Origin of the sequence: Streptomyces sp. SID3212, assembly GCF_009865405.1 — a bacterium.
In the GTDB taxonomy this organism is placed as follows: Bacteria; Actinomycetota; Actinomycetes; order Streptomycetales; family Streptomycetaceae; genus Streptomyces.
Map to the genome: position 1 here is coordinate 1 of NZ_WWJY01001138.1, position 44278 is coordinate 44278.

Below are 44278 nucleotides of genomic sequence, written 5' to 3' on the forward strand. Positions count from 1 at the left end.
CCCAGGCCGCCGCCCTGCCCGGCCGGCTGGCCGGCGTCCCGCTCGCCGCCGTCGTCAGCAGCCCCCTCCAGCGCTGCCAGGAGACCCTGCGGCCGCTGCTCGACAGCAGGCCGGACGTGCCCGTGCACAGCGAGGACCGGATCGGTGAGTGCCACTACGGCGACTGGTCGGGCCGCAAACTCGCCGAGCTGAGCGACGATCCGCTGATGGAGGTCGTGCAGCAGCACCCCTCCGCCGCCGCCTTCCCCGGCGGCGAGTCGATGCGCGCCATGCAGGCGCGTGCCGTGGAGGCGGTACGGGACTGGAACGCGCGCGTCGAAAAGGAGCACGGCGACGACGCCGTCTACCTGATGTGCTCGCACGGCGACATCATCAAGGCGCTCGTGGCCGACGCCCTCGGCATGCACCTCGACCTCTTCCAGCGGATCCACGTGGACCCGTGCTCGGTCACCGTCGTCCGCTACACCCGGTTGCGCCCGTATGTCGTACGGCTCGGTGACACGGGCGATCTGAGCGGGCTGGCGCCGCGTGAGAACACAACCGGCGGTCCGGGTGTTGTAGGAGGCGGCGCGGGAGCACCGTGATCGCTCCGCGCAGTAGGGTGGACGCGCCTTCCTCACGCAGCGCGCCACCCGGTACGTCACGCACCACGCCTTCCGCACGCAGCACTTCCCCAGCCGATTCCCAAGGGAGATCAGGACGTGTCCCGTCAGGTGTTCCTCTACGACCCACCGGACCGCTTCGTGGCCGGTACGGTCGGGCTGCCTGGACGCCGTACGTTCTTCCTCCAGGCTTCCGCCGCGGGGCGCGTCACCAGCGTCGCCCTGGAGAAGACCCAGGTGGCCGCCCTCGCCGAGCGGATCGACGAACTGCTCGACGAAGTGGTCCGCCGCACGGGCGGCAACGCCCCGGTGCCCGCCGTCGCCCCCACCGAGATCGCCGACTCCGCCCCGCTGGACGCCCCCGTGGAGGAGGAGTTCCGGGTCGGCACGATGGCGCTCGCGTGGGACGGTGACGAACAGCGCATGATCGTCGAGGCGCAGGCCCTCGTCGAGGTCGACGCCGACACCGACGAGGACCTCGCCGAGGCCGAGGAGCGGCTCCTCCAGGACGAGGAGAACGGTCCGCCGATGCTCCGGGTCCGCCTCAGCGGGGCGCAGGCCCGCGCCTTCGCCAAACGCGCCCTCGACGTGGTCAACGCGGGCCGCCCGCCGTGCCCGCTGTGCAGCCTGCCGCTCGACCCGGAAGGACACGTATGCCCGCGCCAGAACGGATACCGCCGCGGAGCGTGAGCCCGGGCGACCTGCTCGCCAAGGGCGAGCTGACCGTGCGCGGCCGGATCCGTGAGGCGTCCAACGCGGTCCTGTACTGCTCCGTCTCGTACGAGGGCACCGAGGCGCACTGCGTCTACAAGCCCGTCGCCGGGGAACGCCCCCTGTGGGACTTCCCGGACGGGAACCTCGCCCGCCGTGAGGTGGCGGCGTACGAGATCTCCGAGGCGACCGGCTGGGGGCTCGTACCGCCCACCGTGCTGCGCGAGGGCCCGTACGGCGAAGGCATGTGCCAGCTCTGGATCGAGACGGACACCGACGAGGCGGCGGCCCTGCTCGCCCTCGTCGAGGACGAGGAACCGGGCGAGGGGTGGAAGGCCGTCGGCTTCGCCGAGGTCGGCGAGGGGCAGACCGCCCTGCTCGTGCACGCCGACGACGAGCGGCTGCGGCGGCTCGCGGTCCTGGACGCCGTCATCAACAACGGCGACCGCAAGGGCGGCCATCTCCTGCCGGCCGCCGGGGGACGGCTGTACGGCATCGACCACGGCGTCACCTTCAACGTGGACGACAAGCTGCGCACGCTGCTCTGGGGGTGGGCCGGCGAACCCCTCACCGAGGAGGCGCTGTCCGTGCTCGCCCGGCTGGAGGACGCGCTCGCCGACGGCCGGCCCCTCGCGGCCCGGCTGGCGGGGCTGATCACGGAGGCCGAGACCGAGGCGGTCCGCGCCCGGGTCCGTGAGCTGCGCCACACGGGACTCCACCCGCAGCCGTCGGGCCAGTGGCCCGCCATCCCCTGGCCGCCGGTCTGAGAACAGGCCCGGTCACCGGCGGGAACAGGCCCGGCCACCTGTGAGCACGGGCCCGGCCACCGGTCGGGGGCCCGCCGGGACGGGGTGGACACGGCCCGCCCGGGACCGCCCACCACGGCGCTGATCTTTCCGCAAGGGCGTCCAACCGGCCAGGACCGCGCATCCGGTTCGTTTCCGGAACTACCGGCCGGTTACGCTCATGACATGCATGCCTGGCCCGCTTCCGAGGTCCCCGCCCTGCCTGGCAAGGGCCGCGACCTCAGGATTCACGACACCTCGACCGACGGCCGCGTCACCCTCGCGCCCGGTCCCGTCGCCCGCATCTACGTCTGCGGCATCACCCCGTACGACGCGACCCACATGGGACACGCGGCGACCTACAACGCGTTCGACCTCGTGCAGCGCGTGTGGCTCGACACGAAGCGGCAGGTCCACTACGTCCAGAACGTGACCGACGTCGACGATCCCCTGCTGGAGCGCGCCGAGCGCGACGGCGAGGACTGGGTGGCGCTCGCGGAGCGTGAAACCGCCTTGTTCCGGGAGGACATGACGGCCCTGCGGATGCTTCCGCCCCAGCACTACATCGGCGCGGTCGAGGCCATACCGGGCATCGTGCCGCTCGTGGAGCGGCTGCGGGACGCCGGGGCCGCGTACGAACTCCAGGGCGACATCTACTTCTCGGTGGCGGCCGATCCGCACTTCGGCGAGGTGTCGCGCCTCGACGCCGAGGCGATGCGGCTGCTCTCCGCCGAGCGGGGCGGCGACCCCGACCGCCCCGGCAAGAAGAACCCCCTCGACCCGATCCTCTGGATGGCCGCCAGGCCGGGCGAGCCCAGCTGGGACGGCGGAAGCCTCGGCCAGGGGCGGCCCGGCTGGCACATCGAGTGCGTGGCCATCGCGCTCGACCACCTCGGCATGGGCTTCGACGTCCAGGGCGGCGGCAGCGACCTCGCCTTCCCGCACCACGAGATGGGCGCCTCGCACGCCCAGGCGCTGACCGGGGAACACCCCTTCGCCCAGGCGTACGTACACGCCGGCATGGTCGGCCTCGACGGCGAGAAGATGTCCAAGTCCCGGGGCAACCTGGTCTTCGTCTCGACGCTCCGCCGGGACGGCGTGGACCCGGCGGCGATCCGTCTCACCCTGCTGGCGCACCACTACCGCTCCGACTGGGAGTGGACCGACCAGGTGCTCCAGGACGCGCAGGAGCGCCTCGCCCGCTGGCGGGCCGCCGTCTCGCGCCCCGACGGCCCCCCGGCCGACGCGGTCGTCGAGGAGATCCGCGCGGCGCTGGCGGACGACCTGGACGCCCCGGCGGCGCTGGCCGCCGTGGACCGCTGGGCGGAGCTCCAGGCGTCCACGGGCGGTACGGACGAGGGAGCGCCCGGCGTGATCTCCCGCGCGGTCGACGCCCTGCTCGGAGTGGCCCTCTAGGGAGTGTCCCGGGGCCACCCACCGACCCAGCACGGCCGGTCACGGATACCGACATCCGTAACCGGCCGTGCTGTTGTGCATGATCCGGCCAAACTCCCCTTGTAAGCAGGGTGTGTGATGGGGTGTGAGGGACGGCACACCCCATTCCCGGGAGGACGCTCAGCATGCAACGTTCCTTCGCACGGCGTGACTTGCTCGCCGCCGCGGCCGCCCTCGGCGGCGCGGCGCTCCTCGCTCCGCTCGGCTCCACCGCCTCGGCCGCCCCGCGCCCCACCGCACGGACCTGGCCCGCCACCTTCCCCCTGCCGGACGGCTTCCGGCCCGAGGGCATCGCCATCGGCTCGGAGCCGTACGCCTACATAGGTTCGATCGCGCGCGGCGACGTCTACCGCGCGAGCCTCGCCACCGGCCGCGGCAAGGTCGTCGTCCAGGGGCTCGGCCCCGAACACCCCGTCATCGGGCTCAAGTCGGACGGCCGGGGCCGGCTGTTCCTGAGCGGCGGGGTCAGCGGCGAGATCCGGATCGCCGACCTGCGGACGGGGAAGGTCACGAAGACCTTCACCGTGGGCACGGACCTCACCATGGTCAACGACGTGATCCTGACACCGGGCGCCGCGTGGTTCACCGACTCCTTCGAACCACAGCTCTACAGGCTGCCGTTGGGCCGGCACGGCGAGCCGGGCGACCGCGTCGCGACCGTCCCGCTGAGCGGCGACTGGGTCCAGGGGCCGGCCCTCACCGCCAACGGCATCACCACCACCCCGGACGGCCGGGCGCTGCTCGTGGTGAACAGCTTCGCGAACGGCGGCGGCCTGATGCGGGTCGACCCCCGCACCGGTGTGGCACGCGCCGTGGACCTCGGGCCGACCCGGCTCTCCAACGGGGACGGCCTGCTGCTCCTCGGCCGTACGCTCTACGTGGTCCAGAACCGGCAGAACGCCATCGACGTCCTGCTGCTCGACCGCGCCGGCACGAAGGGCACGGCCCTCACCCGGATCACCGCCCCGGGGACCTTCCGGGTCCCCACGACGGCTGCGGCGTACGGCAACCGGATCTACCTGCCCAACGCCCGCTTCGACGTGACCGCCCCGACCCCGGAGACGGACTACGACGTGGTGTCGGTCGCGCGCGTACGCGGTTAGCCGAACGCACCGCCTCGGACGCACCGCCTGGAACGCACCGCGCCGGACGGACCGCACCACGGTCCGTCCGGCGTCGGCGTCGGCGCACTCCGGGGGAGGCGTCTCCCTACGGCGTGTCGTCGTTCTTGCCCTTGTCGTCGTCGGCTCCGTCCCCGGCGTCTCCGTCCCCGGCTCCGGGACCCGGTCCCGCCTCCGGGCCGGTGTCCGGGTCCGTCCCCGCCTCGGGCCCCGGCCGCGGCGGTCTCTGCGGACGGCCCCGCCCCGGTCCCGCCGAGGGATCACGGCGGTACGAGGGCCCCTCGCCGCTCTCCGTGGCGTGCCCGCCCGCCGCCGGTCCCGGCCCGCCGTCGCGGCGCCGGAGATACCGCTCGAACTCCCGCGCGATGGCCTCGCCGGACGCCTCGGGCAGCTCCGCCGTGTCCCGCGCCTCCTCCAGCGTCTGGACGTACTCCGCCACCTCGCTGTCCTCGGCGGCCAGTTGGTCGACGCCCAGCTGCCACGCCCGCGCGTCCTCCGCCAGTTCACCCAGCGGGATCCGCAGACCGATCAGGTCCTCCAGGCGGTTGAGGAGCGCCAGCGTCGCCTTGGGGTTGGGCGGCTGCGACACGTAGTGCGGCACCGCGGCCCACAGGCTCACCGCGGGCACGCCCGCGTGCGTGCACGCCTCCTGGAGGATCCCGACGATGCCGGTCGGCCCCTCGTAGCGGGTTTCCTCCAGATCCATCGTCCTGGCCAGATCGGCGTCCGAGGTGATCCCGCTGACCGGCACCGGCCTGGTGTGCGGGGTGTCGCCGAGCAGCGCGCCCAGGATGACCACCATCTCCACACCCAGCTCATGGGCGAAGCCCAGGATCTCGTTGCAGAAGGAACGCCAGCGCATGGACGGTTCGATGCCACGGACCAGTACCAGGTCACGGGGCGTCTCACCGCCGACCCGGACCACGGAGAGCCGGGTGGTCGGCCAGGTGATCTTCCGTACTCCGCCGTCCAGCCACACCGTCGGCCGGTTGACCTGGAAGTCGTAGTAGTCCTCGGCGTCGAGCGCCGCGAACACCTCGCCCTTCCACTCCCGGTCCAGATGCGCGACCGCGGTGGAGGCGGCGTCGCCGGCGTCGTTCCAGCCTTCGAACGCGGCCACCATGACCGGGTCGATCAGCTCAGGAACCGCCTCGAGCTCGATCACCCAGTGCCTCCTTCCGAAGTTCCCTTGTCCACGCCCCAACCTTACGGCTTTCCCGGTCTCCGCCCGCAGCCCCGCGCACGCCCGGGTGAACTTCGGCGCGGTGGGGCATAGGTCGGAGAAAACAGCCGACCGACAGCCAACCAGCAGCCGACCGGCCGACGATTCATCCGAGCTGTGACCGTTATTTTTCTCCGAGCCCTGGACGTTTAGGCGTCAGCGACGCTATACATCGGATGACCACAAGAGGTCCGATGTTCTTCCAAGGGGGCGTGCATGAGTCAGACCGTCACAGGGTTCGAGGTTCACGACATCCGTTTTCCCACCTCGGAACAGCTCGACGGCTCCGACGCCATGAACCCGGACCCCGACTACTCGGCGGCCTACGTGGTCCTGCGTACCACGGACGGCGCCGAGGGGCACGGCTTCTGCTTCACGATCGGGCGGGGCAACGAGGTCACCGCCGCAGCGATCGAGGCACTGCGTCCGTACGTCGTGGGGCGACCGGCCCCGCGCACCGCGGCCGATCTCGCCGCGCTGTACTTCGAGCTCACCCATGACTCGCAGCTGCGCTGGCTCGGCCCGGAGAAGGGCGTGATGCACATGGCGGCGGGCGCCGTCGTCAACGCCGCCTGGGACCTGGCCGCCGGATACGCGGGCAAGCCGGTCTGGGAGTTCCTCGCCGGGATGACCCCCGAGGAACTCGTCTCGCTCGTCGACTTCCGCTATCTGACGGACGTTCTCACCCCGGACGACGCGCTCGCCATCCTGCGGGCCGCCGAACCGGGCCGCGCCGAGCGGGCCGCGCGACTGCGCGAGCGGGGCTACCCCGCCTACACCACCTCACCGGGCTGGCTCGGTTACGCCGACGCCAAACTGGTCGGTCTCGCCCAGCAGGCCGTCGCCGACGGCTTCGAGCAGATCAAGCTCAAGGTGGGCGGCGATCTGGACGACGACGTACGGCGCATGAAGCTCGCCCGCGAGGCCGTCGGTCCCGACATCCGGATCGCCGTCGACGCCAACCAGCGCTGGGACGTCGCCGAGGCGGTGCGCTGGATGGCCGCGCTCGCCCCGTACGAACCGCACTGGATCGAGGAGCCCACCAGCCCCGACGACATCCTCGGCCACGCCGCCATCCGCGCCGGGCAGCCGGTGAAGGTGGCCACCGGCGAACACGTCGCCAACCGCGTCGTGTTCAAGCAGCTGCTCCAGGCCGGGGCCGTCGACTTCGTCCAGATCGACGCGGCCCGCGTGGCGGGCGTCAACGAGAACGTGGCGATCCTGCTCCTCGCGGCCAAGTTCGGCGTGCCTGTCTGCCCGCACGCGGGCGGGGTCGGGCTGTGCGAACTGGTCCAGCATCTCTCGATGTTCGACTTCGTCGCCGTCTCCGGCAGCTGGGACGACCGGGTCATCGAGTACGTGGACCACCTCCACGAGCACTTCGCCGACCCCGTGGTCATCGTCTCCGGGAGATACTCCGCCCCGACGGCGCCCGGCTTCTCCGCCCGGATGCTCCCCGCGTCGATCGCCGAGCACAGCTACCCCGACGGGCCCGTCTGGCAGGCCCGCCGCACCACCGAGGAGATCAGCTCATGACATCCGTACGGGACTTCGAGGGGCTGAACGCCCTGGTGACGGGCGGCGCCTCCGGCATCGGCGCGGCCATCGCCGCGCTGCTGCTCGAACGGGGCGCCCAGGTCGCCGTACTGGACCGGGACACCGCGGGAGCCCCCGGGGGGACGCTGGCGCTCAAGGCGGACGTCACCGACGACGGGGCGGTCAAGGCCGCCGTCGACGCGGCGGCGGCGGAGTTCGGCGCGCTGCACACGGTCGTCTCCAACGCCGGGGTCGGCGCCATCGGGGCCGTCACCGACAACTCCGACGACGAGTGGCACCGCGTCCTCGACATCAACGTCCTCGGCATGGTCCGTACCGCGCGCCACGCCGTACCCCATCTGCGGCGCGCGGCGGCCGACCGGCCCGGCGCCGTCTCGATCACCCAGACGTGCTCCATCGCCGCGACGGCGGGCCTGCCCCAGCGGGCTCTCTACAGCGCCAGCAAGGGCGCTATCCTCTCGCTCACCCTGGCGATGGCCGCGGATCACGTCCGGGAGGGGATCCGCGTCAACTGCGTCAACCCCGGAACCGCCGACACACCCTGGATCGGACGCCTGCTCGACCAGGCCCCGGACCCCGCGGCCGAGCGCGCCGCCCTCGCCGCCCGCCAGCCGTCAGGACGACTGGTCGGCGCGGACGAGGTCGCCGCGGCGGTCGCCTACCTCGCCAGCCCCGCCGCGGCGGCCGTCACGGGGACGGCACTCGCGGTGGACGGCGGGATGCAAGGCCTGCGCCTGCGTCCCGCCAACTGAGCCGACACTCACCTTCATAAGGACGGGACCTCCATGAAGCGTCACACCGCGGACCGCTCCCCACTCCGCAGACTTCGTACGACGGGCGCCTCCGCCTGTGCCGTGGTGCTTGCCGTGGCAGCCCTCGCCGGCTGCAACCGTGAGTCGGACTCCGACAGCGCCGCCGGCGGCGGGAAGGTCGGCATCGACCTGCCGCGCGCCGACAGCGACTTCTGGAACTCCTACCAGCAGTACATCGACAAGGGGGTCAAGGAGGACGGCATCGACGCCCTCCCGCCGACCAACTCGCAGAACGACATCGGCAAGCTCGTCGCCAACGTCCAGGCCTTCACCGACCAGGGCGCCAAGGCCGTCGTCATGGCCCCGCAGGACACCGGCGCGATAGCCGAGACGCTCCAGACGCTGAGCGACAAGAAGATCCCCGTCGTCAGCGTGGACACCCGCCCCGACAAGGGCGACGTCTACATGGTCGTCCGGGCCGACAACCGGGCGTACGGCCAGAAGGCCTGCGAGTACCTGGGCGAGCAGCTCAAGGGCAAGGGCAAGGTCGCGGAGTTCCAGGGCGACCTCTCCTCCATCAACGGCCGTGACCGCTCCGAGGCGTTCAAGAGCTGCATGACGGAGAAGTTCCCGAACATCCAGGTCTTCGAGCTGGCCACCGAGTGGAAGGGTGACGTGGCCTCGGCCAAGCTCCAGTCCACCCTCGCCGCCCACCCCGACCTCAACGGCATCTACATGCAGGCCGGCGGTGTCTTCCTCCAGCCGACGCTGGCGCTGCTGGAGCAGAAGAAGCTCCTCAAGGCCCCCGGCACCCCCGGGCACATCACGATCATCTCCAACGACGGCATCCCCGAGGAACTGGACGCCATCCGCGCGGGCAAGATCGACGCCACCATCTCGCAGCCCGCCGACCTCTACGCCAAGTACGCGCTGTACTGGGCGAAGGAGGCCCTGGCCGGTACGACCCCGAAGGCGGGAGCGACCGACCACGACTCCACGATCATCAAGATCCCCAACGGTTTCGAGGACCAGCTCCCCGCGCCCCTGGTGACCAAGGCGAACGTGGACGACCCGAAGCTCTGGGCCAACCAGCTGGAGAAGAAGAACTAGCCATGGACCAGGCACCTCCGGACGCGGCCGCACCCGCCGCGGTCCACGCGGAAGGCATCGTCAAGCGCTTCGGTCCCACCGTGGCGCTCGACGGTGTCCGGCTCACGGTCCGCCCCGGCGAGTCCCACGCGCTCGTCGGGCGCAACGGCGCGGGCAAGTCCACCCTGGTGAGCGTGCTCACCGGGCTGCACAGGCCCGACGCAGGACAGGTCAGCTTCGGCGGCGAGCCCGCGCCCGCCTTCGGGGACACCACGGCCTGGCAGTCCAAGGTCGCCTGCGTCTACCAGAAGTCGATGGTCGTGCCCGACCTGACCGTCGCCGAGAACCTCTTCCTCAACAACTACGGCCTGGACGCCTCGGGATCCGGGGGCCGCTTCATCAGCTGGCGCGGCCTGCGGGAGCGTGCCAGGGAGCTGCTCGCGGGGTACGGGGTCGACGTCGACCCGAACGTCCGGGCCAAGGACCTGCCGGTCGAGCAGCGGCAGTTCGTGGAGATCGCCCGGGCGCTGTCCTTCGGCGCCCGGCTGATCATCCTGGACGAGCCGACCGCCCAGCTCGACGCCCGGGGGATCCAGCGGCTCTTCGACAAGCTCCGCGAACTCCAGGGCCAGGGAGTGGCGTTCCTCTTCATCTCCCACCACCTGCAAGAGGTGTACGAGCTGTGCACCGCCGTCACCGTCTACCGGGACGCCCGGCATGTGCTCACCGCCCAGGTCGCCGACCTGTCGAAGGCGGACCTGGTCACGGCGATGACGGGGGAGTCCACGGGCAAGGCGGCCTGGCACGCGGCGGGCGCGAAGGAGCAGGACACCACGGCCGAGCCCGTCCTGCGGACCGAAGGACTCACCCTGGAAGGGGAGTTCGAGCCGCTGGACCTGGCCGTACGGCCGGGCGAGGTGCTCGGTGTGGCGGGCGCCGCGGCCAGCGGCGCCACCGCCCTCGGCGAGATCCTGGCCGGCATGCGCAAGCCGTCCGGCGGCAGCGTCTCGATGCACGGCACGAAGGTCAAGCCGGGCAGTGTCCCGCACGCCCTGGACGCCGGCATCGGCTACATCCCCGAGGACCGGCACCTCCAGGGGCTGGTCCTGGAACGCAGCGTCGCGGAGAACGCGACGCTCACGGTCACCGACCAGCTCGGCCCGTGGGGGACCGTCCTGCCCTCCCGTACGCGGGAGTTCGCCCGGACGATGATCGCGTCCCTGGACATCAAGACGCAGGGCCCCGAGCAGCCGGTCTCGGGCCTGTCGGGCGGCAACCAGCAGAAGGTCGTGGTGGCCCGCGCGCTGGCCCGCAAGCCCAGCGCGCTGGTCGCCCTGCGGCCGACCGCCGGGGTCGACATCAAATCGAAGGACTCGCTGCTCGGTGTCGTGCGCACGGTGGCGGACCAGGGCAGCGCGGCCGTGATCATCTCCGACGAACTGGATGATCTGCGGGTGTGCGACCGGGTCCTCGCGCTCTTCCACGGGCGCGTCGTGGCCACGTTCGGGAGCGGGTGGACGGACCAGGAACTGGTCGCCGCCATGGAAGGTGTGGGGGAGAGGGAATGACCGACACGATCAGTCCGCCGACGGTGGACACCGCGAAGGGCGCCGGGCCGGCGAGCCGGCTCAAGCTCATCCGGTGGAGCGACTTCTCGCTCGTACCGGTGATCCTGGTGCTGATGGTGATCGGCTTCATCGTCTCGCCGGTCTTCCTCACCTCCAACAACCTGATCAGCGTCGTCCAGCAGTCCTCCGAGCTGAGCCTGCTCGTGCTCGGCCAGGCGCTGATCCTGATCTGCGGCCGGATGGACCTGTCCCTGGAGTCGACGATCGGCATCGCGCCGGTCGTGGCCATGTGGCTGATCCTGCCCACGGAGGGCGGCCGGTTCAACGGGCTCGGTGTGCTGCCGTCCTGGAGCGCCATCCCCCTCTGCCTGCTGGTCGGCCTGATCATCGGGGGCATCAACGGCTTCCTGATGCTCAAGCTGCGGGTCAACGGCTTCATCGCCACCCTCGGCATGCTCACCATGCTCCGCGGTCTCCACATCGGCATCACCGAGGGCAAGTCGATCACCGACGTCCCGGAGTCCTTCCGGTACCTCGGCAAGACCGACTGGCTGGGCGCCCCGGCCGCCGTCTGGATCTGCCTGGCGCTCTTCGCGATCGGCGGGGCGGCGCTCGCCTGGCTCAAGCACGGGCGTTCGCTGTACGCCATCGGCGGCAACCCGGAGGCGGCCCGCGCGGCCGGGATCCGGGTCGACCGGATCACCTGGATCGTGCTGGCGATCGGCGGCCTGCTGGCCGCCTTCGCGGGCATCCTCTACACCGGCCACTACGGCTCGGTCGCGGCCACCCAGGGCAACGGCTGGATCTTCCAGGTCTTCGCGGCGGCGGTCATCGGAGGCATCAGCCTCAAGGGCGGGCGCGGCACGCTGTTCGGCGCGCTCACCGGCGTGCTGACGCTCCAGCTGGTCGTGAACGTGATGACCCTCGGGGGCGTACCGGCCCTCTGGAACCAGTTCCTCAACGGCGCGATCATCATCGTCGCGCTGGTCATCTCGCGCTTCGCGAGCGGCGAGAAGCAGGACTAGTCACACCCCGCGACGCCGGACGGGCGCCGGAGAAGCCACACGGCTTCTCCGGCGCCCGTACCCGTTTCCGCGCGAGGGGCGCCCGCGGTGACGTCACAGCGTCGACCGCAGCCACATCTCCACACTCGCCACATGCACGGTCGCCCACGAGCGCGCCGCCTCCGCGTCCCGGTCCCGCAGCGCCGCCAGGATCGCCCGGTGCTCGTGCAGGGTGCGGCTGACGGCGTCCTCCTGGGTCAGCCCGCGCCAGACCCGCGCCCGGGTGGTCGGCCCCGAGAGCCCGTCCAGCAGCGAGCAGAGCACCGAGTTGCCCGAGAACTGCACGATGCCCCGGTGGAACTCCAGGTCCGACGCGACCAGCTCCTCCACCGAGGGATCGGCCCCCAAGGCGTCCAACCGGGCGTCCATCGCGTCCAGTTCGGCGTCGGTGATCCGCGCGCACGCCATGGCGGTGGCGGCCGGCTCCAGGATGCGCCGTACCGCGAGGAACTCCAGCACGGTGTCGTCGCGGTGGAAGTCCACCACAAAGCTCAGCGCCTCCAGCAGCAGCTGGGGATCCAGGCTGGTGACGTACGTGCCGTCGCCCTGCCGTACGTCGAGAATGCGGATGAGCGACAGCGCGCGGACCGCCTCCCGCAGGGAGTTGCGGGACAGCCCCAGCTCGGCGGCGAGTTCGCTCTCCTTGGGGAGACGGTCGCCGGGGCGCAGCGCGCCCGAGACGATCATTCCCTTGATCTTCTCGATGGCCTCGTCGGTGACAGCCATGGGCGACCTCCATACATCCGATGTATCGACCTCCCATTATGCGCCGGGAAACACCGGAGAGGGGCGCTCCGGGAAAGGAGCGCCCCTCGACACGTGCCCGCGGTCCGCCGCGGAGAGGTGCCCGCCGTCAGTTCCGCTCGGCGAGGATCGCCTCGACCCGGGCCCGGATCCCGTCCGTCGCCAGTCCTCGGATCGTCAGGGTCGTACGGCGCCGCAGGACGTCGTCGGCCGTCTCGGCCCACTCGTGGTCACGGGCGTAGACGACCTGCGCCCAGATCTCGGGCGCGTCCGGGTGGATCCGCTCGCCCAGCTCCGCGTGCTCGTTGGCGAGCCGGACGATGTCGAACGCCAGCGTGCCGTAGTGGGTGGCCAGGTGGTGGGCGGTGTCTGGCGCCATCGACGGTCCGGTACCGCCCCCGTCGATCATCAGCCGGTGCGCCACCGCGTGCGGGTTGGCGAGCCCCGGCAGCGGAGCCTTCTTCGGCAGGTCCGAGATCGGCTCCATGTTGTCGCTGAGCGGGTGCCCCGGCAGCTCCGCCAGCTTGTTGACCACCATGCGGCCGATGTGCCGGAAGGTCGTCCACTTGCCGCCCGCCACCGACAGCATGCCGCCGCTGCCCTCGGTCACGACCGTCTCGCGCTTGGCCGTGGAGGTGTCGCCGGGGCCGCCGGGCAGCACCCGCAGACCCGCGTACGAGTACGTGATCAGGTCCCGGGAGAGCTGCTGGTCCCGTACGGACAGCGACGCCTCGTCCAGGATCTGGTGGATGTCCTTGTCGTTGACGGCGAGGTCGGCGGGGTCGCCCACGTACTCCTCGTCCGTCGTCCCGAGCACCAGCATGTCCTCCCAGGGGAGGGCGAAGGTGATGCGGTACTTGTCGATGGGGGTGGCGAGCGCCGCGTTCCACGGCGCGGTGCGCCGCAGGACCAGGTGCGCGCCCTTGGAGAGGCGGATGGACGGCTCCGAGGCCGCGTCCTCCATGGTCCGCAGCCGGTCCACCCACGGCCCGGTGGCGTTGAGCACCAGCCGGGCGTCGACCCCGAACTCACTGCCGTCCAGGGCGTCCTTGAGGTCCGCGCCGGTCACCCGGCCGCCGGTGAAGCGCAGTCCGGTGACCTCGGCGTGGTTGAGGACGGTGGCGCCCGAGTCGACGGCCGCGCGGACCGTCATCAGCGCCATCCGCGCGTCGTTCATCTGGTCGTCGCCGTACACGGCCACGGCCTTGAGGTTGTCCGTACGCAACTCGGGCACGGCGCGCCGCGCCTTGGCCGGGCTGATCACGTGGCCCACGCCGTCGCCGAACGCGGAGAGCGCGGAGTACGCGAAGACACCCGCGCCCAGCTTGGTGGCGCCGTGCGGTCCGCCCTTGTAGACGGGCAGGTAGAAGGTGAGCGGGTTGGCCAGGTGCGGTGCCACCTGGCGGGAGACCGCACGCCGCTCGAAGTGGTTCTCCGCGACCAGCTTCACCGCGCCGGTCTGGAGGTAGCGCAGTCCGCCGTGGAGCAGCTTGGAGGAGGCGGACGAGGTGGCGCCGGCGAAGTCGCCGCCGTCCACCAGAGCCACCCGCAGCCCCGACTGGGAGGCGTGCCAGGCGGTGGAGATGCCCAGGATGCCGCCGCCGATCACCAGGAGGTCGTACGTCGCCGTGGAAAGCTGTTCCCGGGTCTGGGCGCGGCTCGGCAGGGTTCCGCCGGCCGGGTGCGTCCCCAGTGCGGGGGCGCTCTGGAGGGTGGTGCTCATCGTTGACTCCTCGTCAGCTCGTCCGGGCTCGGCGGCCGGTGTGCGTCGTCGGCTGTCGTCCGCCGTCGTCCGCTGTCTGTCAGCTGTCTTCTTCTTCGAGCCAGCCCATGGTCCTGTCGACCGCCTTGAGCCAGCTCTTGTACTCGCGATCGCGGGTGTCCGCGTCCATCTGGGGCGTCCACTCGGCGGCCCTGCGCCAGTTGGCCTTGAGGGCGTCGGTGTCGGGCCAGAAGCCGACGGCGAGCCCGGCCGCGTAGGCGGCGCCGAGCGCGGTCGTCTCGGCGACCATCGGGCGCACCACGGGGGCGTCGAGGACGTCGGCGAGCGTCTGCATCAGCAGGTTGTTGGCGGTCATGCCGCCGTCGACCTTGAGGGTCGTCAGCTCGACGCCCGAGTCCTTGGTCATGGCGTCGCTGATCTCGCGGGTCTGCCAGGCGGTCGCCTCCAGCACCGCGCGGGCGATGTGGGCCTTGGTGACGTAGCCGGTCAGGCCTGCGATGACCCCGCGGGCGTCCGCGCGCCAGTGCGGGGCGAAGAGCCCGGAGAAGGCGGGCACGAAGTACACCCCGCCGTTGTCCTCGACGGAGGAGGCCAGGGTCTCGATCTCGGGCGCCGACTTGATGAGGCCCATCTGGTCGCGCATCCACTGCACCAGCGAACCGGTGACGGCGATCGCGCCTTCCAGGGCGTACACGGCCGGCTGGTCGCCGATGCGGTAGCCGACGGTCGTCAGCAGGCCGGAGTAGGAGTTGATCGGCTTGTGGGCGGTGTTCATCAGCATGAACGTGCCGGTGCCGTACGTGGACTTGGCCTCGCCCTCCTCGAAGCAGGTCTGGCCGAACAGCGCCGCCTGCTGGTCGCCGAGCGCCGAGGCCACCGGGATGCCGTCGAGGGCGCCGCCCTTGGCCTTCCCGTACACCTCCGCGGAGGAGCGGATCTCGGGCAGCATCTCGATGGGCACGCCGATGGAGGTACAGAGCTTTGGATCCCACTGGAGGGTGGTGAGGCTCATCAGCATCGTCCTGGAGGCGTTGGTGACGTCCGTGACGTGCACGCCGCCGTTCACCCCGCCGGTGAGGTTCCAGATGACCCAGGAGTCCATGGTGCCGAAGAGGATGTCGCCGCGCTCGGCGCGCTCGCGCAGGCCCTCGACGTTGTCGAGCAGCCAGCGGGCCTTCGGTCCCGCGAAGTAGGTCGCGAGGGGCAGGCCGGTCTCGCGGCGGAAGCGGTCCTGGCCGACGTTGCGGCCGAGTTCGCGGACGAGGGCGCCGGTACGGGTGTCCTGCCAGACGATCGCGTTGTGGACGGGCTCACCGGTGTTCTTGTCCCAGAGCATGGTGGTCTCGCGCTGGTTGGTGATGCCGATCGCCAGGACGTCCTTCTTGGTGATGCCCGCCTTCTGGATGGCGTTCGCCACGACTTCCTGGACGTTGGCCCAGATCTCGGTGGCGTTGTGCTCCACCCAGCCGGGCTTGGGGAAGATCTGTTCGTGCTCCTTCTGGTCGACGGCGACGATGCGTCCGTCGACGTCGAAGACGATGCAGCGGCTGGACGTGGTGCCCTGGTCGATGGCCGCGATGAACGGGCCGGTGCCGTGGGAGGAAGTCCCGGTGGTTGCGTCACTCACGGTATCGCTCCTGCTCTGTGCGAAGGGATGGAGAGGCTCAGGCTCAGGCGAGGACCCAGTTGTAGAAACCGCCGGCCGCGGCGCCGCCGATGAGCGGTGCCACCACCGGTATCCAGGCGTAGCTCCAGTCGGAGCCGCCCTTGTTGGGCAGCGGCAGGAGCGCGTGGACGATACGGGGGCCCAGATCGCGGGCCGGGTTGATCGCGTACCCCGTGGGGCCGCCGAGCGACAGCCCGATCCCCACCACGACCAGCGCCGTGACCAGCACGCCGATGGTGCCGAGGCCGTTGCCCTCGTTGTTGAGCCCCTGGGTGAGGATCGCGATGACCAGGACGAACGTGGCGATGATCTCGGTCAGTACGTTCTGGAGGACGTTCCTGACCTCGGGCCCGGTGGAGAAGATCCCGAGGACGGGACCGGCCTGGGGGGCCGTCTCCTGATCGACCAGCCCCTCCGTCGCGGGCTGGGCCGCGAGGATCTCCGGGTCGGTGAGATGGGCCGTGAACTGACCCATGTAGGTGACCCAGACCAGGAACGCGCCGATGATCGCCCCCAGCAGCTGGGAGCCGAGGTAGAGCGGTACGTCGCCCCACTTCGTACCGCCCTCGATCGCCAGACCGAGGGTGACCGCCGGATTGAGCTGTGCGCCGGAGACACCCGCGGACAGGTAAGCGCCGGTCAGTACGGCGAAGCCCCAGCCGAAGCTGATGGCGAGCCAGCCCGCGTCGCGGGCCTTCGAGCGCTTGAGCACCACGGCGGCGACAACGCCGCCGCCGAGCAGGATCAGGATGGCGGTACCTGTGGTCTCGCCTATGAAGATGTCAAAGTCGGACACCCGAGACTCCTTCGTCCAGGGGGACGCGGACCTCCGGCACACGCCAGGGGCCCGCACCCTCACACGAGAGCGTTGCCGGCCACTGGCGCTGTCCCACACTAACTCGCATTACCGGTAAGTGTTCGACAATGCCGACCGCTGAACGGCAGTTTTCTCCTGTGTCCAACATGCAGTCAAGGGTCCGGGAACCGAAACCTCGTACTACTCATGATCCGCCATACCGCTCAAAAGCGCCCGGCGCCGATGTCCCGGGAGACCGAACGGGCGCACTCGCGGACCGCCGCCACCAGCTCGGGACGTACCTCTCCGTCCTTGCAGACACGTTCGACCGCACCGGTGATGGCTATGGCTCCGACCGGCATCTTCCTGCGGTCGTGGATGGGCGCGGCCACCGCCGCGACGCCCTCCCAGGTCTCCTCGACGTCCACCGCCCACCCCCGCGCGCGGGTCAGATCGAGGATCTCCTCGAACTCCGCCGCACCGGTGACGGTCCGGGGTGTGAGCGCCGTACGCTCCCCCTCCATCACCTCGTGATGGGCCACCGGGTCGTACGCCGACAGCACCTTGCCCAGCGCCGTCGAGTGCAGCGGCTGCATGGCCCCCACCTCCAGGACCTGCCTGCTGTCGTCCGGCCGGAAGACGTGGTGGACGATCAGCACGCCCTGCTGGTGGACCACCCCCAGATGCACGCTCTCCCCGCTGGACCGCGCCAGGTCGTCCGTCCAGACCAGAGCCCGGGACCGCAGCTCGTGCACGTCCAGATAGCTGTTCCCCAGACGGAGCAGCTCCGCCCCCAGCTGGTAGCGGCCCGAGGCCGGCTCCTGCTCGACGAAGCCCTCCGCCTGGAGGGTGCGCAGGATGCCGTGCGCCGTGCCCTTCGCCAGCCCGACGGAAGCGGCGATGTCCGAGAGGCCGAGCCGCCGCTCGCCGCCCGCCAGCAGGCGCAGCATGGCCGCCGCCCGTTCCAGCGACTGGATGTTCTTCGCCATCGGCCGGACCTCCCGTACGTGCGCTTTCCCTACACACAGTTCGACAATGCGGAACACTATCGGCCGATGCCGACCTTTTGTCAGCGCGGACACGACACGCCGACACGGGCCCACCGCCCGTCCGGCGGCCGGAATGGCACCCCGTTCCCGCACCCGCCCGGCTACGCTGGCCGGGTGCGCCGTCTCCAGACGCCGCAAAGCCGACAGCCGTCGCAACCCGGGAGTACCTTCATGGCCTCGTCGCCAGCACCCTCCACCGACAGCAAGAGCCGGATCGCCGCCCTCCGTGAGGCACTCGCCACACGCGTGGTGGTCGCCGACGGCGCGATGGGCACGATGCTCCAGGCGCAGGACCCCACGATGGAGGACTTCGAGCAGCTGGAAGGCTGCAACGAGATCCTCAACGTGACCCGCCCGGACATCGTCCGGCACGTCCACGAAGAGTATTTCGCCGTCGGGGTCGACTGCGTCGAGACCAACACCTTCGGCACGAACTACGCCGCCCTCGCCGAGTACGACATCGCCGACCGGGTCTTCGAGCTGGCCGAGGCGGGCGCCAGGATCGCCCGCGAGGTCGCCGACGAGTTCACCACCAATACCGGACAGCAGCGCTGGGTCCTCGGCTCCATGGGCCCCGGCACCAAACTGCCGACCCTCGGCCACGCCCCGTACCTCACCCTGCGCGACGCCTACCAGCAGAACGCCGAAGGCATGATCGCCGGCGGTGCGGACGCCCTCCTGGTGGAGACCACCCAGGACCTGCTCCAGACCAAGGCCGCCGTCCTCGGCGCGCGGCGCGCCCTGACGGCCACCGGCGCGAACCTCCCGATCATCTGCTCGGTGACGGTCGAGACGACCGGCACGATGCTCCTCGGCTCCGAGATCGGCGCGGCCCTCACCGCCCTGGAACCCCTCGGCATCGACATGATCGGCCTCAACTGCGCCACCGGGCCCGCCGAGATGAGCGAGCACCTGCGCTACCTCGCCCGGCACTCCCGCATCCCGCTGTCCTGCATGCCCAACGCCGGCCTCCCCGTCCTCGGCAAGGACGGCGCGCACTACCCGCTCTCCGCCGCCGAACTGGCCGACGCGCAGGAGACCTTCGTCCGCGAGTACGGCCTCTCCCTCGTCGGCGGCTGCTGCGGTACGACCCCCGAGCACCTGCGCCAGGTCGTGGAGCGCGTCCGCGACGCGGTGCCCACGGTCCGCGACCCCCGCCCCGAGCCGGGCGCCGCGTCCCTCTACCAGACCGTGCCGTTCCGCCAGGACGCGGCCTTCCTCGCCATCGGCGAGCGGACGAACGCCAACGGGTCGAAGAAGTTCCGCGAGGCCATGCTCGAAGGCCGCTGGGACGACTGCGTCGAGATGGCCCGCGACCAGATCCGCGAAGGCGCCCACCTGCTGGACCTCTGCGTCGACTACGTCGGCCGCGACGGCGCCGCCGACATGGCCGAACTCGCCGGCCGCTTCGCCACCGCCTCCACCCTCCCGATCGTCCTCGACTCCACCGAACTCCCCGTCCTGCGCGCGGGCCTGGAGAAGCTCGGCGGACGCGCCGTCATCAACTCCGTCAACTACGAGGACGGCGACGGGCCCGAGTCCCGCTTCCACAAGGTCACCGAACTCGCCGTCGAGCACGGCGCCGCCCTCATCGCGCTCACCATCGACGAGGAGGGCCAGGCCCGTACCCCCGAGCACAAGGTCGCCATCGCCGAACGGCTCATCGAGGACCTCACCGGGAACTGGGGCGTCCACGAGTCCGACATCCTCATCGACACCCTGACCTTCACCATCTGCACCGGCCAGGAGGAGTCCCGCAAGGACGGCATCGCCACCATCGACGCCATCCGCGAACTCAAGCGCCGCCACCCCGACGTCCAGACCACCCTCGGCCTGTCCAACATCTCCTTCGGCCTCAACCCGGCCGCCCGCGTCGTCCTCAACTCCGTCTTCCTCGACGAGTGCGTCAAGGCGGGACTGGACTCGGCGATCGTGCACGCCTCGAAGATCCTGCCCATCGCCCGCCTGGAGGAGGAGCAGGTCAAGGTCGCCCTCGACCTCATCTACGACCGGCGCGAAGAGGGCTACGACCCGCTCCAGAAGCTCATGGCGCTCTTCGAGGGCGTCAACATGAAGTCGATGAAGGACGGCCGCGCCGAGGAGTTGCTGGCCCTCCCGCTGAACGAGCGGCTGGAGCGCCGCATCATCGACGGCGAGAAGAACGGCCTGGAGGCCGACCTCGCCGCGGCGCTGGAGGAACGGCCCGCCCTGGACATCGTCAACGACACCCTGCTGAACGGCATGAAGGTCGTCGGCGAACTCTTCGGCTCCGGCCAGATGCAGCTCCCGTTCGTGCTCCAGTCCGCCGAGGTCATGAAGACCGCGGTCGCCTATCTGGAACCGCACATGGAGAAGAGCGATGCCGACGGCAAGGGCACCATCGTGCTCGCCACCGTCCGCGGCGACGTCCACGACATCGGCAAGAACCTCGTCGACATCATCCTCTCCAACAACGGCTACAACGTGGTCAACCTCGGCATCAAGCAGCCGGTCTCCGCGATCCTGGAGGCCGCCGAGGAACACCGCGCGGACGTCATCGGCATGTCGGGTCTGCTGGTGAAGTCGACCGTGATCATGAAGGAGAACCTCCAGGAGCTCAACCAGCGCCGGATGGCCGCCGACTACCCGGTCATCCTCGGCGGAGCCGCCCTCACCCGCGCCTACGTCGAACAGGACCTCCACGAGATCTACGAGGGCGAGGTCCGCTATGCCCGCGACGCGTTCGAGGGCCTGCGCCTGATGGACGCCCTCATCGCCGTCAAGCGCGGCGTCCCCGGCGCCACCCTCCCCGAGCTGAAGCAGCGCCGCGTCAAGGCCACCACCAACACCGTCGTGGAGGAGCGCCCGGAGGAGGGCGCCGCCCGCTCCGACGTCGCCACCGACAACCCGCTGCCCACCCCGCCGTTCTGGGGCACCCGCGTCGTCAAGGGCATCCAGCTCAAGGAGTACGCCTCCTGGCTGGACGAGGGCGCCCTCTTCAAGGGCCAGTGGGGCCTCAAGGAAGCCCGCAAGGGCGGCCCGACGTACGAGGAGCTCGTCGAGACCGAGGGCCGGCCCCACCTGCGCGGCTGGCTCGACCAGCTGCACACCGGCGGCATGCTCGAAGCGGCCGTCGTCTACGGCTACTTCCCCTGCGTCTCCAAGGGCGACGACCTCATCCTCCTCGGCGAGGACGGCTCGGAGCGCACCCGCTTCACCTTCCCCCGCCAGCGCCGGGGCCGCCGCCTCTGCCTGGCCGACTTCTTCCGCCCCGAGGAGTCCGGCGAGACGGACGTCGTCGGCCTCCAGGTCGTCACCGTCGGCAGCAGGATCGGCGAGACCACCGCCGAACTCTTCGAGAAGAACGCCTACCGCGACTACCTCGAACTGCACGGCCTCTCCGTCCAGCTCGCCGAGGCCCTCGCCGAGTACTGGCACGCCCGCGTCCGCTCCGAACTGGGCTTCGCCGGGGAGGACCCGGCCGAGGTGGAGGACATGTTCGCGCTCAAGTACCGGGGCGCCCGCTTCTCCCTCGGGTACGGGGCCTGCCCCGACCTGGAGGACCGGGCGAAGATCGCCGAGCTGCTCCGGCCCGAGCGCATCGGCGTCCAGCTCTCCGAGGAGTTCCAGCTCCACCCAGAGCAGTCCACGGACGCGATCATCATCCACCACCCCGAGGCGAAGTACTTCAACGCCCGCTGACCCGGACGCGAGCACGCTCCGGCCCGCCCTGACCCGTGACCTGCCGCATCCGGCGCGCGCGGAGATCGGCGGGGCCGTACACTTATCGGTCCAGCGCAGGCCGGTCGCCTGTCCCGGGGGGTTTCCCCGTGGAACAGGCGACCGGCCTTCCCGTCCCTCACGGAGGTGTGCCGGATGACCAGTACGGTCCCCGCATCGTTGACCCGTACGGCCGAAGGCTCCGCCCTTCAGGCCGTCCTTCTCGACATGGACGGCACCCTGGTCGACACCGAAGGGTTCTGGTGGGACGCCGAGGTGGAGGTCTTCAAGGATCTCGGCCACGCCCTCGACGAGTCCTGGCGCCACGTGGTCGTCGGCGGCCCCATGACCCGCAGCGCGGCCTTCCTCATCGAGGCCACCGGCGCCGCGGTCACCCTGGCCGAGCTGACCGTACTGCTCAACGACAAGTTCCAGGAACGGATCGGCCTCGGCGTCCCGATGATGCCCGGCGCGGCGAGACTCCTGGCCGAACTGGCCGCCCACGACGTCCCCACCGCCCTGGTCTCCGCCTCCCACCGGCGCATCATCGACCGGGTCCTGCTCTCGCTCGGACCGCGGTACTTCGCCCTCACCGTCGCCGGCGACGAGGTGCCCCGTACCAAACCGCACCCCGACCCCTACCTGATCGCCGCCCGCGGCCTGGGAGCCGACCCGGCGCGCTGCGCGGTCATCGAGGACACCGCCACCGGCGTGGCCTCGGCGGAGGCGGCCGGCTGCAAGGTCGTCGCGGTGCCCTCCGTCGCCCCGATCGCGCCCTCCGAGGGCCGCTCGGTCGTCACCTCCCTCGAAGAGATCGACCTCGACTTCCTGCGCGGTCTGATGACACCGCGCGACTGAGTCCCACTGCGCGTGGTTATTGGATACAATCGGAAACTCATCGCATCGGGTCGTGTATTTTCCGTGACCCGGACGGCGCCGCCGTGACGTCGGCTCACGGTTCAAGCAGTGAGCTTTATCACGCTCCAGCGGGCCGCTGGGGGCTGGCGCACCGGCCACATGCCTGATGGGCGGCGGCTTCGATGGGCCCTTGTGTCCCGATTGGTCAAGGCGTGTACGAAACCTGCCGGAGCCGGTACATCAACTCGCCGCTATGGGCGGTCACTTTGTGATGACGGGCCACTTCGGCCCCGGTCCGGCCCTCCCGGCGCCTCGGACTAATCTCGTCGCGAGTACTTCGCCGCACCAGCAGCATGTCCCGGCGCCCGCCAAATCGCCGCGACGACAGGACCGATCGCCCTGTATCCCGGCCCGATCGCACTGCCCCGAACGGGTGGCGGCGGCGGAGTCTCCCATTTGCACCGCTGTATCCCAGTGCCGGATGAGGAGTACGTCCAGGATGAACCGCAAGACTTTGGTGCTGTCGGCCGTGGTCGGCCTGCTCGCGCCCGTGCTCGCCGGTTGTGGCGGCTCGGACGGCGGCTCAGGCGGCGGTGATGCCATTGTCGTGGGCACCACGGACCCGTTCGTGGCGACCAAGGAAGCCCCGGCCCCCGTCGACCCGGCGTACACCTACGACACCAACACCTGGAACCTTCTCAAGCAGACGATCCAGACGCTGCTCTACATCCCGCGCGGCGGCGGTGAGCCCATGCCGGACGCCGCCAGCCAGTGCGGCTTCACCGACACCGGCAGCGAGAGCTACCGCTGCACCCTGCGCTCGGGCCTCACGTTCTCCAACGGCGACCCGATCACCGCCGAGGACGTCAAGTACTCCATCGAGCGCGTCAGCAACATCAACGACCCCAACGGGGCCGTCGGTCTGCTGGCCAACATCGACAAGATCGAGACCAGCGGCGACAACGGGGTGATCTTCCACCTCAAGACGGCGGACGCCACGTTCCCGTACAAGCTCTCGACCCCCATCGCCGGCATCATCGACCCCAAGGTCTACGCGCCGAAGAAGCTCCTCGAAGGCTTCAAGATCGAGGGCTCGGGACCGTACACCTTCAAGGCGGAGGTGAAGGACGGCAAGATGCTCAAGGCCGTCTACACCAAGAACCCGCATTACAAGGGCGCGCTGAAGCTCCAGAACAGCAAGGTCGAGATCCGCTACTTCCCGACCGCCGAAGAGATGGCCGCCGCCCTGAAGAAGGGCGACATCGACGTGATGAACCGTTCGATGACGCCCAAGCAGATCCAGGACATGCAGGCCAAGCCGGACGACACGATCAACCTGACCGAGATACCCGGCCAGGAGATCCGCTACCTCGCCTTCAACACCAACGCGCCGGTCGTCAAGGAGAAGGCCGTACGCCAGGCGATCGCGTCCGTCGTCAACCGCGGCGACCTCATCAAGAAGGTCTACGGCCCGATGGCCGACCCGCTCTACTCCGTCATCCCGTCCGGCATCACCGGGCACACCAACTCGTTCTTCAACGAGTACGGCGACGGGAACAAGGCGGAAGCGGCGAAGTTCCTCTCCGAGGCGGGCATCGCGACCCCGGTGAAGTTCACGCTCAACTACACCACCGACCACTACGGTGCCGCGACGAAGAGCGAATTCGAGACACTTCGGGATCAGCTGAACTCCAGCGGCCTGTTCTCCGTGGATCTCAAGGGCGAACCGTGGGCGACCTTCCTTCCCAAGAAGAACGAAGGCAAGTTCCCGGTCTTCGGCCTCGGGTGGTTCCCCGACTTCCCGGACCCGGACAACTACATCGCACCGTTCCTGGACAAGGACAACATCCTCAGCAGCCCCTACGCCAACAAGAAGGCCATCGACCAGCTGATCCCCGAGTCGCGCCGTGAGGCCGACCGCAGCGCCGCGTCGAGCACCTTCGCCGAGCTCCAGAACATCGTCTCCACCGACGTACCGATGCTGCCGCTGTGGCAGGGCAAGCAGTACATCGCCGCGCGGGACGACATCTTCGGGGTGGAGTGGACGCTCGACTCGGGCGCCAACCTGCACCTCTGGGAACTGGGGCGTGGCACCGCCGGATCCTGATCCCACCGGCCGCGCGGACGGACCACCCGCGCGGCCGGCAGAAAGCACGAGGCACCACCTGTGAAGGCACTCAGCAACAAATGGACCAGCGCTCCGCTCGGAGCGGGGCTCGCGATCGCCCTGCTCGGCGGCTGCGGCACCCAGAGCCACGGGGGAGCGGCCGACACCGGCAGCGCCATCGTCGTCGGCATGTCGGACGACGTCCTGGCCACCGATCCGGCCTCGGGGTACGACCCTGGATCCTGGCTCCTGTTCAACAACGTCTTCCAGTCCCTGCTGAGCTTCCCCAAGGGCGGCGCCGTCCCCCAGCCGGAAGCCGCGCGGGCCTGCGCGTTCGCGAACGGCAGCAGGACCTACCGCTGCACCCTGCGGGACGGACTCACCTTCAGCAACGGCGACTCCCTCACCTCCGAGGACGTCAAGTTCTCCTTCGAGCGGGCCCTCAGGATCGACGATCCCGCCGGGCCCGCGCCGCTGCTCTCCACGATCGGCTCCATCGCGACTCCGGACGCGCGGACCGTGATCTTCCACCTCAAGGTCCCCGACGCCACGTTCCCCAGCAAGATCGCGTCCGGCGCCGGCTCGATCGTCGACCACCGCGCCTACCCCGCGGACAGCCTCCGCAAGGACGGCAAGGCCGTCGGCTCGGGCCCGTACACCCTCACGTCGCTCGACACCTCCAAGGCCGTCTTCGGGGTCAACTCCCGCTACGACGGCACCGCCCAGGTGAAGAACTCGGGCATCACCCTGAGCCTGTTCCACGGGAACCAGAAGAAGCTGGCGACCGCGCTGGAGAAGGGTGACATCGATGTCGCGTACCGCGGCCTGACCGCCCCCGACATCGCGAAACTCCAGGACTCCACCGCCGCCTCCGACCAGGGCATCGACGTCGTCGAAGGCACCAGCGCCGAGGTCCAGCACCTCGTCTTCAACATGGACGACCCCGTCACGGGACAACTCGGCGTACGTCAGGCCATCGCCTACCTGGTGGACCGCGACGCCCTCGTCAGCAAGGTCTACCGGTCCACGGCGACCCCGCTCTACTCGATCGTCCCGGCCGGCATCACCGCCCACAACACGGCCTTCTTCGACCTGTACGGAGACAGCCCGCAGCCCGCCAAGGCCGCGCAGGCCCTGCGGTCCGCAGGCATCACCGGCAAGGTGAAACTCACCCTGTGGTCCACCCCGAGCCGCTACGGGCCCGCCACCGACCAGGAGTTCCGGGCCATCGCCGGACAGCTCGACGCGAGCGGCCTGTTCGACGCGCGCGTGCGCTCCGTCCCCTTCGACCAGTACGAGAAGGGCATCGCGGCCGGCAAGTACGGCGTCTACGTCAAGGGATGGGTCCCGGACTACCCCGATCCGGACAACTTCACCCAGCCGTTCTTCGGCAAGGACAACGTCCTCCAGAACCACTACGAGAACCCCGACATCACCGGCCGGATCATCCCCGACACCGCCGCCCAGGCCAACCGGGGCGCCACCGAGCGGGACTTCGGCGAACTCCAGGACGACGTCGCCCGCGACCTGCCGATCCTGCCCCTGTGGCAGGGCAAGCAGTACGCCGTCGCCTACGACAACGTCTCCGGACTGGAATGGACGCTCGACGCCTCGACCGTCTTCCGCTTCTGGGAGATCAGCAAGGACTGACGGCGGGCCCTCCGGCGGCCGTCACCGGGCGCCGGAGGGCCCTCACCGGCCTCCCCGGGGGCCGTCGCCGCCCCCCGGGGAGCCCGGAGGACTCACTGCGCGCCGGGGCGTACCAGCCCGCTCTCGTACGCGTACACCGCCGCCTGCACCCGGTCGCGCAGCCCCAGCTTCGTCAGCACATGACCCACGTGCGTCTTGACCGTCGTCTCGCTGACGAACAGGTCCGCGGCGATCTCCGCGTTCGACAACCCCCGCGCGACCAGCTTCAACACCTCGACCTCACGGTCCGTCAGCGTATGCAGGGTGTCCGGCACCGCGTCCTCGCCCGACGGCAGATGGTCCGCGTACTTGTCCAGGAGCCGCCGCGTGATGCTCGGCGCGAGCATCGCCTCGCCCGCCGCCACCACCCGGATCGCCTGCACCAGCTCGTTCGCCGGCGCGTCCTTCAGCAGGAAACCGCTCGCCCCCGCCCGCAACGCCTCCACCACGTACTCGTCGAGGTCGAACGTCGTCAGGACCAGCACCTTCGCCGGACCGTCCCGGCCAGGACCGGTGATCTGCCGGGTCGCCTCCACCCCGTCCATCCGGGGCATCCGGATGTCCATCAGCACCACGTCGGGCTGGAGCGCGCGCACCTGGTCGATGGCCTGAAGACCGTCCCCGGCCTCGCCGACGACCGCGATGTCGCCCTCCGCCTCCAGGATCATCCGGAAGCCGGTGCGCAACAGCGGCTGGTCATCGACCAGTAGGACGCGGACAGTCACGGGATCTCCTTCGATAGACCCGTCCCATTCTGCCCTGACCGCCCCACCCGGCAGCCGCCGGTCGTCCCTTCCCGCCTCTCCCCGTCAGACGACCGACGGGGTCCCGCCGCCCGCCTGCGGAGCCGGCACCGCCGCCGGCACGCCCGCCGGCACCACGGGCAGCGGATACACCGGAGGCGTACCGCCGAATTCCGGACACACCGCCTGGTGGTCGCACCACCCGCACAGCTTCGTGGGCCGCGGCCGCCAGTCACCCGTCCGCGTCGCCAGCTCGATCGCCTCCCACAGCGCCAGCAGCTTGCGCTCCACCCGCTCCAGATCCGCCTCCACCGGGTCGTACGTCACCACCTCGCCGCTCCCCAGATAGACCAGCTGGAGACGGCGCGGCACCACCTGCTTCCACCGCCACACCACCAGCGCGTAGAACGTCATCTGGAACAGCGCCCCCTCCGCGTACTCGGGCCGGGGCGCCTTGCCCGTCTTGTAGTCGACGATCCGCACCTCACCCGTCGGCGCCACGTCCACGCGGTCGATCACCCCGCGCAGCCGCAGCCCCGACGCCAGCTCCGTCTCCACGAACAGCTCGCGCTCCGCCGGCTCCAGCCGCGTCGGGTCCTCCAGCGAGAACCACCGCTCCACCAGCTGTTCGGCCTCCGCCAGCCAGCGCGTCAGCCGCTCGCCCTCCGGGTCCCCCGCGAACAACTCGGCCAGCTCCGGCCGCGACTCCAGCAGCCGGTCCCACTGGCCCGGCACCAGCGACCTCGCCCGCGGAGCCGTACGCTCCGCCGCCGGCGCGTCGAAGAGCCGCTCCAGCACGGCATGCACCAGCGTCCCGCGGGTCGCCGCCTCACTGGGCTTCTCGGGCAGTTTGTCGATGACCCGGAAGCGGTACAGCAAAGGACACTGCATGAAGTCGCTCGCACGGGAAGGCGACAGCGAAGTGGGCGGTCGGCTGGTACTCATGACGCAGACCCTACGGCCCGACACTGACAGCGAGCGGAATACCATCGACCACAGAGGGCACGCACTGCATGATCGAGCATGATCGTGTGCGTGACCCGCGCCGCCGACGAAGGGAACCCGTGAAAGAGGACGACGAGAGCGGCGAGAGCAGGCGGCCGCAGCCCCGGAAGGGGGACCAGGCCGCCGGCGGCAGACCGGCACGGCCCGCAGACCCCGGCGGCGGCATTCTCATGGGCCGCCCCTTCGGCGTACCCGTCTACGTCGCCCCCAGCTGGTTCCTGGTCGCCGCCCTGATCACCTGGATCTTCGGCGGCCAGCTCGGCCGCGTCCTGCCCGAGCTGGGCGCCGTACGCTACGCGATCGCCCTCTTCTTCGCGGTCGCCTTCTACGGCTCCGTCCTCGTCCACGAACTGGCCCACACCGTCGCCGCCCTGCGCTTCAAACTCCCCGTACGCCGCATCCAGCTCCAGTTCTTCGGCGGCGTCTCCGAGATCGAGAAGGAATCCGAGACCCCCGGACGCGAATTCGTCCTCGCCTTCGTGGGCCCCCTCCTCTCCCTCGTCCTCTCCGGCCTCTTCTACCTCGGCCTCCTCGCCGTCGACCCCGGCACCGTCCCCGGCGTCCTCCTCGCCGGACTGATGATCTCCAACCTGATCGTCGCCGCCTTCAACCTGCTCCCCGGCCTCCCGCTCGACGGCGGCCGGATGCTGCGCGCCGTCGTCTGGAAGATCACCGGCAAACCCATGAGCGGCACCGTCGCCGCCGCCTGGGTCGGCCGCGCCCTCGCCGTCGCCGTCCTCATCGGCCTCCCGCTCCTCACCCAGACCGGCGCCCTCGGCAACACCAACCGCGACATCGGAGGCCTGGAGACCGTCACCGACGCCCTCCTCGCCGCCGTCCTCGCCGCGATCATCTGGACCGGCGCAGGCAATAGCCTGCGCATGGCCCGCCTCCGCGAACACCTCCCCGAACTCCAGGCGCGCGTCCTCACCCGCCGCGCCGTCCCCGTCGAGGCCGCCACCCCCCTCTCCGAAGCCCTCCGCCGGGCCAACGAAGCGGGAGCCCGCGCCCTCGTCGTCGTGGACGGCCACGGCGACCCCACCGGAGTCGTCCGCGAGACCGCCATCGTCGGCGTCCCCCAGCACCGCCGCCCCTGGGTCGCCGTCAGCGGCCTCGCCCAGGACCTCAACGACGGCATGAAGGTCCCCGCCGACCTGGCCGGCGAAGCACTCCTGGACCGCCTCAGAGCCAGCCCCGCCACCGAGTACCTCGTCGTCGAGGAGACGGGCGAGATCTACGGCGTCCTCTCCACCGCCGACGTGGAACGCGCGTTCGTCGCGGCCATGGCCCGCCCCGAACCGCGCTAGGCCGTACGGCGGACAGAGGCACCGGATAAACCAGCTAGGCTGAACAACATGTCCGAACCGACCGGTGCCGCCCGCCGACGCGGGCCCTTCAAGGTCGGGGACCAGGTCCAGCTCACCGATCCCAAGGGACGCCACTACACCTTCACGCTCGAAGCCGGGAAGAACTTCCACACCCACAAAGGGTCGTTCCCGCACGACGAGCTGATCGGTGCTCCCGAGGGCAGCGTGGTCCGAACCACGGGAAACGTCGCCTACCTCGCGCTGCGCCCCCTGCTCCCCGACTATGTCCTGTCCATGCCCCGCGGCGCCGCCGTGGTCTACCCGAAGGACGCCGGCCAGATCCTGGCCTTCGCCGACATCTTCCCCGGCGCACGCGTCGTCGAGGCCGGTGTGGGCTCCGGCTCACTCAGCGCGTTCCTGCTGCGGGTCATCGGCGACCAGGGCATGCTCCACTCCTACGAGCGCCGCGAGGACTTCGCCGAGATCGCCCGGCAGAACGTGGAACGCTACTTCGGCGAACCCCACCCCGCCTGGCAGCTGACCGTCGGAGACCTCCAGGACAACCTGTCGGACACGGACGTCGACCGGGTCATCCTCGACATGCTCGCCCCCTGGGAGTGCGTCGAGACCGTCTCCAAGGCCCTCGTCCCCGGCGGCATCCTCTGCGCCTACGTCGCCACCACCACCCAGCTCGCCCGCACGGTCGAGACCATCAGGGAATTCGGCACGTTCAACGAACCGGCCGCCTGGGAATCCATGGTCCGCAACTGGCACGTCGAGGGCCTCGCCGTCCGCCCCGACCACCGGATGATCGGCCACACCGGCTTCCTCATCACGGCCCGCCGGCTCGCCGACGGCGTCGAACCGCCCCTGCGCCGCCGACGCCCCGCCAAGGGCGCGTACGGCGACGACTACGACGGTCCCGGCAGCGCCAGCGGCGGCGCCCCGCGCTGACCGGCGCCGGGCCCGTACCGGCGTCTCCAACACGACCGCACCGCCGTCCAGTTCCCCCGGCACGCACGGGAACCGGACGGCGGTTTCTTTATGTTGACGATACGGACCCCGCTGTTCCACGCCCCCTGTGACGTGTGGCACGATGCTGTCTCCCCACCGGTACCGCCCCCACAGGAGACCCTCCGCGTGCAGCTCTCCGACGTCCCGGACCTCGCGCACACCAGGCCCCGGCCGATGCACTGGCTCGCCACCGCCACCGCGATGGCCGGTGTCGTGGCGGTCGCCGGACTCCTCCAGCCCGGACCCGCGACGGCCTCCCAGGACAGCTCCGCCGCCAGGACCACCGGTGCCTCGCTGCCCGCCCCCGACCCGGCCGGCGTGACCTTCCCGCTGGAGTGCGCGGGCGCCGGCACCGTCGTCACGGAGAAGGCCTCCGGCGACCTCGACGGGGACGGCAGCCCCGAGACCGTCGCCGCCGTCCGCTGCGTGGCGGGATCCGGCACCCCGCCCAGCGGCCTCTACGTCCTCACCAGGGCCGGGAAGGACACCACCCGGTCACGGATCGTGGCCACCCTCCTGGACCCCAAGGAGAAGCAGAGCCTCAGCCCCGGCCTCGCCGTCCGCGACGGCGCCGTCACGGCGACCCTGCTGGGCTACTCGGGCCCCGACGTCCCCCGCTGCTGCCCGGACGAGAAACAACAGATCACCTGGCAGTGGAAGAACGGCGCCTTCGTACGGGGCACGGGCCCGGGATCGCAGAGCATATGACCCGCGACCCCCGGTGACCGCTCACTCTGTGTGACCGATCGCTCCGAGCGCGTCACTCCGCGTCGGGGCCGTACACCTCTACCCTGTCCGAAACGCGCCGTACGTGAATGCAGTCGCCCGGGCACTCCTTCGCGGAGTCCACGACGTCACGCAACAGCGTCAGCGGCACCGGAGTCGTCGCTCCCGGTGACTGGAGCAGCTCGTCCCCGGCACTCTTCACATACGCCAGCCCGTCGATGTCGAGCTCGAAGACCTCCGGCGCGTACTGGACACAGATCCCGTCCCCGGTGCAGAGGTCCTGGTCGATCCAGACCTCCAGAGGCTCGCGGACCTCGGTGACGCCTTCGGCGGTGGCCTCCTGCTGCACGATCATCTCTCCTGCCGTTTCCTGCGCCGGGTGGTGCAATATGGAGTAAGTCGCGCCAGCCCTGACGGGTGTTGAACACTCCGACGATACAACCGGCTGCTTTCCGAGCGCGCCGGGTGGGTATTGCACTGGCGTGAGGGAGCGTGAGGGAGAGCGCAAGAGTGAAGATCGGACACACCCGGCAGTCTTTGTGATCTAGGGGTTTCAATCACCACCCACGCAGGTAGGGTCAGGAAGCGTCCAGCTCCCCTTGGAGGAGGTGAGGACCGTGGCAGCCCACGACGACGACATCAACCGCGGTAACCGGCCGGGGCGGGGGTCAGAAGACCCAGCCGGCCAGGTTGCCTATCTCGAGCAGGAAATCGCCGTCCTGCGACGAAAGCTCGCCGACTCTCCGCGGCACACGAGGATTCTCGAAGAGCGGATCGTCGAGTTGCAGACGAACCTGGCGGGTGTGTCCGCGCAGAACGAGCGGCTCGCCAATACGCTCCGTGAGGCCCGCGACCAGATCGTGGCCCTCAAGGAAGAGGTCGACCGGCTCGCACAGCCGCCGGCCGGCTTCGGCGTCTTCCTGCAGGCGAACGAGGACGGAACGGCCGACATCTTCACCGGGGGCCGCAAGCTCCGGGTGAACGTCAGCCCCAGCGTCGAGCTCGAAGAGCTCAGACGCGGCCAGGAACTCATGCTCAACGAGGCCCTCAACGTGGTCGAGGCCATGGCCTACGAGAGCGCCGGGGACATCGTCACCCTCAAGGAGATCCTGGAGGACGGCGAGCGCGCCCTGGTGGTCGGGCACACCGACGAGGAACGGGTGGTACGGCTCGCCGAACCGCTCCTCGACATCAACATCCGCCCCGGCGACGCCCTGCTCCTCGAACCCCGCTCCGGGTACGTCTACGAGGTCATCCCCAAGAGCGAGGTCGAGGAACTCGTCCTCGAAGAGGTCCCCGACGTCGACTACGACAAGATCGGCGGCCTCGGCGGCCAGATCGAAATGATCCGCGACGCCGTCGAGCTCCCGTACCTCCACCCGGACCTCTTCAAGGAACACGAACTGCGGCCGCCGAAGGGCATCCTGCTCTACGGCCCGCCCGGCTGCGGAAAGACCCTCATCGCCAAGGCAGTCGCCAACTCCCTTGCCAAGAAGGTCGCCGAAGTCACCGGCCGGCCCGCCGGGAAGAGCTACTTCCTCAACATCAAGGGCCCCGAACTCCTCAACAAATACGTCGGCGAGACCGAGCGGCACATCCGCCTGGTCTTCCAGCGCGCCCGCGAGAAGGCCAGCGAGGGCACCCCCGTCATCGTCTTCTTCGACGAGATGGAATCCCTCTTCCGCACCCGCGGATCCGGCGTCAGCTCGGACGTGGAGAACACCATCGTCCCCCAGCTGCTCGCCGAGATCGACGGAGTGGAAGGCCTGGAGAACGTCATCGTCATCGGCGCCTCCAACCGGGAAGACATGATCGACCCCGCGATCCTGCGGCCCGGACGCCTCGATGTGAAGATCAAGATCGAGCGCCCGGACGCGGAGGCCGCGAAGGACATCTTCGCCAAGTACCTCAAGTCCTCGCTGCCCCTCCACGCGGACGATCTCTCCGAGCACCACAATTCCCGCGACGACGCGGTGCACGGCATGATCCAGACCGTGGTCGAACGGATGTACACCGAATCCGAGGAGAACCGCTTCCTCGAAGTCACGTACGCCAACGGAGACAAGGAAGTCCTCTATTTCAAGGACTTCAACTCCGGCGCCATGATCCAGAACATTGTCGACCGGTCGAAGAAGATGGCCATCAAGGACTTCCTCGACCACAACCAGAAGGGCCTCCGCGTCTCCCACCTCCTCCAGGCCTGCGTGGACGAGTTCAAGGAGAACGAGGACCTGCCCAACACCACCAACCCCGACGACTGGGCCAGGATCTCCGGAAAGAAGGGCGAGCGGATCGTATTCATCCGTACGCTCGTCACCGGAAAACAGGGCGCGGACACCGGGCGCTCCATCGACACGGTCGCGAACACCGGTCAATACCTGTAGAAGCGCGGACCGGCTGCGGATGTCCGCGAGGGCATCCGCAGCCGGTTGCTTTCCGCCACCGGTTTCCGCCACCCGCTTCCACCGCACCATCCACCACACCAGGCCAATGACGGAAATGATCTCCCCACCAGCGCTCAGGCGTTCTAGGCTCAGTGATACCGCCGAGTCGCGCAGTGCGGGGACGGGCACCGCACGCGCACCGGAGCACCAGCGGTACTTGAGCGCCGCTCCCGGACGGGAGCGACGCCGGGCAAGGAGGGCCGCATGACCGTACGGCGAGTAATGGGCATCGAGACGGAATACGGCATTTCCGTCCCGGGCCACCCGAACGCCAATGCCATGCTCACCTCGTCCCAGATCGTCAACGCCTACGCGGCGGCGATGCACCGGGCGCGCCGCGCCCGCTGGGACTTCGAGGAGGAGAACCCGCTGCGGGACGCACGGGGCTTCGACCTCGCACGGGAGACGGCCGACTCCAGCCAGCTCACCGACGAGGACATCGGCCTGGCGAACGTGATCCTCACCAACGGAGCACGGCTCTACGTCGACCACGCCCACCCCGAATACAGCTCCCCGGAGATCACCAACCCCCGCGACGCCGTCCTCTGGGACAAGGCCGGCGAACGCATCATGGCCGAGGCCGCCGAACGGGCCGCGCAGCTCCCCGGCGCCCAGCCCATCCACCTCTACAAGAACAACACCGACAACAAGGGCGCGTCCTACGGCACGCACGAGAACTACCTGATGAAGCGGGAGACCCCCTTCTCGGACATCGTGCGTCACCTGACGCCCTTCTTCGTCTCCCGGCAGGTCGTCACCGGGGCCGGACGGGTCGGAATCGGCCAGGACGGCCACGAACACGGCTTCCAGATCAGCCAGCGCGCCGACTACTTCGAGGTCGAGGTCGGGCTGGAGACCACACTCAAGCGGCCCATCATCAACACCCGCGACGAACCGCACTCGGACGCCGAGAAATACCGCAGGCTCCATGTGATCATCGGCGACGCGAACCTCTCGGAGATCTCCACCTACCTCAAGCTCGGCACCACCTCGCTCGTCCTCTCGATGATCGAGGACGGCTTCATCAACGTCGACCTGGCCGTCGACCAGCCGGTCCGTACGCTGCACCAGGTCTCGCACGACCCGACCCTGGGCCGGCTGATCACACTGCGCAGCGGGCGGACACTCACCGCCGTACAGCTCCAGATGGAGTACTTCGAGCTGGCCAGGAAATACACCGAGGAACGGTACGGAGCCGACGCCGACGAGCAGACCAAGGACATCCTGGTCCGCTGGGAGGACACGCTCAACCGGCTGGAGAACGACCCGATGAGCCTGTCGGGGGAGCTCGACTGGATCACCAAGCGCGAGATCCTGGAAGGCTACCGCCGCCGGGACAACCTGGACTGGGACGCGGCGCGGCTGCACCTCGTGGACCTCCAGTACGCGGACGTACGCCCCGAGAAGGGCCTCTACAACCGCCTGGTGGCCCGCGGCAAGATGTCCAGGCTCCTGGACGACCAGGACGTCGAACGCGCCAGGACCAAGCCTCCCGAGGACACCAGGGCCTACTTCCGCGGGCGCTGCCTGGAGCAGTACGCGGACGACGTGGCGGCCGCCTCGTGGGACTCGGTCATCTTCGACCTCCCGGGCCGTGACTCACTGCAACGGGTGCCGACGCTGGAACCGCTGCGCGGTACACGCAACCACGTCAAGGAGCTCCTGGACCGCTGCCGTACGGCGGAAGAGCTGGTCCGAGTGCTGTCCGGCGGCTGAAAAGGCCCCCGGAAGGGAATCATGCGGGTGGCCCCCGGACGTTGTAGCAACTGCGGGGCCGATGTCGGACCCGGCTTGTAGGGTCTGATCAAGAAGGTCACATCGAGCGGGGCGAACCGAGCGGGGTGTGAGGGATATGGCGACCAAGGACACAGGCGGCGGACAGCAGAAGGCGACGCGTTCCACGGAGGAGGTCGAGGAGCAGTCCCAGGACGCGGCCACGACCGAGGACCTCAAGGAACGCCAGGAAAAGCTGTCGGACGACGTGGACTCCGTTCTTGACGAGATCGACGACGTGCTCGAGGAGAACGCAGAGGACTTCGTGCGCTCCTTCGTCCAAAAGGGCGGACAGTAGTCACGGATGTGAACGGGTGAAGGGGTGCTCCCGATGTGGGGAGCACCTACCTCGTGGGGCGTTCGGACCGTGTCGGCGCGGCGGTGGTGACGGCCCGTCCGATCCGCGAAGCCGCTCCGGCAGTTCATGTGGATCACCGTCACGAGACGGGTAGGGTCCGTGGCGTACTGTGCTTCAACTGCAATTCGGCCATCGGTAAGTTGGGAGACGATCCCGACACCTTGCGTCGCGCCATCGCTTATCTGGAGGGAAACGCGTGGAAGCCAACACTCGTAGCACCGGGCGTCTACCAGCTGCCTTCCTGACGCCCGGGTCGTCCTCGTTCATGGATTTCCTGTCGGCGCAGTCGCCGGACATGCTGCCGGGCAAGCGGTCGCTGCCGCCTCTCCAGGGTGCGATCGAGGCGCCGCACGGCACGACGATCGTCGCGGTGACGTTTCCCGGTGGTGTGGTGCTGGCCGGTGACCGGCGGGCGACCATGGGGAACATGATCGCGCAGCGCGACATCGAGAAGGTCTTCCCGGCCGACGAGTACTCGGCCGTGGGCATCGCGGGCACGGCGGGTCTGGCCGTGGAGATGGTGAAGCTCTTCCAGCTGGAGCTGGAGCACTTCGAGAAGGTCGAAGGGGCCACGCTCTCCCTGGAGGGCAAGGCCAACCGGCTCTCCACGATGATCCGCAGCAACCTGGCGATGGCCATGCAGGGCCTGGCCGTCGTCCCGCTCTTCGCCGGCTACGACGTGGACCGCGGCAAGGGCCGCATCTTCTCGTACGACGTGACGGGCGGCCGCTCCGAGGAGACGGGGTACGCGTCCACCGGGTCCGGTTCCATCTTCGCCCGGGGCGCGATGAAGAAGCTCTACCACGACGAGCTGACGGAGCAGCAGGCCACGACGCTGGTGATCCAGGCGCTGTACGACGCGGCGGACGACGACTCGGCGACGGGCGGCCCGGACGTGGCCCGCCGGATCTACCCGATCGTCACGGTGATCACGGAGGACGGTTTCCGGCGGCTGAACGACGCGGATTCCGCCGAGATCGCCCGCTCGATCCTGGAGCGGCGCCTGCAACAGCCCGACGGTCCGCGCGCCGCGCTGCTCTGACCGCCACCCCTCTTCTGAACACCATGCCACTGACAGAAAGGGACGGATAGCCGGTGTCGACGCCGTTCTATGTCTCACCCCAGCAGGCGATGGCCGACCGGGCGGAATACGCCAGGAAGGGCATCGCCCGCGGTCGCAGTCTGGTTGTGCTCCAGTACGCCGACGGCATCGTCTTCGTCGGCGAGAACCCGTCCCGGGCGCTGCACAAGTTCAGCGAGATCTACGACCGGATCGGCTTCGCGGCCGCCGGCAAGTACAACGAGTACGAGAACCTGCGGATCGGTGGTGTGCGCTACGCGGATCTGCGCGGGTACACCTACGACCGCGACGACGTGACGGCCCGTGGGCTCGCCAACGTATACGCGCAGACGCTGGGCACGATCTTCTCCAGTGCCGGTGAGAAGCCGTACGAGGTGGAGCTGGTGGTGGCCGAGGTGGGGTCCACGCCGGACGGTGACCAGATCTACCGGCTTCCGCACGACGGTTCGATCGTGGACGAGCACGGCTCGGTCGCGGTGGGCGGGAACGCGGAGCAGATCAGTACGTTCCTGGACCAGCAGCACCGTGAGGGCATGTCCCTCGCGGAGGCGTTGAAGCTGGCGGTGCAGGCGCTGTCGCGGGACACCAACGGTGGTGAGCGGGAGATTCCGGCCGAGCGGCTGGAGGTGGCGGTCCTGGACCGTGAGCGTCCGCAGGCGCGGAAGTTCAAGCGGGTGGTGGGCCGTCAGCTGGCGCGTCTGCTGGAGGCGGACGGTGCGGCGTCGACCCCGACGGACGCGCCGTCGGACACGGAGGACGCGGAGCCCGGCTCCGGATCCGACTCCGGTACCGGTTCGGGCGGGACGTCGGCCGACTCCGACAAGTAGGTCAAGTAGGTGAAGTAGCGCGCGGGGCGCTGTGGGTCCCGTACGTACCGGACGGCTTTACGCGCCGGGCAGGCCGAGCACGGGCCTGCCCGGCGTTGTGCTGTCCGGTGCGGGTGCGGTGGAGCCTCGTACCACGAGGGACACGGGGAGGTCGCCCGGCTCGGGCCGGCGCCCTTCGAGGACGGCGAGGAGCGCCGTCATACCGCGTTCGCCCACCTGTTCGGCGGGCAGGCGGACGGTGGTGAGTTCCGGTTCGACGGCGGTGGCCAGCGCCAGGTCGTCGAAGCCGGTGACGGACACGTCGTGGGGGACGCGCAGGCCGAGGTGGCGTACGGCTTTGCAGGCGCCGGCGGCGAAGATGTCGCCGTCGCAGACGACGGCGGTGGGCCGGGGGCCGGGGCCGGTGAGGGCGCGCAGGGTGGCTTCTTTGGCGGCGCCGATGTCGAAGGGCGCGGTCACGGTGGTGACGCTCGCGTCGGGGACGTCCCGTACGGCGTCGGCGAGGGCTCCGGCGCGGACCCCGAAGGTCCAGGAGTCGACGGCGGACGCGAGGTGGACGAGGCGGCGGTGGCCGAGGCCGAGGAGGTGGCCGGTGACCTGGCGGAAGCCGTCGGCGATGTCGAGGTTGACCTGGGCGGCGGCTCCGGGGGCGGCGGGGTCGCTGTCGAGCATGACGAGGGGGAGTCCGGTGTCGCGGATCGCGGCGAGGGCGTCGGTGGCCATGGAGGAGGCGATGACGCCGTCGAGTGCGGTGCGGGCGGAGCCGAAGGGGTCCCTGGCGGGTCCGATGCCGGCGGGTGAGGGGTAGATGACGACGCCGAAGCCGTGTTCGGCGGCGACGGCGGCGGCGCCGGTGTAGACGCGGGCGAAGAATTCGTTGGTGAGGGCGGGGACGACGAGCAGGGCGGTCCTGGTGCGGCCGAGGCGCAGGCTGCGGGCGGCGAGGTTGGGGGTGTAGCCGAGGGTCCGTGCGGTCTCGCGCACCTGCGCGGCGGTGGGTTCGGAGACCCGGCCGCGCCACTTGTCGCCGAGGACGAGCGACACCGTGGCCTGGGAGACGCCGGCGGCGCGGGCCACGTCCCGGCTGGTGGGCCGCGGGGGGTGTGCTGTCATGGCTGCCGATCTCGGTGGTGTGGACCTGCGGACTGCGCTCATGGTACGTATGACGTCCGCACGTTATACGTAAAACTCGGCACGCCGGAAGGGATCCGGCCACGCCGGGCACGAGGGGACGGACCATGGCCGCGGGGTACGCAGACATACTCAGGGCGCCGCACGCGGCGCGCCTGCTCACGGGCACGCTGGTGGGACGGCTGCCGAACGCCACGGCCCCCATCGCCATCGTCCTGCTGGTGCGCGCGGCGGGCGGGAGCTACAGCCTGGCCGGCGGGCTCGCGGCGGTGTACGGCATCGCCAACGCGGTCGGCCAGCCGCTGCTGGGGCGAGCGGTGGACCTGTACGGCCAGCCGCGCGTCCAGCTGCCCGCCGCCGTGGTCTCGGCGCTGGGCGCGGTCCTGCTGGTGACTGCGGGCATCGGGTCGCTGCCGGTCGCGTACGCGGCCGTGGTGGTGGCGGGTCTGGCCACGCCGCCGCTGGAGGGCGGCCTGCGGGCCCTGTGGCCCCGGGTCCTGGGCGCCGAGGAGCGGGTGCACCGGGCGTACGCGATGGACGCGGTGGCGCAGGAGGTGATGTTCACGGTCGGTCCGCTGCTCGTGACGCTGCTGGTCTCGCTGTGGTCGCCGGGCGCCGCCCTGCTGGTCCTGAACGCGGTCGGGGTGCTCGGGGCGCTGTCGGTGGTGCTGTCGGAGCCGTCGCGCGCCTGGCGTTCGGCGCCCCGGGAGGCGCACTGGCTGGGCGCGCTGCGCTCGCCGGGGCTGCTGGCGCTGCTGGGCGCGTTCCTGTTCGTGGGCATCGCGCTGGGGTCGATCACGGTCGCGGGGGTGGCGTACGCGGACGACCACGGCCGGGAGGCGGTGTACACGTGGCTGATGGCCGCGCTGGGCCTGGGGGCGCTGGTGGGCGGCTCGGTGTACGGGGCGCGGGAGTGGACGGGGGCGCCCGAGCGGCGGCTGCGGGTGATCGTGGCGCTGCTGGCACTCGGCTATCTGCCGCTGATCCTCACCCCCGGTGTCCTGGCGATGACGGCGTTCGCCGCGGTCGCCGGGGTGTTCCTGGCGCCGGCCATCGCGTGCGCGTTCCTGGTGGTGGACCGGCACGCTCCGCGGGGCACGGTCACGGAGGCGTTCTCGTGGCTCGTGACGACCTTCGGGGTGGGCGCGTCCCTGGGAACGGCCGTCGCGGGCCCGGTGGTGGAGCTGGCCGGGACGTCGGCGAGTTTCGCCGTGGCGGGGGCGGGCGGGACGGTCGCGCTGCTGGTCCTGCTGGCCACTCAGCGGGTGCTCTCGGCTCCTCTCCGTCCTTCGAATGCCGTACCTCTGATCGAAAATGATCGAAGCGGGGCGGCCGAACCCGGTTTGGGCTCAGGCCATCAGGCGTAATGTTCAGACATGGACCGCCGCATTTTCGGGCTGGAGAACGAGTACGGCGTCACGTGCACGTTCAGGGGACAGCGCCGACTGTCACCTGACGAAGTGGCGCGCTACCTCTTCCGCCGTGTTGTCTCATGGGGCCGCAGCAGCAATGTCTTTCTGCGGAACGGCGCCCGCCTCTACCTCGATGTCGGTTCGCATCCGGAATACGCCACTCCCGAATGCGACAACGTGACCGAGCTGGTCACCCACGACAAGGCCGGCGAGCGCATTCTCGAAGGCCTGCTCGTCGACGCCGAACGCCGCCTGCACGAGGAGGGAATCGCGGGCGACGTCTATCTCTTCAAGAACAACACCGACTCGGCGGGAAACTCGTACGGGTGCCACGAGAACTACCTCGTCGCCCGGCACGGAGAGTTCTCCCGGCTCGCGGACATTCTCATTCCCTTCCTCGTCACCCGCCAGCTCCTCTGCGGCGCCGGCAAGGTGCTCCAGACGCCGCGCGGGGCGGTCTACTGCGTCAGTCAGCGCGCCGAGCACATCTGGGAGGGGGTCAGCTCCGCGACGACCCGCTCCCGGCCGATCATCAACACCCGTGACGAGCCGCACGCGGACGCGGAGCGCTACCGCCGTCTGCATGTGATCGTCGGCGACTCGAACATGTCCGAGACGACCATGCTGCTCAAGGTCGGGGCCACCGACCTCGTGCTGCGCATGATCGAGGCGGGCACGGTGATGCGCGACCTGACCCTGGAGAACCCGATCCGGGCGATCCGCGAGGTCAGCCACGACATCACGGGCCAACGCAAGGTGCGCCTGGCGAGCGGCCGGGAGGCCTCCGCCATCGAGGTCCAGCGGGAGTACTACGAGAAGGCCGTGGACTTCGTGGACCGCCGGGGCATCCGCACCGGTGTGGTCGCGCAGGTCCTGGAGCTGTGGGGCCGGACGCTGGACGCGATCGAGGCGGAGGACCTCGACCGTATCGGCACGGAGATCGACTGGGTCATGAAGTACAAGCTCATCGAGCGCTACCGCGCCAAGCACAACATGACCATGTCCAATCCGCGGGTCGCGCAGATAGACCTCGCCTACCACGACATCCACCGTCGCCGGGGTCTCTACTACCTCCTGGAGAAGCGCGGGCAGGCCGCCAGGATCTGCAACGACATGAAGATCTTCGAGGGCAAGTCCGTGCCCCCGCAGACCACCAGGGCCCGGTTGCGCGGCGACTTCATCCGCCGGGCGCAGGAGCAGCGGCGGGACTTCACCGTCGACTGGGTCCATCTCAAGCTCAACGACCAGGCGCAGCGCACGGTGCTGTGCAAGGACCCCTTCCGGTCGGTGGACGACCGGGTGGAGAAGCTCATCGCGGGGATGTGATCCCCGCCCGTACGGGTGTCCGCCGGGGCACTCGTCACGGGTACGGCGGCACGCCAGGACCCCCGTGGTCCTGGCGTGCCGCTGTGTCGGGCGTGCCGGATGAGGTTGATAGCAAAGGCACAAGCCGTAGAGTGGCGGGCGTTGCCCTCACCCCCCTAGCCCGAGTTGGACTCATGAACCACACGAAGAACAAGCGCCGTCTCGCTGTGGCACTGGCCGTGCCCGCCCTGCTGCTGTCCGCCGTGGCGTGCGGTTCGGACGACAAGAGCGGTGGTGGCGGTGACGACGAGGGCGGGTCGAAGCCCGTGGTCAAGGTGGAGGGGGCGTTCGGCGCCCAGCCGAAGATCACGACTCCGAAGGACGCCAAGCCCTCGGACAAGCTGATCGCCACGACGGTCATCCAGGGCAAGGGCGCGAAGGTCACGAAGGACAACTTCGTCCGCCTGGACTTCGAGGGCCAGACGATGAAGGACGGCCAGAGCCTCGGCGGCAGCTGGTCCGCGGCGGCGCAGGCCCAGACGAAGGGGCCGCGCCCCCAGCTGGTGTCGCAGCTGAACGAGCTGGGCATCCAGCAGAGCAGCCAGCGGATCCCCGCCAAGGTCCTGGAAGCGGTCATCGGCCAGAAGACCGGCAGCCGCGTCGAGGTGGAGGGGACGGCCCAGGCGCTCATCGGCGCCGGCCTCAACCCGGAGTCGGGCATCAAGGCGACCGACGGCCTGGTGTGGGTCGTGGACGTGGTGAACGCCGCGTCGGTGGACGCGAAGGCCGAGGTCAAGGGCGACCAGGCCGCTCCGGACGCGGGTCTTCCCACGGTGAAGGCCCCGTCCCGGAAGGCCGCGGAGATCACCGTCCCCAAGGGTGAGAAGGCCCCCAAGGAGCTGGAGCAGCAGATCCTCATCAAGGGGACGGGTCCGGAGGTCAAGGCGGGCGAGGGCCTGATCGGGCAGTACACCGGGGTGAAGTGGGAGGACGGCAAGAAGTTCGACTCGTCCTGGGACCACGGCGGCGCCATCGGCTTCCAGATCGGTACGGGCTCGGTGGTGGCGGGCTGGGACAAGGGCCTCACCGGCAAGCACGTCGGTGACCGGGTCGAGCTGGTGATCCCCCCGAAGGACGGCTACGGCGCCGTGGACGGCAACGAGCTCCAGAAGAACACGCTCGTCTTCGTGGTCGACATCATCGGCAAGGTCTGACGGCCATCTGCGAGACTGGCACGGTTTGAGACTGCGTTCCTAGGAGTAATCACGTGAGCATCGAGAAGCCCGAGGTCGACTTCCCGGAGGGCGAGCCGCCCACCGAGCTGGACATCAAGGAGATCTGGGAGGGTGACGGCGAGGTCGCCAAGGCCGGTGACACCGTCTCCGTCCACTACGTGGGCGTGGCCTTCTCCACGGGCGAGGAGTTCGACTCGTCCTGGAACCGCGGTACGCCGCTGAAGTTCCAGCTCGGTGTCGGACAGGTCATCCAGGGCTGGGACCAGGGTGTGCAGGGCATGAGGGTCGGCGGACGGCGCCAGCTGATCATCCCGGCGGACCTGGCGTACGGCGACCGTGGCGCGCCCGGGGCGATCGAGCCCGGCGAGACGCTGATCTTCGTCTGCGATCTGGTCGCTGTCTGATCATCACCGGACACCCCGAGGGCCCGTGCCGACCGGCGCGGGCCCTCGGGCGTGTCGCGGACACGCCCGAGCTTTGCCGCACCATCCCATGGCGGTACGGTCAACGGGCGGGCCGTGTGTGATCCCGCACGACCGAAGGGGAGCAGAGCGTCGATGGCCATTGCCAAGGCCGAGCGGTTGATGAATCTGGCGCTGTGTCTGCTGGGCACCCGCCGCCCCCTCAGCAAGCGCGAACTGCGCGGCTCCATCGAGGCGTATCTGGAAGCCGGCACCGACGACTCCTTCAACCGGATGTTCGAGCGCGACAAGGACGACCTGCGCGAGCTGGGCCTGGTCATCGAGACGGTCGAGAACCTCGACGGGGACACCGGCTATCTGGCCCGGCGGGACAGCAACCGGCTGCCGGCGATCACGCTGGACGCCGAGGAGGCCGCGGCGCTGGGCCTGGCCGCCAAGGTGTGGCAGCAGGCGCGGCTGGCCGGCGCGGCCAGCGGCGCGCTCCAGAAGCTGCGGGCCGCCGGGATGCCGGAGGCCGAGGACTCGTACGAGGCGCACCACAGCGCCCTGGAACCGCGCATCCCCGTCCACGAGGCGGCCTTCGAGCCGCTGATGCTGGCCTGCCGTGACCGGCGGCCCGTCGTCTTCGACTACCGCAAGGGCAACGCGGCGACCGCCGGGACGCGCCAGGTCGAGCCGTGGACGCTGGAGTGCTGGCGCGGGCACTGGTACCTGGCGGGCTGGGACCGCGACCGGGGCGCCGAGCGGGTCTTCCGACTCTCGCGGATCACCGGCCGGGTCCGCTCCCGGTCGGGGACGTTCACCGCGCCGGTGCCGGACGTGGTCACCGTACGGGAGACCGTGGAGAGCTGGGCGGGGGAGACGGCGACCCGGTCGGCGCTGATCCGGCTGCGGGCGGGCGCGGGCTACCCGCTGCGGTCGCGGGCGCTGTCGTCGCGGGAGCTGGGCGACGGCTGGGACGAGCTGGAGATCCCGTACGGGCACGGTCTCGACGCCTGGCTGGTGGAGTTCGGCCCCGACGTGGCCGTGGTGGAGCCCGCGGACCTGCGGGCCGACGTGGTGGAGCGGCTGCGCGCCGTGGCCAAGGGCTAGGGCGTGTCCGCGAAGTGGGGTCTGGCTCGCGGCGTCTGGCACGCGCGCTCGCGGCGTTGTCGGACCCACCCCGTACGTCCGGTACGGGGTGGGTCCTCCGCCTTGCGATCGCACGCACCAGACACCGCGAGCCCCGCCCTCCGGGC

The 44278-nt window shown here is 70.1% G+C and carries 37 protein-coding genes and 1 pseudogene; 28 read left to right on the forward strand and 10 right to left on the reverse strand.

Annotated elements, in window-relative coordinates; genetic code table 11:
• The 5 genes from GT042_RS33715 to GT042_RS33735 form a co-directional block, all read left to right on the forward strand.
• Positions 1 to 584, forward strand: a 584-nt coding sequence (locus tag GT042_RS33715) for an MSMEG_4193 family putative phosphomutase (RefSeq protein ID WP_161312486.1), incomplete at its 5' end; no start/stop codon positions are given.
• Between the two features lie 117 nt (positions 585 to 701).
• On the forward strand, positions 702 to 1292 hold the full coding sequence (locus tag GT042_RS33720; protein WP_161312487.1) for a DUF3090 domain-containing protein: 591 nt from the start codon (positions 702 to 704) through the stop codon (positions 1290 to 1292).
• Positions 1256 to 2080: an SCO1664 family protein gene (locus GT042_RS33725; RefSeq protein WP_161312488.1), complete on the forward strand. Its 825-nt coding sequence runs from the start codon at positions 1256 to 1258 to the stop codon at positions 2078 to 2080. The genes GT042_RS33720 and GT042_RS33725 overlap by 37 nt, the downstream gene beginning before the upstream one ends.
• A 204-nt stretch (positions 2081 to 2284) precedes the next feature.
• Positions 2285 to 3514: a cysteine--1-D-myo-inosityl 2-amino-2-deoxy-alpha-D-glucopyranoside ligase gene (gene mshC / locus GT042_RS33730; protein ID WP_161312489.1), complete on the forward strand. Its 1230-nt coding sequence runs from the start codon at positions 2285 to 2287 to the stop codon at positions 3512 to 3514.
• A gap of 164 nt (positions 3515 to 3678) precedes the next feature.
• Positions 3679 to 4656 carry a superoxide dismutase gene (locus tag GT042_RS33735; RefSeq protein WP_161312490.1) on the forward strand — a complete coding sequence of 326 codons (978 nt, stop codon included), beginning with the start codon at positions 3679 to 3681 and terminating at the stop codon, positions 4654 to 4656.
• Positions 4657 to 4762: 106 nt separating this feature from the next.
• Here the strand turns inward: GT042_RS33735 and GT042_RS33740 are convergent, their stop codons facing one another.
• Positions 4763 to 5839, reverse strand: coding sequence for a PAC2 family protein (locus tag GT042_RS33740; RefSeq protein ID WP_161312491.1), 1077 nt, complete (start codon positions 5837 to 5839; stop codon positions 4763 to 4765).
• A 273-nt stretch (positions 5840 to 6112) separates the two neighbouring features.
• On the opposite strand from GT042_RS33740, the gene GT042_RS33745 reads away from it, so the two are divergent.
• Genes GT042_RS33745 through GT042_RS33765 form a run of 5 tightly spaced genes read left to right on the forward strand, consistent with a single transcriptional unit; the run spans position 6113 to position 11887 of the window.
• Positions 6113 to 7432: an enolase C-terminal domain-like protein gene (locus GT042_RS33745; RefSeq protein ID WP_161312492.1), complete on the forward strand. Its 1320-nt coding sequence runs from the start codon at positions 6113 to 6115 to the stop codon at positions 7430 to 7432.
• Entirely contained in the window at positions 7429 to 8205 is a 777-nt protein-coding gene (locus GT042_RS33750) for an SDR family oxidoreductase (RefSeq protein ID WP_161312493.1), read from the forward strand. The genes GT042_RS33745 and GT042_RS33750 overlap by 4 nt, the downstream gene beginning before the upstream one ends.
• 33 nt (positions 8206 to 8238) lie before the next feature.
• Positions 8239 to 9315: a sugar ABC transporter substrate-binding protein gene (locus GT042_RS33755; RefSeq protein WP_161312494.1), complete on the forward strand. Its 1077-nt coding sequence runs from the start codon at positions 8239 to 8241 to the stop codon at positions 9313 to 9315.
• A 2-nt stretch (positions 9316 to 9317) separates the two neighbouring features.
• Positions 9318 to 10862: a sugar ABC transporter ATP-binding protein gene (locus tag GT042_RS33760; RefSeq protein ID WP_161312495.1), complete on the forward strand. Its 1545-nt coding sequence runs from the start codon at positions 9318 to 9320 to the stop codon at positions 10860 to 10862.
• Positions 10859 to 11887: an ABC transporter permease gene (locus GT042_RS33765; protein WP_161312496.1), complete on the forward strand. Its 1029-nt coding sequence runs from the start codon at positions 10859 to 10861 to the stop codon at positions 11885 to 11887. The genes GT042_RS33760 and GT042_RS33765 overlap by 4 nt, the downstream gene beginning before the upstream one ends.
• Before the next feature lie 93 nt (positions 11888 to 11980).
• On the opposite strand, the gene GT042_RS33770 is transcribed toward GT042_RS33765, so the two are convergent.
• The 5 genes from GT042_RS33770 to GT042_RS33790 all read right to left on the reverse strand — a co-directional run bounded on the left by GT042_RS33770 (position 11981) and on the right by GT042_RS33790 (position 17844).
• Positions 11981 to 12652, reverse strand: a complete 672-nt coding sequence (locus tag GT042_RS33770; protein WP_161312497.1) for a FadR/GntR family transcriptional regulator — start codon at positions 12650 to 12652, stop codon at positions 11981 to 11983.
• A 127-nt stretch (positions 12653 to 12779) separates the two neighbouring features.
• A complete protein-coding gene (locus GT042_RS33775) occupies positions 12780 to 14393 on the reverse strand; it encodes a glycerol-3-phosphate dehydrogenase/oxidase (protein WP_161312498.1) in 1614 nt (537 codons plus the stop codon).
• Positions 14394 to 14472: 79 nt separating this feature from the next.
• Positions 14473 to 16020 (reverse strand): glycerol kinase GlpK, encoded by a 1548-nt coding sequence (glpK, locus tag GT042_RS33780; protein WP_161312499.1) that lies wholly within the window; start codon positions 16018 to 16020, stop codon positions 14473 to 14475.
• A 43-nt stretch (positions 16021 to 16063) separates the two neighbouring features.
• Entirely contained in the window at positions 16064 to 16855 is a 792-nt protein-coding gene (locus tag GT042_RS33785) for an MIP/aquaporin family protein (protein WP_161312500.1), read from the reverse strand.
• 224 nt (positions 16856 to 17079) lie between these two features.
• Positions 17080 to 17844: an IclR family transcriptional regulator gene (locus tag GT042_RS33790; RefSeq protein WP_161312501.1), complete on the reverse strand. Its 765-nt coding sequence runs from the start codon at positions 17842 to 17844 to the stop codon at positions 17080 to 17082.
• 231 nt (positions 17845 to 18075) lie between these two features.
• Here GT042_RS33790 and metH point away from each other — a divergent pair, with 231 nt between their 5' ends.
• From metH to GT042_RS33810, 4 genes are all read left to right on the forward strand, one after another.
• Positions 18076 to 21585, forward strand: coding sequence for a methionine synthase (metH, locus tag GT042_RS33795; RefSeq protein ID WP_161312502.1), 3510 nt, complete (start codon positions 18076 to 18078; stop codon positions 21583 to 21585).
• Between the two features lie 174 nt (positions 21586 to 21759).
• Positions 21760 to 22461 (forward strand): HAD family phosphatase, encoded by a 702-nt coding sequence (locus GT042_RS33800; protein ID WP_161312503.1) that lies wholly within the window; start codon positions 21760 to 21762, stop codon positions 22459 to 22461.
• A gap of 499 nt (positions 22462 to 22960) precedes the next feature.
• A complete protein-coding gene (locus GT042_RS33805) occupies positions 22961 to 24568 on the forward strand; it encodes an ABC transporter substrate-binding protein (RefSeq protein ID WP_161312504.1) in 1608 nt (535 codons plus the stop codon).
• Positions 24569 to 24628: 60 nt separating this feature from the next.
• Positions 24629 to 26218: an ABC transporter substrate-binding protein gene (locus GT042_RS33810; protein WP_161312505.1), complete on the forward strand. Its 1590-nt coding sequence runs from the start codon at positions 24629 to 24631 to the stop codon at positions 26216 to 26218.
• Positions 26219 to 26310: 92 nt separating this feature from the next.
• Here the strand turns inward: GT042_RS33810 and GT042_RS33815 are convergent, their stop codons facing one another.
• Together GT042_RS33815 and GT042_RS33820 are read right to left on the reverse strand one after the other, a co-directional pair.
• Positions 26311 to 26982: a response regulator transcription factor gene (locus GT042_RS33815; protein WP_161312506.1), complete on the reverse strand. Its 672-nt coding sequence runs from the start codon at positions 26980 to 26982 to the stop codon at positions 26311 to 26313.
• Between the two features lie 84 nt (positions 26983 to 27066).
• Positions 27067 to 27990: a PD-(D/E)XK nuclease family protein gene (locus GT042_RS33820; RefSeq protein WP_161312507.1), complete on the reverse strand. Its 924-nt coding sequence runs from the start codon at positions 27988 to 27990 to the stop codon at positions 27067 to 27069.
• Between the two features lie 74 nt (positions 27991 to 28064).
• Here GT042_RS33820 and GT042_RS33825 point away from each other — a divergent pair, with 74 nt between their 5' ends.
• The 3 genes from GT042_RS33825 to GT042_RS33835 all read left to right on the forward strand — a co-directional run bounded on the left by GT042_RS33825 (position 28065) and on the right by GT042_RS33835 (position 31034).
• Positions 28065 to 29312, forward strand: coding sequence for a site-2 protease family protein (locus GT042_RS33825; protein WP_161312508.1), 1248 nt, complete (start codon positions 28065 to 28067; stop codon positions 29310 to 29312).
• A gap of 48 nt (positions 29313 to 29360) precedes the next feature.
• Positions 29361 to 30266, forward strand: a complete 906-nt coding sequence (locus GT042_RS33830) for a tRNA (adenine-N1)-methyltransferase (RefSeq protein WP_161312509.1) — start codon at positions 29361 to 29363, stop codon at positions 30264 to 30266.
• 186 nt (positions 30267 to 30452) lie between these two features.
• On the forward strand, positions 30453 to 31034 hold the full coding sequence (locus tag GT042_RS33835; RefSeq protein WP_161312510.1) for a hypothetical protein: 582 nt from the start codon (positions 30453 to 30455) through the stop codon (positions 31032 to 31034).
• A 52-nt stretch (positions 31035 to 31086) separates the two neighbouring features.
• Here the strand turns inward: GT042_RS33835 and GT042_RS33840 are convergent, their stop codons facing one another.
• The gene (locus GT042_RS33840) at positions 31087 to 31407 is read right to left on the reverse strand and encodes a ferredoxin (RefSeq protein ID WP_161312511.1); all 321 of its coding nucleotides are present in this window, start codon (positions 31405 to 31407) and stop codon (positions 31087 to 31089) included.
• 262 nt (positions 31408 to 31669) lie between these two features.
• Between GT042_RS33840 and arc the strand changes: the two genes are divergently transcribed.
• The 6 genes and pseudogenes from arc to prcA all read left to right on the forward strand — a co-directional run bounded on the left by arc (position 31670) and on the right by prcA (position 37535).
• Positions 31670 to 33436, forward strand: a complete 1767-nt coding sequence (gene arc, locus GT042_RS33850; RefSeq protein ID WP_161312512.1) for a proteasome ATPase — start codon at positions 31670 to 31672, stop codon at positions 33434 to 33436.
• 264 nt (positions 33437 to 33700) lie between these two features.
• Positions 33701 to 35212 carry a depupylase/deamidase Dop gene (dop, locus tag GT042_RS33855; RefSeq protein ID WP_161312513.1) on the forward strand — a complete coding sequence of 504 codons (1512 nt, stop codon included), beginning with the start codon at positions 33701 to 33703 and terminating at the stop codon, positions 35210 to 35212.
• Between the two features lie 136 nt (positions 35213 to 35348).
• Positions 35349 to 35567: a ubiquitin-like protein Pup gene (locus GT042_RS33860; RefSeq protein WP_161312514.1), complete on the forward strand. Its 219-nt coding sequence runs from the start codon at positions 35349 to 35351 to the stop codon at positions 35565 to 35567.
• 113 nt (positions 35568 to 35680) lie between these two features.
• Positions 35681 to 35872 (forward strand): annotated as a pseudogene (locus tag GT042_RS33865) (endonuclease VII domain-containing protein); the annotation flags it as partial.
• Complete coding sequence (gene prcB, locus GT042_RS33870; RefSeq protein WP_161312515.1) at positions 35824 to 36669, forward strand: proteasome subunit beta; 846 nt, start codon at positions 35824 to 35826, stop codon at positions 36667 to 36669. The pseudogene GT042_RS33865 and the gene prcB, both read left to right, overlap by 49 nt.
• A gap of 53 nt (positions 36670 to 36722) precedes the next feature.
• Positions 36723 to 37535 (forward strand): proteasome subunit alpha, encoded by an 813-nt coding sequence (gene prcA, locus GT042_RS33875; protein ID WP_161312516.1) that lies wholly within the window; start codon positions 36723 to 36725, stop codon positions 37533 to 37535.
• Positions 37536 to 37592: 57 nt separating this feature from the next.
• On the opposite strand, the gene GT042_RS33880 is transcribed toward prcA, so the two are convergent.
• Positions 37593 to 38648 carry a LacI family DNA-binding transcriptional regulator gene (locus GT042_RS33880; RefSeq protein WP_161312517.1) on the reverse strand — a complete coding sequence of 352 codons (1056 nt, stop codon included), beginning with the start codon at positions 38646 to 38648 and terminating at the stop codon, positions 37593 to 37595.
• A 125-nt stretch (positions 38649 to 38773) separates the two neighbouring features.
• Here GT042_RS33880 and GT042_RS33885 point away from each other — a divergent pair, with 125 nt between their 5' ends.
• The 5 genes from GT042_RS33885 to GT042_RS33905 all read left to right on the forward strand — a co-directional run bounded on the left by GT042_RS33885 (position 38774) and on the right by GT042_RS33905 (position 44132).
• Positions 38774 to 40033 carry an MFS transporter gene (locus tag GT042_RS33885; protein ID WP_161312518.1) on the forward strand — a complete coding sequence of 420 codons (1260 nt, stop codon included), beginning with the start codon at positions 38774 to 38776 and terminating at the stop codon, positions 40031 to 40033.
• 9 nt (positions 40034 to 40042) lie between these two features.
• The gene (pafA, locus tag GT042_RS33890; RefSeq protein ID WP_161312519.1) at positions 40043 to 41404 is read left to right on the forward strand and encodes a Pup--protein ligase; all 1362 of its coding nucleotides are present in this window, start codon (positions 40043 to 40045) and stop codon (positions 41402 to 41404) included.
• Between the two features lie 173 nt (positions 41405 to 41577).
• On the forward strand, positions 41578 to 42597 hold the full coding sequence (locus GT042_RS33895) for an FKBP-type peptidyl-prolyl cis-trans isomerase (RefSeq protein WP_161312520.1): 1020 nt from the start codon (positions 41578 to 41580) through the stop codon (positions 42595 to 42597).
• A 53-nt stretch (positions 42598 to 42650) separates the two neighbouring features.
• Positions 42651 to 43022, forward strand: coding sequence for an FKBP-type peptidyl-prolyl cis-trans isomerase (locus tag GT042_RS33900; protein WP_161312521.1), 372 nt, complete (start codon positions 42651 to 42653; stop codon positions 43020 to 43022).
• Between the two features lie 153 nt (positions 43023 to 43175).
• Positions 43176 to 44132 (forward strand): WYL domain-containing protein, encoded by a 957-nt coding sequence (locus tag GT042_RS33905; protein ID WP_161312522.1) that lies wholly within the window; start codon positions 43176 to 43178, stop codon positions 44130 to 44132.
• Positions 44133 to 44278: the final 146 nt, after the last annotated feature.

Bases quoted from the DNA above. Each gene is read 5' to 3' on its own strand.
- GT042_RS33745 (WP_161312492.1), top strand. From the start codon at position 6,113: ATGAGTCAGACCGTCACAGGGTTCGAGGTTCACGACATCCGTTTTCCC.
- GT042_RS33765 (WP_161312496.1), top strand. From the start codon at position 10,859: ATGACCGACACGATCAGTCCGCCGACGGTGGACACCGCGAAGGGCGCC.
- GT042_RS33820 (WP_161312507.1), bottom strand. From the start codon at position 27,990: ATGGTATTCCGCTCGCTGTCAGTGTCGGGCCGTAGGGTCTGCGTCATG.
- GT042_RS33860 (WP_161312514.1), top strand. From the start codon at position 35,349: ATGGCGACCAAGGACACAGGCGGCGGACAGCAGAAGGCGACGCGTTCC.
- GT042_RS33805 (WP_161312504.1), top strand. From the start codon at position 22,961: ATGAACCGCAAGACTTTGGTGCTGTCGGCCGTGGTCGGCCTGCTCGCG.
- dop (WP_161312513.1), top strand. From the start codon at position 33,701: ATGACCGTACGGCGAGTAATGGGCATCGAGACGGAATACGGCATTTCC.
- GT042_RS33760 (WP_161312495.1), top strand. From the start codon at position 9,318: ATGGACCAGGCACCTCCGGACGCGGCCGCACCCGCCGCGGTCCACGCG.
- GT042_RS33755 (WP_161312494.1), top strand. From the start codon at position 8,239: ATGAAGCGTCACACCGCGGACCGCTCCCCACTCCGCAGACTTCGTACG.
- GT042_RS33895 (WP_161312520.1), top strand. From the start codon at position 41,578: ATGAACCACACGAAGAACAAGCGCCGTCTCGCTGTGGCACTGGCCGTG.
- GT042_RS33830 (WP_161312509.1), top strand. From the start codon at position 29,361: ATGTCCGAACCGACCGGTGCCGCCCGCCGACGCGGGCCCTTCAAGGTC.
- GT042_RS33750 (WP_161312493.1), top strand. From the start codon at position 7,429: ATGACATCCGTACGGGACTTCGAGGGGCTGAACGCCCTGGTGACGGGC.
- mshC (WP_161312489.1), top strand. From the start codon at position 2,285: ATGCATGCCTGGCCCGCTTCCGAGGTCCCCGCCCTGCCTGGCAAGGGC.
- GT042_RS33725 (WP_161312488.1), top strand. From the start codon at position 1,256: ATGCCCGCGCCAGAACGGATACCGCCGCGGAGCGTGAGCCCGGGCGAC.
- GT042_RS33885 (WP_161312518.1), top strand. From the start codon at position 38,774: ATGGCCGCGGGGTACGCAGACATACTCAGGGCGCCGCACGCGGCGCGC.
- GT042_RS33770 (WP_161312497.1), bottom strand. From the start codon at position 12,652: ATGGCTGTCACCGACGAGGCCATCGAGAAGATCAAGGGAATGATCGTC.
- GT042_RS33800 (WP_161312503.1), top strand. From the start codon at position 21,760: ATGACCAGTACGGTCCCCGCATCGTTGACCCGTACGGCCGAAGGCTCC.
- GT042_RS33840 (WP_161312511.1), bottom strand. From the start codon at position 31,407: ATGATCGTGCAGCAGGAGGCCACCGCCGAAGGCGTCACCGAGGTCCGC.
- GT042_RS33880 (WP_161312517.1), bottom strand. From the start codon at position 38,648: ATGACAGCACACCCCCCGCGGCCCACCAGCCGGGACGTGGCCCGCGCC.
- GT042_RS33735 (WP_161312490.1), top strand. From the start codon at position 3,679: ATGCAACGTTCCTTCGCACGGCGTGACTTGCTCGCCGCCGCGGCCGCC.
- GT042_RS33775 (WP_161312498.1), bottom strand. From the start codon at position 14,393: ATGAGCACCACCCTCCAGAGCGCCCCCGCACTGGGGACGCACCCGGCC.
- metH (WP_161312502.1), top strand. From the start codon at position 18,076: ATGGCCTCGTCGCCAGCACCCTCCACCGACAGCAAGAGCCGGATCGCC.
- pafA (WP_161312519.1), top strand. From the start codon at position 40,043: ATGGACCGCCGCATTTTCGGGCTGGAGAACGAGTACGGCGTCACGTGC.
- GT042_RS33905 (WP_161312522.1), top strand. From the start codon at position 43,176: ATGGCCATTGCCAAGGCCGAGCGGTTGATGAATCTGGCGCTGTGTCTG.
- GT042_RS33790 (WP_161312501.1), bottom strand. From the start codon at position 17,844: ATGGCGAAGAACATCCAGTCGCTGGAACGGGCGGCGGCCATGCTGCGC.